General features: G+C 40.6%; 49 protein-coding genes (2 of these 49 cut by a window edge). 47 read left to right on the top strand and 2 right to left on the bottom strand.

The features are described 5' to 3' along the window. The 9 genes from FYJ53_RS19125 to FYJ53_RS19090 form a co-directional block, all read left to right on the top strand. Nucleotides 1–822, top strand: partial view of a ParB/RepB/Spo0J family partition protein gene (locus FYJ53_RS19125; RefSeq protein WP_154557669.1) — the 3' portion only. It extends 144 nt beyond the left edge of the window; the window shows 822 of its 966 coding nt (coding positions 145–966); the start codon falls outside the window, past its left edge; it ends in the stop codon at nt 820–822. Nucleotides 823–929: 107 nt separating this feature from the next. Then, nucleotides 930–1835: a hypothetical protein gene (locus FYJ53_RS19120; RefSeq protein WP_154557668.1), complete on the top strand. Its 906-nt coding sequence runs from the start codon at nt 930–932 to the stop codon at nt 1833–1835. Between the two features lie 147 nt (nt 1836–1982). After that, on the top strand, nt 1983–2147 hold the full coding sequence (locus tag FYJ53_RS19115; RefSeq protein ID WP_154557667.1) for a hypothetical protein: 165 nt from the start codon (nt 1983–1985) through the stop codon (nt 2145–2147). Nucleotides 2148–2201: 54 nt separating this feature from the next. Continuing rightward, nucleotides 2202–2363, top strand: a complete 162-nt coding sequence (locus FYJ53_RS21245) for a DUF5348 domain-containing protein (RefSeq protein ID WP_195840279.1) — start codon at nt 2202–2204, stop codon at nt 2361–2363. A 54-nt stretch (nt 2364–2417) separates the two neighbouring features. Next, complete coding sequence (locus FYJ53_RS19110; protein ID WP_052237439.1) at nt 2418–2861, top strand: hypothetical protein; 444 nt, start codon at nt 2418–2420, stop codon at nt 2859–2861. A gap of 222 nt (nt 2862–3083) precedes the next feature. Beyond that, complete coding sequence (locus FYJ53_RS19105; protein ID WP_154557666.1) at nt 3084–3365, top strand: hypothetical protein; 282 nt, start codon at nt 3084–3086, stop codon at nt 3363–3365. Between the two features lie 114 nt (nt 3366–3479). After that, nucleotides 3480–3797 (top strand): hypothetical protein, encoded by a 318-nt coding sequence (locus FYJ53_RS19100; protein ID WP_038352303.1) that lies wholly within the window; start codon nt 3480–3482, stop codon nt 3795–3797. A gap of 242 nt (nt 3798–4039) precedes the next feature. After that, a complete protein-coding gene (locus FYJ53_RS19095; RefSeq protein WP_154557665.1) occupies nt 4040–5128 on the top strand; it encodes a DUF3991 and TOPRIM domain-containing protein in 1089 nt (362 codons plus the stop codon). A gap of 250 nt (nt 5129–5378) precedes the next feature. Further along, nucleotides 5379–9302, top strand: coding sequence for a CAP domain-containing protein (locus FYJ53_RS19090; RefSeq protein WP_154557680.1), 3924 nt, complete (start codon nt 5379–5381; stop codon nt 9300–9302). A 205-nt stretch (nt 9303–9507) separates the two neighbouring features. Here FYJ53_RS19090 and FYJ53_RS19085 read toward each other — a convergent pair whose 3' ends face one another. Further along, the gene (locus tag FYJ53_RS19085; RefSeq protein WP_154557664.1) at nt 9508–10110 is read right to left on the bottom strand and encodes a ribulose phosphate epimerase; all 603 of its coding nucleotides are present in this window, start codon (nt 10108–10110) and stop codon (nt 9508–9510) included. 165 nt (nt 10111–10275) lie between these two features. Here FYJ53_RS19085 and FYJ53_RS19080 point away from each other — a divergent pair, with 165 nt between their 5' ends. The 21 genes from FYJ53_RS19080 (at nt 10276) to FYJ53_RS18980 (ending at nt 32064) form a co-directional block, all read left to right on the top strand. Continuing rightward, nucleotides 10276–12351 (top strand): BglG family transcription antiterminator, encoded by a 2076-nt coding sequence (locus tag FYJ53_RS19080; protein WP_154557663.1) that lies wholly within the window; start codon nt 10276–10278, stop codon nt 12349–12351. After that, nucleotides 12344–12799, top strand: a complete 456-nt coding sequence (locus FYJ53_RS19075; protein ID WP_013380181.1) for a PTS sugar transporter subunit IIA — start codon at nt 12344–12346, stop codon at nt 12797–12799. The genes FYJ53_RS19080 and FYJ53_RS19075 overlap by 8 nt, the downstream gene beginning before the upstream one ends. Before the next feature lie 4 nt (nt 12800–12803). Beyond that, a complete protein-coding gene (locus tag FYJ53_RS19070) occupies nt 12804–13916 on the top strand; it encodes a M42 family metallopeptidase (RefSeq protein WP_013380182.1) in 1113 nt (370 codons plus the stop codon). After that, nucleotides 13913–14188, top strand: a complete 276-nt coding sequence (locus FYJ53_RS19065; protein ID WP_013380183.1) for a PTS sugar transporter subunit IIB — start codon at nt 13913–13915, stop codon at nt 14186–14188. The genes FYJ53_RS19070 and FYJ53_RS19065 overlap by 4 nt, the downstream gene beginning before the upstream one ends. A 20-nt stretch (nt 14189–14208) precedes the next feature. Next, nucleotides 14209–15525: a PTS galactitol transporter subunit IIC gene (locus tag FYJ53_RS19060; RefSeq protein ID WP_038352308.1), complete on the top strand. Its 1317-nt coding sequence runs from the start codon at nt 14209–14211 to the stop codon at nt 15523–15525. A gap of 24 nt (nt 15526–15549) precedes the next feature. Then, on the top strand, nt 15550–16371 hold the full coding sequence (locus FYJ53_RS19055) for a BtpA/SgcQ family protein (protein ID WP_038352309.1): 822 nt from the start codon (nt 15550–15552) through the stop codon (nt 16369–16371). Nucleotides 16372–16374: 3 nt separating this feature from the next. Further along, nucleotides 16375–17025, top strand: a complete 651-nt coding sequence (locus FYJ53_RS19050; RefSeq protein WP_058694818.1) for an HAD-IB family phosphatase — start codon at nt 16375–16377, stop codon at nt 17023–17025. A 124-nt stretch (nt 17026–17149) separates the two neighbouring features. Continuing rightward, entirely contained in the window at nt 17150–17473 is a 324-nt protein-coding gene (locus FYJ53_RS19045) for a hypothetical protein (RefSeq protein ID WP_154557662.1), read from the top strand. An 87-nt stretch (nt 17474–17560) separates the two neighbouring features. Then, entirely contained in the window at nt 17561–21586 is a 4026-nt protein-coding gene (locus FYJ53_RS19040) for a SpaA isopeptide-forming pilin-related protein (RefSeq protein ID WP_154557661.1), read from the top strand. Nucleotides 21587–21845: 259 nt separating this feature from the next. Beyond that, complete coding sequence (locus FYJ53_RS19035) at nt 21846–22292, top strand: internalin N-terminal domain-containing protein (protein WP_154557660.1); 447 nt, start codon at nt 21846–21848, stop codon at nt 22290–22292. 96 nt (nt 22293–22388) lie between these two features. Beyond that, on the top strand, nt 22389–23279 hold the full coding sequence (locus tag FYJ53_RS19030) for a hypothetical protein (RefSeq protein ID WP_154557659.1): 891 nt from the start codon (nt 22389–22391) through the stop codon (nt 23277–23279). Nucleotides 23280–23349: 70 nt separating this feature from the next. Continuing rightward, nucleotides 23350–23808 (top strand): hypothetical protein, encoded by a 459-nt coding sequence (locus FYJ53_RS19025; RefSeq protein WP_154557658.1) that lies wholly within the window; start codon nt 23350–23352, stop codon nt 23806–23808. 38 nt (nt 23809–23846) lie between these two features. Continuing rightward, the gene (locus FYJ53_RS19020; protein WP_154557657.1) at nt 23847–24548 is read left to right on the top strand and encodes a hypothetical protein; all 702 of its coding nucleotides are present in this window, start codon (nt 23847–23849) and stop codon (nt 24546–24548) included. A 188-nt stretch (nt 24549–24736) separates the two neighbouring features. Further along, nucleotides 24737–24967, top strand: coding sequence for a hypothetical protein (locus FYJ53_RS19015; RefSeq protein WP_154557656.1), 231 nt, complete (start codon nt 24737–24739; stop codon nt 24965–24967). Nucleotides 24968–25493: 526 nt separating this feature from the next. Continuing rightward, nucleotides 25494–27452, top strand: a complete 1959-nt coding sequence (locus tag FYJ53_RS19010; protein ID WP_154557655.1) for a collagen binding domain-containing protein — start codon at nt 25494–25496, stop codon at nt 27450–27452. 1 nt (nt 27453) lies between these two features. Next, nucleotides 27454–29004, top strand: a complete 1551-nt coding sequence (locus FYJ53_RS19005) for a SpaH/EbpB family LPXTG-anchored major pilin (RefSeq protein WP_154557654.1) — start codon at nt 27454–27456, stop codon at nt 29002–29004. Nucleotides 29005–29042: 38 nt separating this feature from the next. Further along, nucleotides 29043–29855, top strand: coding sequence for a class C sortase (locus FYJ53_RS19000; RefSeq protein ID WP_154557653.1), 813 nt, complete (start codon nt 29043–29045; stop codon nt 29853–29855). A 21-nt stretch (nt 29856–29876) separates the two neighbouring features. Beyond that, nucleotides 29877–30248, top strand: a complete 372-nt coding sequence (locus tag FYJ53_RS18995) for a hypothetical protein (protein ID WP_154557652.1) — start codon at nt 29877–29879, stop codon at nt 30246–30248. Between the two features lie 580 nt (nt 30249–30828). Beyond that, complete coding sequence (locus FYJ53_RS18990) at nt 30829–31254, top strand: hypothetical protein (RefSeq protein WP_154557651.1); 426 nt, start codon at nt 30829–30831, stop codon at nt 31252–31254. Between the two features lie 69 nt (nt 31255–31323). Beyond that, the gene (locus FYJ53_RS18985) at nt 31324–31536 is read left to right on the top strand and encodes a hypothetical protein (RefSeq protein WP_013380198.1); all 213 of its coding nucleotides are present in this window, start codon (nt 31324–31326) and stop codon (nt 31534–31536) included. A gap of 258 nt (nt 31537–31794) precedes the next feature. Next, nucleotides 31795–32064 carry a hypothetical protein gene (locus FYJ53_RS18980; RefSeq protein ID WP_038352318.1) on the top strand — a complete coding sequence of 90 codons (270 nt, stop codon included), beginning with the start codon at nt 31795–31797 and terminating at the stop codon, nt 32062–32064. A gap of 62 nt (nt 32065–32126) precedes the next feature. Here FYJ53_RS18980 and FYJ53_RS18975 read toward each other — a convergent pair whose 3' ends face one another. Next, nucleotides 32127–33566, bottom strand: a complete 1440-nt coding sequence (locus FYJ53_RS18975; RefSeq protein ID WP_154557650.1) for a M1 family metallopeptidase — start codon at nt 33564–33566, stop codon at nt 32127–32129. 116 nt (nt 33567–33682) lie between these two features. Between FYJ53_RS18975 and FYJ53_RS18970 the strand changes: the two genes are divergently transcribed. The 17 genes from FYJ53_RS18970 to FYJ53_RS18890 form a co-directional block, all read left to right on the top strand. Next, the gene (locus tag FYJ53_RS18970; RefSeq protein ID WP_038352321.1) at nt 33683–34189 is read left to right on the top strand and encodes a hypothetical protein; all 507 of its coding nucleotides are present in this window, start codon (nt 33683–33685) and stop codon (nt 34187–34189) included. Continuing rightward, the gene (locus FYJ53_RS18965; protein WP_154557649.1) at nt 34186–36000 is read left to right on the top strand and encodes a protein kinase; all 1815 of its coding nucleotides are present in this window, start codon (nt 34186–34188) and stop codon (nt 35998–36000) included. Before FYJ53_RS18970 ends, FYJ53_RS18965 begins: the two co-directional genes overlap by 4 nt. A gap of 58 nt (nt 36001–36058) precedes the next feature. Continuing rightward, a complete protein-coding gene (locus FYJ53_RS18960) occupies nt 36059–36763 on the top strand; it encodes a hypothetical protein (protein WP_154557648.1) in 705 nt (234 codons plus the stop codon). Between the two features lie 22 nt (nt 36764–36785). Further along, nucleotides 36786–37022 (top strand): hypothetical protein, encoded by a 237-nt coding sequence (locus tag FYJ53_RS18955; RefSeq protein ID WP_133966131.1) that lies wholly within the window; start codon nt 36786–36788, stop codon nt 37020–37022. 17 nt (nt 37023–37039) lie between these two features. Then, nucleotides 37040–40690 carry a hypothetical protein gene (locus FYJ53_RS18950; protein WP_154557647.1) on the top strand — a complete coding sequence of 1217 codons (3651 nt, stop codon included), beginning with the start codon at nt 37040–37042 and terminating at the stop codon, nt 40688–40690. Further along, nucleotides 40674–41330 carry an FHA domain-containing protein gene (locus tag FYJ53_RS18945; RefSeq protein WP_154557646.1) on the top strand — a complete coding sequence of 219 codons (657 nt, stop codon included), beginning with the start codon at nt 40674–40676 and terminating at the stop codon, nt 41328–41330. Before FYJ53_RS18950 ends, FYJ53_RS18945 begins: the two co-directional genes overlap by 17 nt. Then, nucleotides 41284–42039 (top strand): PP2C family serine/threonine-protein phosphatase, encoded by a 756-nt coding sequence (locus FYJ53_RS18940; RefSeq protein WP_195840278.1) that lies wholly within the window; start codon nt 41284–41286, stop codon nt 42037–42039. The genes FYJ53_RS18945 and FYJ53_RS18940 overlap by 47 nt, the downstream gene beginning before the upstream one ends. Before the next feature lie 78 nt (nt 42040–42117). Next, nucleotides 42118–42924 (top strand): Fic family protein, encoded by an 807-nt coding sequence (locus tag FYJ53_RS18935; RefSeq protein ID WP_154557644.1) that lies wholly within the window; start codon nt 42118–42120, stop codon nt 42922–42924. Nucleotides 42925–42976: 52 nt separating this feature from the next. Continuing rightward, the gene (locus tag FYJ53_RS18930) at nt 42977–44023 is read left to right on the top strand and encodes a hypothetical protein (protein ID WP_154557643.1); all 1047 of its coding nucleotides are present in this window, start codon (nt 42977–42979) and stop codon (nt 44021–44023) included. A gap of 92 nt (nt 44024–44115) precedes the next feature. Then, a complete protein-coding gene (locus tag FYJ53_RS18925) occupies nt 44116–44481 on the top strand; it encodes a MobC family plasmid mobilization relaxosome protein (RefSeq protein WP_154557642.1) in 366 nt (121 codons plus the stop codon). 13 nt (nt 44482–44494) lie between these two features. Further along, nucleotides 44495–46138: a relaxase/mobilization nuclease domain-containing protein gene (locus FYJ53_RS18920; RefSeq protein WP_154557641.1), complete on the top strand. Its 1644-nt coding sequence runs from the start codon at nt 44495–44497 to the stop codon at nt 46136–46138. 5 nt (nt 46139–46143) lie between these two features. Beyond that, complete coding sequence (locus FYJ53_RS18915; protein WP_154557640.1) at nt 46144–47019, top strand: hypothetical protein; 876 nt, start codon at nt 46144–46146, stop codon at nt 47017–47019. A gap of 57 nt (nt 47020–47076) precedes the next feature. Continuing rightward, entirely contained in the window at nt 47077–47493 is a 417-nt protein-coding gene (locus FYJ53_RS18910; RefSeq protein WP_013380212.1) for a TnpV protein, read from the top strand. Nucleotides 47494–47585: 92 nt separating this feature from the next. Then, on the top strand, nt 47586–47804 hold the full coding sequence (locus tag FYJ53_RS18905; RefSeq protein ID WP_154557639.1) for a hypothetical protein: 219 nt from the start codon (nt 47586–47588) through the stop codon (nt 47802–47804). A gap of 142 nt (nt 47805–47946) precedes the next feature. Then, nucleotides 47947–55638 (top strand): helicase SNF2, encoded by a 7692-nt coding sequence (locus FYJ53_RS18900; RefSeq protein ID WP_154557638.1) that lies wholly within the window; start codon nt 47947–47949, stop codon nt 55636–55638. Nucleotides 55639–55783: 145 nt separating this feature from the next. Further along, nucleotides 55784–57034 (top strand): excisionase, encoded by a 1251-nt coding sequence (locus FYJ53_RS18895; RefSeq protein ID WP_154557637.1) that lies wholly within the window; start codon nt 55784–55786, stop codon nt 57032–57034. Nucleotides 57035–57130: 96 nt separating this feature from the next. Next, on the top strand, nt 57131–57671 hold the start of the coding sequence (locus tag FYJ53_RS18890) for a hypothetical protein (RefSeq protein ID WP_154557636.1). The gene runs 554 nt beyond the window's last position; only the first 541 of its 1095 coding nucleotides appear in the window; it begins with the start codon at nt 57131–57133; its stop codon lies off the right edge, out of view.

The following is a 57671-nucleotide window of genomic DNA, read 5'->3' as shown; positions in this document are numbered from 1 at the left end:
ATACCATTATATGGTGAGGAGAAAGAGAAGGAGATGGTTGAAAGCATTAAAGCTTTTGGTGTGCTTCAGCCAATTCTCATCAGAGAGTCAAAAATTCAAATTGGTAAATATGAGATTTTAAATGGCAGAAATAGAGTACATTGTTCAGAGCTTGCTGGAAAGACAACGATCCCGTACATTCTGGAAGAATACTCAGATGCTGATGCGCAGTACGTCACTTTGGATGCCATCATTCAACAGAGGGGCTTTAACGACTTGAAGTTTTCTGAACGAGCTGAGATTGTTCATTTACTGGTTGAAGAAGTAAAGAAAGAAAACCTCAGTGAAAAAATACAGCAAAGCTTATCATCGGATGATGAAGAAGAATCGGGAGTGTTTCATGGTATCTCAGAACGGACACGACGTCGATACTTACAGTTATACAAATGCTGCGAGGAAATAAAAGGCGAAGTAGATGATAAAAAAATGGCCATGAAGGTAGCTTTAAATTTATCGGTACTCTCTCTGGAAGATCAGAAATTTGTCATGCAAATGAGCCGGGAATATAAAAAGCCAATTGATGAAAAAATCTCTAAAATACTTAAAGATAAAATGGAAAAAAGAGAGCTGAATGAAGAGATGATTCGAGAAGTTTTCGAAGGCAAGAAGCGAAACAACAGAAATGCTTCATTTAGTGTAAAACTGCCAAAGGAAATAAAGAATGAGTATTTTAACGAAAAAAAGCCAAAGGAAATACAAGAAATTATTGAAAAAGCATTGAAAGTATATTTTGCAAATATGAGTGAGTATGATGATGAAATGGATGAAATAACATCGGGCTGACAAGCCCTTTTTTGTTTTCCGGAAAAGCGGTCACGTGACCGAAAGTCTTGAAATCCGCTTGTAGTCTGGTCTAGAGCCATGTTGAGAAAATCCTTATGGAGGGACGAATGGATGTAAATTATGAAATTGCTGAAGAAGTAGCAGCATTGGAACTGGATGATGAAAATGAAGAAAAATTTTTAACAGAAGAACAGACTGAAGAATTGTACGAGATGATCTTCAGTGAAGAGCATGGTCTTTTTGATGGTGTTGATCCAGCGCTTGAGGAGTTGTTGAAAGATTTCTTTGCAGAAATTGCAAGGGAACAAGGGCACGAAGAAATTAAAGACCAGTGGGAAAAAATCAAAGCTGAAAAAAATGAAAAAGTCTTGCTTGAGCTTCAGGCAGCGCAAAAGAAAATAGATGCGCTAGAACAACGGTTAAGTGAGAGAAATAGCGAGATCGAAAATCTGCAAAATGAGATGGTAAAAAAAAGTCAGATCATTGCAGTTAGTCAGACTCGAAACTTAGAAGATGAACGCCGTAAATTGTCGGAACAATATAATCAAGAAATTGCAAAAATACAGCAACAGTATGAGACGGAAATTCATGAAATGAACTCTAAATTAAAAGAAAAGGAAAACGAACTTTTTAAAATAAAAGAAAAACAAATTAATTTAGAGAAAGAGAATGAAATCAGAGATGCGTTTATGTATGCCGATAAGACAGAAATTGAAGCTGGAATTCGTGAGGCTTTAGTGGGCGAAAAAGAAGTCAGCCTAGAAGCTTATGCGAAAAGACTCAATGAACAAAGTGAAAGTATTAAAATGGTAGCACAGACAATTCACGATTTGGTGGATCGTGCCTGTAGCAGTGAAGAAAGAATTAAGCAGGAGGTAATTAAAGCAGCCCAAATGTTTTTTGAAATAAAATTATACCCGAAATTAAAAAGCGAACTGATCGAAGAGTTGAATGGACAAAAGGGATCAATTGATAAAAATACGGTAACCGAAAAGTTATCTGTACAAAAATAAAGTTGTAAAATCTTGTTAGGAGAAATAAGAAAATGAAAATCGCCAAAGTATTGAAAAAATACAACGAGAAATTAGAAGAATTGTATCGTGAAGAGAGGGCAATACTTGAGCCTCTTTTTAAAAAAGAATAAAAAAAAGGATTAAAGCATGAAAACAGGTTATGTCATTGAATATAGTGTAAAAAAGGGATTTTTTGAAGAACTTGGAGATCAAAAAAAAGCGTTTTGTTCACAGGCAACTTTAGTGTACCTACTCAGCTCCAGACCTTCATATACAGTTTGGTCAGCCCGCTGGACTACAGATGAAGATTAACAATCCCAACGAAAAAATAGAATTTTTAGAAATAAAATAATTGAGAAGATTAAGATGAAAGAAGGAACTTTTGTATATAGTCCACGATCAGAACGGATGGACATTCGCTTCGGAATGGAGGAATATTACGGAGGTTTGCATTGCGGAGAATTTAATTTCTTAGTGTGGTTGATCGCAACCGCCATTTTGTTTTATCTAGTGCGAGATATGTTATAAATAGAATATATATTACATGCTTAAGTTAAAAAATTGAAAATGAAGGACAGTAAAATGGAAAACAATATAGATATGGCTATCAATAAAGAAGCCCACATTTACAAAGCAAAAAGAAAAGTAGGTAGTGGGTGGATTATGGGATTTCCTTTGATCATAGATAATGAATGGTACATTCGTAGTGAAAATGATTTTAGGAATTACAAGATTGATGTTAAAACGCTTTGCCGCTGCACAGTAAAGCGTAATGTCAAAAATGAATTGATTTTCGAGCATGATTATATAGAAAGTATGGGTACCAGCCTAGTTATGGAAATATGTTATGGTGAATACCAGGCGTACTGTCCGGTAGATGATATATGGCTACCAACAATTGGCTTTTACGCGAAAGCTGAGAATTATAAAGATATGCCAATAGGCGATCTGCCAGAGTATGCGCTTAGATTGTACAATAGATTCGATAAAAAAGGAGAAGAAAATGAAAATTCAGAACAATTTTAGAAGCATTGAAAACCGAGCATGGGTTTATTTTATCGGCAAAGCCTACCAACCCTCGTAAGAGGGATGGGCAAGATACGCCATTGTCGGACATTTTGGTTTCACCAAAACGTCCAACAATCGCAATCTTGTTTTTCCGTTTGTTCCAAACAGAAAAAATTGAAAGGGGCAAGCCCCTTAGACCCCAAAACCCCAAAAATCTAACAATATCCTAAGGAGAAAAAAATGACAAAAATCAAAGAAAGTTATGAGGAAGAATTAACCACTGTGTTATCTGCCATGCTTGGTTGCGAAGCGGATGATGTAATGGATCTTTTCAAATCAAAAGACTGTGATCTTATAGAATTGGCAGCACAGGCTGTATCAGAAAATGCATCAGCCTCAAGGGATTATGAAGTGAGCCTTGAGAATCTTAAAAAAGAAATTAATGATCAGGAAGAATGGAGAGAAACATTTGAATCAGAGGGATACATCGGCTCTAACGAGATAGATGAAGATGGGCGGTAAAATGTAGAATACACTGCCGGTCACGTGACCGGAAGTCGTGCATCCCGCTATTTGAGTAGGTTTGAGCCGGTTTAAAAAAATGCTTAATGTTTAAATGATTATGGAGGTATCATTATGAAATACAAGAATATGGCCCTGAAAGAAGCTCAACTGAATGAGAAGGAAGCCTACCTTAAACAGTGGGAAGCAGAACTTAATAAAAGAGAAGAAGGGCTTAATTATCGACACAATGAACTACAAAAAACGGCTGATTTTTTAAGTGTAAGGATCGAAAAATTTAATGAACAGTTAGGAAAAGCACAAAAATCTTATATGGCAAAACGACAGCAGTTATCCGCATGGGAAAGTAAATTAAAAATAATAGAAAGGAATATTGGCATTCCGGACTATGAAACAAATAACGTTCATGGATATATACCCACAGAACGATAAATGCTCAAAAATAAGAAAAGTATCCAGCAATGCTTTTTTTCTTGATGAAAATAAAAACATATCCTATGCGTCTAAATGCAATGATTGCAGGTTTGACTGTAAACAGAGTTATCGTGCTAAGATAATCTGTTGCCCTAAATATAGAAGTAAAAATAAAATCTAAAAAAATAGCCTTTTCTGGCACTAAATTTTATCACTCAGTTGAGTGATTTTTTTATTGTCTAAATACAGGAGGAAGATCAATGCGGTATCAAGAGAAAGTTCAAATAGCGAACACAATGTCAATTTTTGAATATTGTCAGTTAATTGGCTTTGAGCTCAAGAAAGTCGGCAGTGATTATAAGCATCCAGACCCGCAAGGGGATTGGAACGGTCTTAATGTTACTTTGGACGGTTGGGGTTGGAAAAACTTCTCGCCGGACAGTGTTGCATTTGACCGTGGCGGCCCGATTCTCTTTGTCCGTTGGCTGCATGAAGTTCAAACTGGTGAAGCCTATGATCAAGTAGAAGCTATCAATGAAATGGTAAAACTCAAAGGTTATGACTTGTCCGAAGAAATTTCAAAAAAGGATTATCAAGCATTGATCCGCCAAAATATAGGCAATACGAAAAAGAGATGGGAAAACAAGGAAAGCAGAATAAATCAAAAGAAAGAATTTAAACTGCCTCCCAAAAGCAATACCTACAATCGGCTTTTTGCTTATTTAACAAAGAAAAGAATGCTGGATAAAGCTTTTGTTCAAAAGTTCGTAGATCACCATGTTCTTTATGAAAGTGGTGATTTTCACAATTGTGTGTTTCTTTACAAAAATTTCAATCAGGAAATCGTTGGTGCATCCTTGCGAGGAACCTATGACCGTGATGGAAAGAAATTCCAGAAATGTATTGGGGATGATGAAAAATATGGTTTTGAAATAAAAGGAATAAACGACCGGATGCGAATCTTTGAATCGCCTATTGATCTTCTCAGCAGAATGACCATATTTAAAACATTTGCACCACATCGACTTAAAACAGCGCTAGAAGATACATGGTTTAGTATGAACGGATTAAAACATGAGAAAGTTTTTCATTATCTGGAAAATCATCCGGAAATCAATGTTGTTGTATTATCCGTTGATAATGATCCACCAGATAGATTTGGAAAAAGAAGAGGGCCTGATTTTTGTATTAAATTCAAGGAACTGATCGAAGAAAAATATCCTGGAAGATATGAACTAAAAATAGATACTCCAAAATACACAAAGGATTGGAATGAAGATTTAGTTTATATGAAAACCCAAAGCTTATCAATACATACACAAAATATAGAATGTGCGGCTGAGAGATAATAACCGGTCACGTGACCGAAAGTCTTGAAAGCCCCATAAATAAAGACATAGAAGCATATTAAAAAAATGGCTAAGGTCTATTTAATCATAGAAAGGGGGGATGAAAATTGTAAAAATAGCGTAAGAGAGATGTTTCAAAAAGAGCATATTTATGTTGACTATGTAACAAAATGAGCGTAAAATATAACTATGATTTTACGCGAGAATTCAAAAATTAACGATTTAAATTCAAGAAAGAAGGAAATAAAAAATGAAGAACAATAATGAAGTATCAAGCGTAATCAAATCAGCAAAGAAAGTAGCTATCGGAGCAGGCGTTGTTAGTGGCGTGGCAGCATTCTCAGTATTGTCAGGTGGGCAAGTATTAGCAGAAGAATTACCCGCAGATCAGGCAAACCTGGAAATGGTCGTAACCGAAGAGACACAGCAGGAAGTTAATAACGTATCAAACGAAGAGCTGGCAGCAGCTAATGAGGTCATTGCCAACAGCGTTGAAGACACTAACGTTGAAGCAGAGACGTCCGATTTGGCAGACACACAAACAGAAGCGTCCGCCTATGATGAAGACTATTCTTGTTCAGAAGAACCAGAATATGAAGAAGACACCTCTTATGCGGAAGATGCCGGATACGGGGAAGAGGATTCATACACTGAGGACACTGGTTTTGAAGATGAATTGATTGAGGACAGCAATGCTTCAGCAGACGAAGAAATCGTAGATGATACGATGGAAACACCGGATACAGACATCAATACCGATCAGTCCATTGAGAATGATCTCGCAAACGATCTGGTGCAGCCACCAGTAGATGCGTCCACCGATAAAACAATTCAGGATGAAAACAGCACAGATAAAGACACAAGTGATCTGGACGCAGACAAAACCGATGGTGAACAAATTCAGGATGAAAAAACAGATGCCGAAGTAAAGGAGGATGATAAAACTCCAACGGTAACTGAGGACAATAAAGTTAAAGACGAGATCAAAAATAAAGAGGAAAAGGAACAAGGAAATATGATAGTAGATTCAAATGTACAGAACACAACTGTACAGGACGCCCAAGTTCAGGCAGCCCAGAATACGCAGCAGTTCATGGAAGACGCAATGCAGACGGCCCAGAACTATGGCCAGAGTTTAACCCAGAAAGATATTGTGGATCTGTATAACAAGTACGTGTCCCCATATCATGACGCATCGAAGGAAGGCGACCTGTTTGCAATGATTGAAGAAACCTATAATGCAGAGGGCACCTTGTCGCAGCAGAGCCAGGAAGCCGCATTGGGACTCATTAACTTTTTCCGTGCGCTTTGTGGACTCGGTGAAGTGACGATTTCTCAAGACGATAATAAATATGCCCAGGCCGGTTCCGACTATCTGGCAGACACAAACTTTGAAAGCGGTAACCCACATAACGCGGCTGATGGCAGTGGAAACGAGGACGCGATCAAAGGGCTGCACTCGTCCAATATTTCCATGGGCAGCCATGGTTACAGCATTTACGATCTGTTACTCATGCAGTTTGGTGACGATGATGATCAAAATGGGACTTCCCTCGGTCACCGCAGATGGTTACTCGATCCCGATTTGAAGACTGTGGGCTTTGGAGCAGCCAAAGGAAGCAGCTGGAAGTATTTTGTGCTGACCTACACGGCAGTTGACAATCCAGACCGGGAAAATGTCGCATTCCCTAATAACGGTTTTTTCCCCATTGAAGCGTTGATCAGCAGTTCAACCATGTACGGTGCACCTTTCAACGTATCTCTGGGAACAGATTATAAAGTCACCAGCCCAAGCGGTATGAAAGTGACCATCACAAAAGATGATGGCACGACCACTGAATTTAATTATGTCAGCTCAAGCTCCAATCCGGATTTTCATGATAACTGGTGGACAGTCAACACGGGTGGTTATGGCAGCGGCTCCGCCATTATCATCAACCCGTCCTACAGCTGGTTAGGCGATTATCAAACCCTTGCCGGTCATTCATTCACTGTCACCATTACTGGACTAACCGATAAAGATGGCAACCCGGCCACCATCACCTACACCATCAACTTCTTCTCATTACAGCAGGCCATCAAAGACCAGGCAGCGGATCGGGAAGCCGCACAGAAGGTGACGGATCAGATTAACGGGATTAAACCAACAGATGAGCTTACCTATAAAGATTATGATCCTGTAAAAGCAATTGAATCGGCCTACAATGGTTTGACCGCATCTCAGAAGGATTATGTTTCTCAGAACAGCGTCCAGAAGCTCACTGAAGCTGTTCAGAAAGTCACAGAACTGAAAGCGAATCATGAAGCCGATCAGAAAGCAGCAGACGCAGTAAAAGCCGCCATCAACCAGATACCTGCAGACGTTACACTGGACGCCGAAGACAGTGTTACCTCAGCTCGAGAAAAATACGATCAGCTGACACAGGATCAGAAAAATTTGGTCGATAACTACCAGAAGCTGACCGATGCGGAATCAACCATCGAAGCATTGAAGAAAGAACAGGCAGAAAATCAGGCCGCGGCACAGAAGGTAACCGACCTGATCAATGCTCTGCCGGATACCATTACCTTGGAAAATAAAGCAGCGGTTGAAGAAGCAAGAGCCGCCTATGATGCACTAAACGATAAGGCAGAAGCCATGGTCAGCAGCCAGACCGTAAGTAAGCTGACCTCAGCAGAATCAAAAATTGCTCAGCTCGAAAAAGAAGCCAATGACCTGAAAGAAGCGTCCAAAGTGATCAATCAGATCAATGCCCTGCCAGGCGTTAATGACATTGAGCTTGAGGATGAAGCTGAAATCGTAGCTGCCAGAGCCGCTTATGCCGGTTTAACGGATGATCAGAAAGCCATCGTTGAAAAAGAAGGCGCAGTGAAGACCCTTGCCAATGCGGAAAAGAAACTGGCCGAAGTCAAGCTTCAGCATATGCAGGACGAAGAAGCGGTTAAAACCGTCACTGAGGCGATCAATGCATTACCGGGTACGGACGCGTTAGAGCTGAACGATGAAGCAGCTGTCAACGACGCGGCGAATCTCTACAACGCCATGACCGACACTCAGAAGGATATGATGGATCTGGCCGTTGTTCAGAAATTGGAAGATGCAAAAACCCAGATGGCCAAACTCATTGAACAACACAAGATTGATGTTGAAGCCGCAAAAACGGTCACTGATCAGATCAACAGCTTACCTTCAATTGTAGATCGTGATGCGGAAACAGCGGTGACAGAAGCCAGCGAAGCCTATAACGGATTAACCGATACCCAGAAAGCATTAGTCGATCCAGCTGCCGTTAACAAACTGGAAGCTGCGGTTAAGGTGATTGACAATATTCATGCCGCAGACGCGGTTACTGATCAGATTGAAGCGTTACCCTCGGTCGATGATTTAACCTTAGAAAACCGAGAGGCTGTGAAAGCTGCTGTTAATGCCTATAATGCCCTGACCGACGAACAGAAACAGTACATGGATGCTAATACCAAGGCAGCTCTTGACAGCCTGGTACACCAGATTGATGTGCTTGACGTTGAAAATGTGACGAATATCATCAATGGCCTCAAGGATCTTGATGATCTGACACTGGAAGACAAAGAAGCCGTACAGCGGGCATCCGATGCCTTCGACGCACTTTCTCCTGAAGCGAAAGCGATGATGGACAAAGAGGTTTATGATAAACTGGATCAGGCCGAAGATAAAATCACCGATCTGGAAGATGAACAAGCAGCTGATCAGGTTGAAACAGTGGTCGGCGCGCTGAAAAATCCGGGTGAACTCACGCTGGATGATAAAGGTGCAGTCTATGCAGCCAGAGACATGTACAATGCCTTAAATGACAACGCAAAATCCAAAGTTGATCCTGCTATGGTACAAAAGTTAGCCGAACTGGTGAAACAGATGGATCAATTAGTTGCCGATAATGAAGCCGCACAAAATCCAGGACAAGATGGAAATGGCGGAACCGGTAATGTGAATGATGGCAGCAACGGTGGAGCTGGTGGTTCGACAACCGGCACTGGCACCGTCGTTGATCAGAACGGTACGGATAATGGTACAAACGGTCCGAATACCGGGATCAGCCAGACGAGCAGCACTGGATTAATCGCCAGCATTCTCGCATTGTTCGGAATTGGCGGTGCTGGTTTATTCGCCAGAAGAAAACGTAAAGCCAGCAAATAAAAAGCAGAAATGGACAAAAACTTGAAAAAGGCGCATTGCGCCTTTTTTCATTTTTTGCGTTGAAGTGATTTGATATTTCAAAATATAATAAATCTAGGTACCTGAAACAGAATTTTTAATATAAACAATCCGTTTCAAGAGTGGCTTCTTATTATAAAGGTTTGATCTATGCTAAGTTAATGTTGGAAGGTGATTTTAAGTTGGACTAAAGATTATTAAAAAAATCCCTACCAATTACAACCTTTTTTACGCCAGCAGATAAAAGGGTTTTGGCTCGCTTAAAAGAAATGCCTCCATCAGTCCAGATTGCCTGTTGAGGGAAATCTTGACTAGCTTTTTTAATTTTATCGACCATAGTGTCAATAAAACACTGGTTTTTTCCATCAGGTTCGCTAGTCATTAACAAAATCGAATGACAACGTTGGATAAGATATGCATAATTGTTAAGAGCAGTAAAAGGCAAAAAGGCCAACCCAGCGGTTATATTATTTTCCTCAAAAAGAGAAAGAACTTCTGCAATATGTTGGGTGGATTCAGCATGAAAAAAGACACTACATGGGCTGAGCTTTTTCAGAAGTGGAAGGTAGGCCACTGGTTCCGTGACCATCAAATGAACATTAAAATGAAGAGGACTCACATTGCGAAGGGACAATAATGTTCTCTCTCCAAAAGTGATATTATGGATAAAATTACCATCTTCAATATCAAGATGAAGTTCAGAATACCCTTTTTGTTCCACTAATTCTGCTTCAGTGCCAAGACAGAGTTGATTGGCCGAAGCCAGCGATGGTATGATGTAGTTTTGCATAAAGACCTCCTTGATAATTTATTGATTACAGCATATCAGATCTCTTTTTATTTTTCAGGGGTCAATTTTTCAGGAAAAAGTTTAAAAAAATGAATATTGTGTAAATACGTCTCGGGCATTATGATTAAAGTGCAAAGGCGCTACCGGAAAAAAGGAGGTGGAACAATGAAAGTGAATCAAAGACTGCTTGAGCTGGTTTATTTTTTTGAAAGTCATCCTCGGACAACAATGAGAGAGATCCAACATCAGCTGAGTCTGTCAGAAAATGCGGTGCGTTATGAAATGGATAATCTAAATTACTACCTGTCTGTACTAAAACATCCTGAAATAATTAAGACAAATAATGGTGTTTACCATTCTACAATTGAGGATTTTGAAGGACTTGGTAAAAAATTGCGGGCGATCTATAAATCTGATCCCCAGGAACGTTTAAACTATTTAATGTTTAAACTTGTCCTTACTGGAAAGATCAATATCCGAAAAGAATCTGATTTTCTTGAAGTTTCTAGAAATACAATAAAGTCTGATCTTCGAAAAATCCGACCAATTTTGGAAAAAGAAGGAATTCTCATCGATACTGGCCGTCTGATTTCTGGGGATGAAAAAATCATACGAAGGTTCATCTCACGCAAATATAAAAGTTCTTATATGGTTCTTTTTTCAGGAATAGGAAAAAAAGAATTGATTAATCCGGCAGACCATTTGGTGATTGAAGATTTTTCTTTGTTGGATATTGAAAAATTGCTTATGCATATCAATGATCTTGCATCTAATTATCTTTTTACGGGCTTTTTCGAAGATTTTTTGTTACAAATTCTAGTGAATGTGCATCGAATAAAATATGGATACAGCCTCAAAGCTGTCTCAAGACAAAAAGAGCAACAACGGATTTCAAAAGAAGAACAACGGCATGTTGAAAAAATCATAGAGCTCTTTGCTGCTCAAATGAACGTTGATATCAATGATGAAGAAAAGCATCAGATGACGACGATGCTTGTTCAGTATAGTGATAAATTTTACAATAGTGCGTATCAGAAAAACCTACTGGCTATTAAGATATTTGTATCGAAGTTGGTCACTGCGGTTGGACAAGATCTCGAGATTAATCTGTCGGAGGATACCATATTATTGGAAGGGCTCTATCAGCATGTTAAGGGAACGATTTATCGTTCAAAAGGTGTTTTTGAAATAGATCGTCAAACTTATATTCAGGCAACTGAAGCTTATCAGGATTTGATTGAAAGTTTAAATGCACATGTTGGAAAATTATCTCAACCACTGAAGGTTAGTTATGATGATGCGGATATCGCCCTTTTTGCAATTCATTTTTTAGGAGCCATCAGACGACATGATGAAGAAAACAGAAAAAACATTGTTGTACTTTTGGTCTGTCCTTCAGGTTATGGGACATCCGTTCTTTTAAAAAACTTTATGGAAAAAAACTACAATGTAACGATTGTCGCAACTGCATCAATCTATCAGATTTCTGAATATTTAACCAATGATGTTGCCGTGGTTATAAGTACAATTAAACTACCTTTTGAAGTAAAAAAAGGTATTGATACTCCAGTTTTGACAATCTCTCCTTTTCTGACCTTTGAAGACGATAAAAACCTAAAAGAATTTGGAATTATTCAAAGAAAAAATCCTCAAAAAATTCCGATGGAAAAATTAGTAGAGGTCCTGGAAAAGTATGTTAAAGTTTCGGATTTAAATTGTCTGACTCGTGAGTTAAAACAAAATTTTCCTGGGATCATTGAAGAAGAAAAGTTGGAAAAGAGTTTGTTTGATCATTTGACCGAAAATGATATTACCATTATAGATCATATTGAAGACTGGAGTAAAGCGCTTCATCTATGTAGTCAGGTATTAATTGGAAAAAATGTTATTAACACAGCTTATTGTGAAGAAATTGAAAATTCAATTCATCTATATGGTGCACACTTTATCTTGCGTAATTCCATGGCAATTCCTCATGCTGGTGAGAAAGCTGGTGTGTTGGGCTCTGGAATGCACGTATTGTATATTAAGGACGGTGTGATTTTTCCTGATAATCTTAAAGTACGGATGATATTTTTCATTGCATCGAAAGAAAAAGAGCTCTTAATTAATACAGTAATGCGAATTAATGCTTTTTCAAATGACTTGAATTTTTATGATGTTTTTGATCAAAAGATTAAAGAGGGACGTTGTTTAGCAGCGTATCTAAAAAACTGGAGAAAGGGGGAGAGGGATGATTAACGAAGAGTTTGTATATTGTAATGTTGATTTTTCGACATCTGAGGAAATGTTAACCACAGTTTCAAAAGATCTGTTTATAGCTGGGTTTGTTACAGATATGTATGGAAAAAAAATAATAGAACGTGAAAAAAAGTACCCCACAGGATTGAAACTGGATGGCTTAAATATTGCGATATGTCACACGGATCCAGAATATGTACTCAAAAATACCTTATTCTTTGTCAGACCAAAGCACGCAATTAAATTTAAAAATGCTGAAACACTCGAAGATATTGATGTGGATCTGGTCATTGGACTAGTATTTTCAAGTGGTGAAGAGCATCTGAAAATCCTGTCGTTTTTGGCTGGACTTTTATCAGATTCACTGTGTATTCATAAAATCAAGGAAAGCAATACACCAAAACAGTTGGTAATGACGATGAAAGAAATTTTTAGAGAATGTGAGTAGAATAATGAAAAAATTAAAAACAATCATTCGAGAATTGACTGATCTGCAAGGCAATGTCGGTTATGAAGACGCGGTAATTCATTCTGTGGCTGATCACTTGGAAAAGTTTGGAAAGGTAACAATTGATCATCTCGGTAACCTGATCTGTCATCTGACACCAGAAAATGTAGGAAAAAAGAAGGTAATGTTATTTGGGCATACGGATGAAGTAGGTATGATGGTTAAAGCCATTTCAGACGATGGTTTTGTTTACTGTGAAAAACTTGGTTCATTAAATCCGACATGTCTTGCTGGGCAGAGGGTTCAGTTGGATGGAGAGTTTGGAAAAGTTAATGGAATCATTGGAGTAAAATCGCACCATTTGTTGACGGAAACAGATAGAAAGGGACAAAAGACAGTTCAGGAACAATATATAGATATTGGAGCAGTAAGCAAAGAAGATGTACTTGAAGCTGGGGTTCAAGTTGGAACGCCGGTAAGTTTTAAACCGGAATTTATGGAACTCCAAAACAATTGTATTGCGAATAAATCGATGGATGATCGGGCAGCTGTTGGAATATTGATTTACCTTGCTGAATGTTTAGATGTCAAAGCATGTAAAGCAGATATTTATTTGGTCTTCAGCGTTCAAGAAGAATTCAACACTCGAGGAATTATGCCTGCTGTACGGACAATTGACCCTGATATCGTTTTGGGAATTGATGTAACACCAGCGACAGATACGCCAGATCTTAAAGGAATGTCGGAAATAGCTTTGGGAAAAGGACCAGCAATAACATACATGAATCACCACAGCCGTGGTACTTTGGCAGGGATTGTTCCTAATAAGCGTTTTCTTTCACATTTAGAGGAAATAGCAAAGGATGCAGGAATTTCGTTAAATCGTGAAGTTGCTTGCGGAATACTGACCGAGACGGCCTACATCGCGATTGAGAATAGTCGGGTAGTGGTGGCGAATCTTTCTCTACCTACCCGATATACACATAGTCCAGTGGAAGTAATTAACCTTGAAGATGCTTTAGGAATAGTGACTATTTTAGAAAGATTTTTAATGGGTGTAGATGAAAAGACCCGTTTTGGAAAAGATGTTGATTTTGAAAGGAGAGTAAAATCATGAAAAAAGTAATTGTCGCCTGTGGAACAGGTATGGCTACGTCTTCGATCATTTCAGAGAAAGTTCGGGAGATTCTCGACAAAAATGATATTCAATATACATTAAGTCAAGTGCAACTGAGTGAACTTGAGATGTACAAAGGAGCGGATCTTTTTATCACATCGATGAAATTGCAGGAGGATTACGGGCTGCCGGTTGTGGTTGGTACCCCGTTTCTCATTGGAATTGGCGAGGATGAAGCGGCTCAAAAGATTTTGGATATTTTGAAAAATTAAACTGTCAGGGGGGAGAGAGTATGGAAGCAGTTTTTGATTATATTTTATCATTAGGATCGACCGTTTTTGTTCCTATTGTTCTGTTTGTGATCGGATTATTCTTTGGTTTGGGATTTTTTCGATCATTGAAATCGGGCATTACCGTAGGTGTAGGTTTTATTGGATTTAATCTAGCCGTTGGTCTAATTTCAAGTATTTTGTCACCAGCGGTAAATTTAATAGTTGAACGTTTTGGGTTCAATTTGACTGTAATTGATCTTGGCTCAGCTGCAGGCGCAGGCGTTGCTTTTTCGACAATGGTTGGTGCATTAATCATCCCTTGTGTTTTTCTGTTAAATGTTATCTTACTGGCAATTGGCGCTACAAAGACGATGAATATTGATATTTTTAACTATTCTCATTATGCTTTTACTGGTGCCGTAGTTAATCTGATAACTGGAAATGTGATTGTAGGGATGGGTGCTGCACTAATTCAAGCGACTTGGTCGTTGCTTTCGGCTGACTATACAGCGAAGCGTGTTCAAAATGAGATTGGTGTAGAAGGTATATCGATCCCTCAAGGTTATGCTGCAAGTAGTGTACCACTATTTGTGATTTTAGATAAACTTTATTCAAAGATTCCATTTATTAATAATTCAGAACTTGATATCAAAAAACTCCAAAATAAAGTGGGCTTTATAGGAGATCCAGTAATCATTGGGGCAATCCTTGGTATTATTCTGAGCCTACTGGCAGGGTATGGATTTAAAGACAGCGCGAACCTTGTTATGGGCGTCTGTGCGATTATGGTTCTATTCCCGAGAATGATTAAAATTATAGTTGAGGGATTAATGCCTCTTTCTGAAGCAGCCAAAGGATTCTTTGCTAAACATTTTTCTGGTAGGGAAGTGTACATTGGCTTGGATTCAGCTGTGACGCTTGGTCATCCAACAACAATGATTATAGGAACCCTTATTATTCCTATTACACTGGTCATTGCAACGATTCTTCCAGGCAATAAGGTTCTTCCACTGGCAGATTTGGCTTTTGCAGCGTTTTATATCTGTATGGCCACCATTATCCATAAGGGAAATATTTTGAAAACATTGATAAGCGGTATTATCAATATGATCGGTATCTTATATATTGCTACCTGGGTATCTCCTTACTTTACGACATTGGCAGTTCAAGGTGGTGTCTCTGAAGCCGGACAAGAGGTTAGTTCGCTGTGGGCAGGTAATGTTTTTGATTTTATTATCGCAAATTTAGGATTTTTAGGATACGCCGGTTTAGGAATATTGGTTATTATTACCATCGGATTGATGGTTTTTGTAAAAAAATATGCAATGAAAGAATAATATATAATAAAGGAGAAATAAAGAATGACTTGGTTAAAAGATAAATTATTTACAGAAAAAGCGGTAATTGCAATGTGTCACTTGGATGCACTTCCAGGCGATCCTCATTTTGACAAAGCAGGTGGGATGGAAAAAGTAATCCGTCATGCAAGAGAAGATTTTTTAGCGCTTCAGGAAGGTGGCGTGGATGCAGTAATGTTTTCAAATGAATTTTCTCTACCATATCTAACTAATGTAAAAACAGAAACCGTTGCGGCTATGGCACGTGTCATCGGAGAAATTAAACCGTTGATCGAGATTCCGTATGGTGTGAATGTACTTTGGGATGCAAAAAAATCCTTAGATCTGGCTGTGGCAGTTGACGCATGCTTTGTTAGGGAGATATTTACTGGTGTCTATGGGTCGGATTTTGGTCTGTGGGATACAAATGTTGGGGAGACAATTCGTCACCAACGATATATTGGTGCAGAGAATGTAAAATTACTGTTCAATATTGTTCCAGAAGCTGCAGCTTATTTGGGTGAACGCGATATTGTATCAATTGCAAAATCAACAGTATTTAACAATCGTCCAGATGCATTATGTGTTTCTGGCTTGACCGCGGGGACAGAAACGGACGCAGCAGTGCTAAAACGTGTTAAAGATACAGTTCCTGATACGGTTGTCTTTGCGAATACAGGAGTACGTTTGGAAAATGTTCGAGAACAACTTTCTTTAGCCGATGGTGCAGTAGTAGGGACAACCTTTAAAAAAGATGGCATATTTGAAAATCATGTTGACAAACAGCGTGTTAAAGCGTTCATGGATGAGGTTAAGAAATTTAGAAAAGATGCAAATGTCTGCTGATAGATGAAGAATAGAAAAAAATATAAATTCATTATTGATTTTGATGGTACAATCTCTGTAAATGACAGCACAACAACAATTGCCAGGCATTTTGTACCTGAAATGCAAAAAAAATATGAAGAAAGGCTCCATAAAAAAGAGATATCTATTGCTAAATATGTTCAAGAATTGCTAGAAGCTTCCAATTTAACAGAAAAAACTTATATCCGTTTTTTAGAACAAAATATTGTTATTGATCCAACTTTCAAGGACTTTATTAAAAAAGGATATGATTATACCATTGTTAGTGCAGGAGCATTTCAAAATATTTTTTATAGTTTAAAAGCTGCTAGTATCGATATACCGCCATCAAGAATCCTATCAAATCAAATCCAATTTTTGTCAGGATGTCTAAAATTGCATTCATCAGAGTATCCTCATAAAAATGGGATCGATAAGAAAAAAATCATTCAAAACTATCAAAGTTACAATATTCCTGTGATTTTTATTGGAGATGGTATATCTGATTTTGAAGGTGCAGAAGCGGCAGATGTTGTTTTAGCAAAACGAGATAAACGACTTGAGAAATACTGTGTCGAACATCAAATTTCGTGTTTTACCTATGAAAATTTTCGAGATATATGTCATATTCTTGAAAATGAAAAATTGATTTAAAGTTAAGGCCACCCTTTGATAGCGTCTCAAAAGGTGGCCTTTTTCTGTGTAGGAAAGTGATTTATTGCTCTTATGGTCTAGATCTGAGAATAGATCCTCTTAGGGCGAAAGGAGGAAAATTTATTTGAATATCATTATAACTGTGCTCATAGCAATCGGAATTTTTATCTTGTCCGGTCTGATTGGAACCTGTGTCGTACTGTATGTTAACGTCCGATATGAAATGAAAAAAGACCATACACTAAAGTTTAGTCTGGCAGTGATCGTTTTTTTATTGATCTGTTTGATTTTAGGGCTTTTCGGTATGCTTACCGCATTTGGGACAATGCCAAGTTTTTACTATGGCATTGTCCTTTTTGGTTTTTTGGCCGGATTAGGCTGCATGTCCCTGATGTCCGCAGCTTCCCGGCAAGAACAGATCCATTACAGCGGAGGTGAAAGAAGATGATCAAAAGAAGCCCCAAAAAGATCAGAGCACCAACCGGACAGCAATCCTATTGCTAAAATTGAAAAATTAAAGAGAGGAAGAAAAAGTATGTATAAAAACAAAGCTTTGAAAAAAACATTTTCGCTGCTTTTTGCGTTCTTATTCACCTTGCTGACGCTTCTGTCACCGCTGAGCTCAATGGTGGCAAAAGCCGAGGAAGGTGAGGATCTGCCACCGACGGGTGACCTGGCGCAGTACGCAGTGAACGAAGTCGGACAATCCGATCAGGGCTGGGTCATTTACTCGTCTGAAGATCCGAACTACAATCCCATGACGCGGGCATCCGGCAGCTCCGGCGTGTCTGTCTCGAAAGATTACGGGGGATATACGAGTTACACCCAGATTATCACCGTCGTGGACGATTCCGGTGTCGCGCATACCGCGTACTGTATTGAGCCCGATAAGAATACGCCCAATGGAACCATCTATAACCAGCAGATCACGGATAACGCTCAACTGAGAACCGTGCTCTATTACGGCTATGACGGACCAGGAGGGGCTGAATTCATGGCCCGTGAAGGCGACGATGCGCAGAGCGCTTTCATGGATACCTGGTGGGCAGTAAGATTGGCCTGTGGAGAAACGTCATCGAACCCCGCGGTTTATAACGATCCCAATATCCGCTGGCTGCTTGACCACGCGCCAGTTGAAGTTGGGGGCATCACGGTAAGTGGCTCACCGGATACCCGGTGGAACGTTGGTGAAAAGATGCAGGAAACAGACTGGTACACCACCAGCGGCTCCGGTACCTTTACCCTTGAACTCGATGGTCTGGGCATTGTTGCAAAACTGAGTGACAGCCGTACCATCACTTCCACCACTTCAGGTATTCCAGTAGGAACGGCTTTCAAATTGTGTGCAGGCCCGGAAAAAGAGGGAACCGTTACGGTACCGATCAAAGCCACCGGCGTGGCTTATGCAAGCCTGATGTTTATTCCGGCTTCTGAACGGGATACACAGAGTGTTGTGGCCGGTGCCAGTGTCCAGGGGCAGGGACAGGAAGCTTCCGCCAGTGCAAACTTTGTGAAGCGCGTGACTTACCCGGATGTACAAAAAACCGACAATCGCCATCTGGCCCTTGATCTGAGCAAAACACAGCCATCCGGGGACGCTAGTCTTGATGGCGCTGTTTTTGGCCTTTACAAAGATCCCGAGTGTACCCAGCTGGTGACTCAGGCAACCGTAACGAATGGGATTGCTGACTTTGGCGCGGTTGTCCTAGGCGACTATTTTTACAAAGAAATCAGTGCCGGTAACGGCTATAAAACTAATGAAACCGTCTATCCGGTCACCGTATGGGCAGAAGGCATGCAGGGCGTCACGGAGATCCCCAACGATGTTAAAACCAATCCAGTCAGCATTGTCAAATATGCGATCACCGATCCAGACAATGTGGATGACGTATTAAATCCCCTGGCAGATGTTAATTTTACCCTGACCTTAAAGTCAGCCATCGACAAAGGCGAAAAGCTGACGGAAGGGGACAATTTGTTTAGCGGAAAAACCGACGAAAATGGTCGTATCCGCTGGGAAAATGTTCCTGTGGGGACTTATATCCTTCACGAAGTTAAAACGCCAGAGGGCTTTATTCCCATTGATGATCTGATCGTTGTCGTTGACGGCAGCGGCGAAGAAATTGAGATTCCGCTTACCAACAAAATGATGTACGGCGATCTTATTATCGTGAAGAAAGATTCGGAAACACAGAAAGAAATCCCGGTATCCGGGGTCAAATTCAAGGTCATTGACCTGGCGACCATGCAGTTTGTCAAACAGTCCAGCGCAGCGACCCTGTTTATACCGACCGATACCTTTAAGGCCAACGATGAAGGGAAACTGTCCCTTCCGAAAAAACTCAAAAGCGGCAGCTATGCCGTGGTTGAAGTTTCGTCTCCAGACGGATACTTAACCGCAGGACTGACTGCCAGCAACAACACTCAAAAATATATGGTTGACGGCAAGGAATACCAGGGTATCCCGGTCACCATCAGCCCGACAACCTGCGATAAAATCGAAATTGACGGCAAAACCGAATACAGCAGCACGGTCAGTGTCTACGATCAACCGGCCAAAGGACGGATTGAAGTCACCAAAACCGGCGACCAGCTGGACGGTACCAAGACCACTCCAAGCAAATATGGCAATGTCACAGAATTTATCTTCAATGAAAAAGCCTTAAAAGGCACGGTATTTGAAGTTTATGCGGACGAAGACATTACGACACCCGACGGCACCGTTCGCCTGCACAAAGGCGATCTGGCGGACACCCTGACCACCGGAGATAACGGAAAGGCCATTACCAAAGACCTTTACTTAGGCAAATACAAAGTGGTCGAAAAATCCGCGCCGGAAGGTTTTGTCAACGCGGGAACGGAGCAGAAAGTCACCCTGAAATATAAAGGTGAAACCGTTCAGGCATCCGACAATGTCGAAAACACGACCTTCCATAATGACCGCCAGAACGTTGAGTTTCAACTGACAAAACTGGAACAGGAAATCGACAAGATTGAACAGGAAGGTGAAGGCGTCACCATCCATTATAAGGATGTTCCGGCCAATGACATCGACTTTGGCCTTTACACCAAAGAAGCCATGAGTGACGGTAAAGGCGGCACCATCGCCGCGGACACACTGGTATCGGTGAAGACCGTGAAAAAAGGCCAGGCAAACACCGTTGAAAACTTGCCTGCCGGTAACTACTACCTGAAAGAACTCAGCACCAAGGATCATCTGGAAGATAACAATTTCCGTTATGAAGTCACTTATGCCATCCAGGGCAACGATCCGCTGGTGGTGGTTCAGGCCAATAAAGGTGAAGCCATCAAAAATTACTATGTAGAGCGTCCTTTTGAGTTTGCAAAAAAGGATGTTTCGGATGGCATGTTGATTCCGGGCATCACCGTCAATGTTTACGACGAAACCGGGGAGAACATCATCTTTACCGGAAAAACCAATGAAAACGGCGAAATTACCATCACACTGCCAACAGGCAAATACTTCTATCAGGAAGTCGATGCACCAGCGCCGTACTTATGCCCGGACGATTTATACCCGTTTGAAATCACCAAAAACAATAAAGTCACCCAGGCACTCATGACCGATGAGATGGCCATGGGGAATATCCGGTTACACAAAGCCGCTGAAGACCGGAATAATTACACCATTGACGCATCCGGAAAGGTTAACTATAAAGAAAAAGACCTTGAAGGGGCTGAATACGCGGTGAAAGCAGCGGAAGACATCGTGACACCGGAGGGTGTCGTCAAAGCCTTTAAAGGCGATACTGTCGCTCATATGGTCACGGATAAAAAAGGGGAAACCACGGTTACAGAAGCTTTCTTTATGACCAAGGAGGGTGCAGCTGCCCGGATGACGGAAGATACGGAAAAACCAGATGTGAAGTCTGAAGGGACAGAGACACCGGGCACTGACAAACCAGACACCGAAGCAAAAGCGGTTGAGCCGATGGATCTCACCAAAGTCGATGAAACATCGACCGTTCCGGTAAAATCCGAAACGGCTTTATTCCTTGGCAGTGGCACGGCCAAGTATGACGTGGTCGAAACCAAAGCCCCGGACGGTTATCGTTTGGATGAAACCATCCATACCGTGGAGCTGAGCTTCAAAGACAATAAAACCCCACTGGTGGAAGTTGAGCTTGAATGCTTCAACGAAGCCAAAGGCGGAGACATTGATCTTTACAAAGAAGATACCGAAGCCAAAACAGCTCTTCCGAACGCAGAGATCAGCGTGATGGATGCGGATCAAAAGGTGATCTTCAAGGGAAAATCCGATGAGCAGGGCAACCTGAAAATCGGCAAGCTGCCAGATGGCCAGTATTTCTATCATGAAACCAAAGCACCGGACGGCTATGTTCTTGATCCAACCATCTATGAATTGAAAGTCGTGGATCATGAAACTGCAACCGCCACGCTGGGCAATGTGAAAGAAGATATTCCGGATACCGGGATTGATTCAAACAATAGCCCACTTTACATTGGTCTGATTGGTGGCGCTGCCTTGGTTTGTGCAATCACTTTAGGTGTTCATAACCGCCGAAAAGCAAAGAGATAGTCTGAGCGAACGTAATTATTACACGCATTGAGTGCCTGGTGCTTCCGGGCACTCCTTTCATTTATGGGAATGCAAGAAGCCTTTTGTGTGGTGGGGCAGTACCACCCGTTCCCGAACAAGCGTATTTCAAAGAAAGGAAAGGGAAAGAATGATGAAAGCATTTTTACTACAAATGGAATTTATTGGTAATTAATGACTATTTTATGCACGAAATAATTAATGCACTAATCAGAAGGTGATTTAGTAGGAGGAGATAAAAGTGAATAATCAATTTATAAATGACTGCCTAACGTGGATATTTGCGTTATTAGGATTTTTTATCGTATTTTTTATACTATACACTTTATTTTTAATAATCAAGTATAGTTATAATTCATATGTAGAGTTTATAAGTAAACCTCGACCAATAAATAAAGTTTTTCCAGATCCCATCCTTGCGGACTATATTCTACAAGAAGTGAATAAAGGATCAGATGTGTTTAAAGCAAACACTGACGATTTAGTTAGCGAAAGAGATTTGAAACATATCAGAAAAGTCAATCTGGAAAATAAAGGGATTAAGAGTATTAAAGGAATTGAAAAATTGGTGAACTGCAAAGAAATAAATTTAGCCCACAATCAAATTTCGGTTAAACCACGACCTTTAGATTTGCCGCCTGAACTTAAAATGATTGATCTTTCTTATAATCAAATCAGGGAAGAATGAACATTTGCTCCTGATGTCATGATGGATTTAAGCTTTAATCCGGGAAATCAGAAACATGATCCAGTTTTTTATTCTCGAACAATGATAGAAGATTTAATGCAGCGAATTGGTATAAATGTAAGCAACCAGGATCAGATTTGGTATTTATATTTCTTTAATGCTGCAAGGCTGATCACTGAAGAAAAGCCTTGTTTTTCTAAGTTAAAATTTTATAAAAACAGTAATAATCGGCTGGAAATTAAAGGGGAAGAAATCAGAGAGTATCCATCCCGATTTTACCGTGACGATTACGAGCGGTTTAAATCCATATTGGCTGGGATTCATCAAAATTATCAGGTGTTAAAAAATAATAAAGATGATCCATTTAGCAGCATGCCAGAAAATGCCTATATCAACAATCTGACGATTTATCAGTATTATGCGAGTCACAGTTACATGCTTGGCATCAAAATTGATGAAGTTTCTCATGAAAATAAAGACTTCTGTAAAAATAAAAACATTGTCACAGAAAAAAACAATACTATACCTAAAGTGTATAAACCATCAAAGAACTATACAACATTGCAGGAGAAAATATTTTCAATCAACGCTCTGTTGGCGGAAAAAGACCCGTCTGATCCGATAATTTCATTGCTGAGGTCAATTGCTGACAGCACTGAAAAGATTGACCGTTTTATTTTTGAACATCCGGAAAGTAAGGATTCACTGAGACGCTATTCAACCTATTATCTGCCAATGCTTTCAGATATTCTGGATAAATATATTGATTCAACTGAGTATAAAGGAGAGAGCAAACAATTAAAGGATGAGGTACATTCAGCTCTGGAGGATACGAATACTGCTTTCAAGAAGATTCTTGAAAATCTTTCACAAAACATGGAGATTGAAGCTTCCTGTGATATTACGGCCTACAAAGCCATCCTTGAAATGGACGGAGTGAGTGGGGATACCTTCTCAAATAAACAGGAGAGTAATCCTGAATTTTGAAAAAATTAGGATTAAAGAGGTTTTTGGATAGGAGTAATAAAGTAAGTTACGAATTGAACGGAGAATCGTGATGAATGATATGTATTTAGTTATTATTGTGTTAGAAGTGTTTTTAATCGTTTCAATGATCGGACCCAGGGTGATTGATTTTTTTAAAGGAAAAAAGATCAGGCAAATCGAAAGAGAAACAGCAAAGTATGAAGGGAATTTTTGGGGAGTAGATTCTAATGGTGATGATGATCCCAATGCGTTTGTGAAAATCACGTATGATAAAACATTGGGACATCGGTACTGGTTTGCCAACTATTCTATTCATTTTATGGATTTAACAAGAAGACGCTTGGGATATTATAAGATTATATTTCTTCCAGAAAATGAAAAGTATAATAACAGAAATGCTTTCATTGTTCATAAAAAGGTTGATGAAATATGGACGTATACAAAAAATGAGGCGGGGTATATCGAAGAAATTCAACCTTTGTCAGAGGATTGTTATTATCGGCTTTCCCCCGACAATGAGTCTCTTTGACCATAAAAAAGATTTAATAAAATAGGAGTGGTTCTACTATGATCAGAAAGAGTAAACGAGAAGTGCCCGATTTAGAAGAAAGGATCAGGCAGCTTGAGACAAAATATAAGATGAAGTACAGTTTTAAACAGATCCAGGCAATTGACTATGGTTTATCCATTGATGTGCCAGTGGAACTTTATGCTGATCCGAAATACAGTCATGAGCAGATGTATGAATTGTTTGACGCATTAAATCAGGGGATTGATCCGACGTTTTTTCAAGATCCACGGTTTGACGCGAAGCAGATGCATGAAATCATGCAGGGAATGATCGACGGCGTGGATGTCAGCAAATACGCTCGGCATGATATTGATGGACGCTCCATGACCTGGATACGGTTAGCACTGCAAAAGGAGATTGATGTTGACCAGTATCCTGAGTTTTGGCAAGGTGCTACAGGCGCACAACGGAAATACCTTGAATTGAACAACAAAATCTTGCAAAAGTCTGGAGACAAACGCTGTTTTATCAAGGTCAACCGATATCGTCGGGAAGAATATTACATGGAAGTAAGTATTGATGAGGATACGGATGTTTTAAGTGCGATGCACGCGCTTAATGCAGAAAAAATCGAAAAGGTACAACATTTAAAAATTGAATTACTTAAAAACCAGATTTTCCCCTTAACAAATCATCCTTTAAAGCCAACAGGCAATGTAGAAACTTATCTTGAATTAAGCCCGATCAAAGATTCCTGACTGAAAAATTGGTAAAAGTAGCAAAAATTCAGTCTTTTGATGCAGATGAAAAGCTTGGTTTGTATCGTGTCTGGGGCAGTATCAGAGGATGTGGATACTTGTCTATGTCAAAACAATCGAATAAACGTGGTAAGGCGACACCGCGAACTCTCCGATCAAGCGTGGTTCAAAGAAAGGAAGGAAATAAAATGGATAAGAATGTCATGATTAATGAATTAAACAAATTGGAAATCATCGGAAGTAGCTTTTTTGTAGGGGTTGGTTTACTTATTTTTGTGCTCATTAGCCTTAGAATTAAAAATTTGAACAATACAACTAAAGATGAAATGAAAATTAACCGTCTTAAAAGAACGAGAACAATGACCGTAATGCTTTCACTTTTTGGTCAGATTTTAACTATCATATATTGTCATATGTAGTCAATGCCATAGAACGGAAGATGGCCTGCGGAAGGAAAACGGGTATGGGATGGTGCGGCGGAGAAATCCGCCGCTGACGTTCTTAATTGAAAAAAGATAATGGACAGAGAGTCCTTGAAAACACGGCGGTGAAGATTCAGTCTTTTGATACAGATTATACGCTTGGTTTGTATCGTATCTGGGGCAGTACCAGACACCGCCATTCATTTCCTTTATTTCTTTGAAATAGCCGGGGCGGCTACGCCGCTTCGGCAACCCTTTCAAAGAAGCACCATTTAGTGGAGGTGATGCCGATTTTTAAATTAAATAACGATAACCGCAGATTGATCAGGCTTCAAACAGCCATAACAGACAGCTCAGGGAGCTGTTTTTTTATTGATCAAAAAGAAAAGAGAAAGGGGAGAAGATCCATGTGCTACGTGAGAGCACCAACATGCACCGCACCAACCGAAACGGTGGGCTTAAGAATAAGGAATAAAAGAGCAATTTAAGCCTTAAGCCCAAAGAAAAAATAAGGAGGTCTAAATTGAAAAAACATTTGCGGAAAATAGGGGTCACAACCCTGTGTCTGTTCTTAATGTTTTCCTTCCTGAGTGGTTTTCTCCTGTCCATTCATACGGCCTGGGCTGCATCGGAGCGTCAGGCGGCACCGGCAACAGAAACGACGGTACCACAGACGGATTCAAAGGATGCGCAGGGCGCATTTCCCAAAGATGATCAGGGCAACTATATTGTCGGAAATTCCGGTGAAGGGGTTGTCACACTCTCGGCCAATCCGGAATATTTAAAGACGGTTCCCCTTGGGGATCACAAAAAGTCCATGATCAGCACTTATGCTGCAGGTTGGGATAATGGTGTGATCTACAGTTCGGATTTTGCCAGCCCAGATGGTACCGACATTATTACCACCACGACACCGATCATCCGCATCAGCGATAACGGGGTTGATGGCATCGCGTACTGCGCTGATCCAACACTAAACATCCCGTCCGAGACAACTGGTCCGGATATCCCGATTACCTATATCCGGGACAGTGCCAACGTGCAGAACTACCGGATTCGAAATGTCATGTATCATGGTTACCATGATGGTCAGAATACCGAATACTATGTTCAAACCTGGGCAGCGATCCGCGTTCTGGCAAACATCACTAGTTATGCATCGTATTACATGACCGATCCAGTCGTCGCTGATCTTGTCAACACCAAGAGCTATCAAGATCCACCCAACTGGAATGCGAGCTGGAGCATCGTCGCGGAGCGAGAGGAAGCGACCTGGAACAGAGCGACCCAGCGACAGGAAACCGGGTGGTTTCAGACGGTATGTTCGAATATTTCAGAGCATGGCCAATACACCGTGAATCTGCCGCAAGGTGTCCACGCGATTGCCCGGAACACTTCCGGACAGACCTATGGAGACTATACGGGCAGCTTTACCATTTATGACGACGATGATTTTATGCTTTATGCCGATGGCAGCTATAGCGGCGACGTGAGCGCAACCATTACCCCAACCACCGCCAAGCGTTTCAGTACCGATGCCAATATTCCCGATGCCTGTGTGATTTATTATCCAGATGTTCCCAATACACAGCGCCTTTTTGTGTCCCTGGCCGTGGGATCAGGGAACATGTCCGCAAGCTATAAGGCAACTTTTAAAGGGAAGAACGTTTATAGTCAATTCACGAAAACCGATGAAGAAACCCTTGACGGCTTGCAGAACGCCCATCTTCAGATCTACAACAAAGACACGGATGAACTAGTTGCAGAGGCGGATACGGACGAGCTGGGACGGTTTCATGTGGAGCTTTTCCCAGGAGAATATTACATTAAAGAGACAAAAGCGCCACACGATCACATTTTATCGACCGACCCCATTTACTTCACCGTAACAGGGACAGAGGACTCCATGACCATGGACGTCCCCAATGCGGCCAAAAAGGTGGAGTTTTCCTTTAAAAAAGTGGATGAAAACGGGCAGGCAATGCCGGGGGTTGAATTCGAGCTATACGCCTGCAAATATGACAAAGCATATTCAGACCAAACAGGAATAAAACCAGGAGAATCCGATAAACACAGTCACAGCGAATTGGCAGGAGCAGACGATTCATGTTGGACGACTGTGATTAAGAAATTGACATCCGATACAGAAGGAATTGTCAATTTTGGTGAGCTTCGGAGTGGTGAATATAACCTGGTTGAAGTGAAAACAAAGGCCGGGTATCAGCTGCCAAAGGGGCAGTGGCGGGTAACGATTGACGCTGAAGCAAACACCATTGACATTAAAGCAAAAGGAAAACCACTGGCCCCGGCAGTCAAGAAAACAGCTACAGGCTTGCAGCTTGTCAATTATCCGAATCCTCAAATGCCCTATGCGGGGACAAATGATTCGAACCGCTTGCTTTTCAGCTTGTTAGGCGCATTGTTATTAGGCATGGCTTTTGTAGCTGGTTACAAAAAATTTGAGGAAAGAGGTAAAAAGTAGAATGAAATTTAAAAAATTAATATCAAAGAAAGGATTTAAAAAAGCAGCGACCGCGGCGCTGATCCTGACCATGCTGTTTTCATCTGTGGCCAGTGTCTTTGCGGCAGGCGAAGGGATTCCAGATCCTGCTATCGACCGCAGCATCACCATCCACAAATATCGGATGGACGATATTACAGAGGCAAAGGTAAGGTGTGACGGAACCGTTCAGACGGTGCCGAGTACCGCTGTTGCTTTGCAGGACGTACAATTTAAAATCACAAAAATGCAGGACAGTGACGTTACCAAACAGGATACGTCATGGACACCGGTTACGCTGACGACCAATGCCCAGGGAACGGCGACCATTACCGGCAACAGTAAGCTCCCAATGGGGATCTATCTGGTGCAGGAAATCGACAACCCCGCCGTGGACATCAAGGCAGCCGACTGTCTGGTCAGTCTGCCGCTGACGAATCCGGCAGGTGACGGATGGATCTATGATGTGCATATCTATCCAAAGAACCAGCTGAAGCCAGGCCCGGAAATCGACAAATTTATTACACAGCTGGACAACAAGGACGATACCTGCGACATCAGCCAGGAAAATAAGTGGATCATCGAAACAACCATGCCGGATGACATGGCCACCTGCGATGTCTACCAGATCACTGATGTGTTGGATACAAGACTTGATTTTGTATCAGGCAGTACGGAGCTGTATCGTGTCGATATTCACGGAAACCGTGTAAAGATGAGCACCGGCGGTTACACCGTCAATGAGCCAACAACTGCAAATGGCAGAAAATTATCCGTCACGCTGAATGACACGGGCAAAAAGGAAGCCGCGCAGTCCCTGCAAGACATTAAAAAACCAAGTGTTTACAGTTTAGGTCAGGATAACAATGTGGGTACCATCAACATTGAATTCCGAACGGTCTTAAACAAAACCGCTGAGGGTTCCATGGGACAGGCGATTTACAATGGCGCTTCCCTGGATTACACCAACAACCTGCATGTCAAATATGATCAGGTATCCGTACCCGACGACAAAAAGCCGGAGACACATACCACTGGTATTAACCTGGTGAAGGTAGACAGCACCAACCGAAATATCGCATTGCCGGGTGCGAAATTCAAAATCTATCGCAGTGAAAGCGATGCGAATAAAGGGATTAATGCCATCGTTGACCCGACCGATCACGCCAAAGATTGGGAAGTGACAACCGACGCCCAGGGGAAAGCACATTTTTACGGAATTGAGTACGGCGTCATGGGCGACAAGCATAACAGTTTAGACGCGGTCACCTGGTACTGGCTCGTGGAAACACAGGCCCCCCAGAATGTCAATGGAGTGGATTACCAGCTTTCAAAGAAACCTTTTAAAGTGAGAGCCGATTCGGTATCACACTTAGCTGCCAACACGGTGACGATTACCAACGTTCCGAAATATGATCTGCCGTTTACAGGCGCAAATGGGGGTACGACGTTCATCATTGGAGCCGGGTTCTGCTTGATTGCTGCAGGTGCATTGATTGTAATAAGAATTAAAAAGTCGAAAAAGGCTGAATAATCGAATAATAGCGCATCATAAAAGAAAGGAGACAGCAGATGAAGCGGATTCTATCGAATATGGCCATCACTTTAATGTTCATCATCGGAGCTTGCTTTTTGGCGTACCCGATCATCGCGAATCTGCTGTCAAATCGGCAGCATGGGGAAGTGATTCAGGATTATCAAATCACGGTGGAGCAGATGAACGCTTCCGTCATGGCCGAAAAAAAAGAAAAAGCCCTGGCTTACAACCAGGGCTTAAATGGTTTGGTCGCACATGACCCGTTTATCGAAGGCAGCGGCTATGTCCTTCCCGAAAACTATCTGGACTGCTTAAACGTGGATGGGATCATGGGAACGCTTGTCATTGACAAAATTAAGATCAATCTGCCGATTTATCATGGCACCCGTGACGAGGTGCTGCGAAAAGGTGTTGGGCATATCAAAGAAACCGCACTGCCCATCGGCGGGGAGGGCAGCCACGCTGTCCTCACAAGCCATAGTGGACTTAACGAGGCAAAGCTTTTTACCGAGTTGGATCAGCTCACCGAGGGAGATACTTTTGAGATCCACATGCTGGATGAAATTTTGACATACAAGGTGGATCAGATCAAAGTGGTTGAACCCAATCAAACGGACGAATTAAAGGCTGTACCGGGCAAGGATTATGTGACCCTGCTGACCTGTACACCCATTGGTGTCAACAGCCATCGGCTTTTAGTCAGAGGGGAACGGATTTTTCCAGAGCCACAGGCAGAAGAAACCAAAGAAACAGTTAACCGCAGCTATGTTCTCTTAGCGGTAGCGACAGTTGTCCTGATTCCGATTGTTCTTTTAATTCTGTATTGGATGACTCAAAGAAAAAACTGAAAGAAACGGAGTATGTGAAAAGTGAAATTTTATGATCGGATAAAAGCGTGTACGGACAAAAATAAAATGCAAGAAGAAATTTTAGAATGCAGTAATGAAATAGCTGAAAAAAAGGAAGAAATCATTGCATTTTATAGAAAAATAAAAGAAGATTATAAAGAAATTATTGACTTGGATAATAAGATAACTGAAAAAAATGATAAAATCATTGCGTTAAATGATGAAATGATTGAATACAATAAAAAAATAAATGAAAAAAATGGAGAAATTATTGAATTAAATGATAAGATAAATGAATCTTATAAAGAAATTATTGAATTAATTAATTCGATTATCGAAATTAATGATAAAACAATTGAGTTCCAAAATAAGGGCGCAATCAAAATTAATTAAGATACTTTATATAAATAAAAATCTGTGCTATAATATAAAAAGAAACAGGGACACCGGGCACGGTAGCCCCGATGTTAAACTAACGAATAACCGTCAAGTTTTCGAGGCTATGGACGGTTATTTGTTTTTTCTGATGCACTCAAGGATAAAAGCGATTAACGCTAAGATCAAAATTAATTGATTATTATCCATAGGCATCACCCCATTTCTGAGGCACAATTTACCGCACCGGTGCCACAGGTATCCCTGCACTATGATTATAGCATAACACGCCGTCTGATCGCAATCAGGCGGTTTTTTATTGATCAAAAATGATCATCAAAGTAGTATGGGAACGCAAAAGCCTACAACTTGAATTGTAGTGCCGGTTTAATCCCGGCAGTTCCATCAATCTTTTCCTTTTTTAATGGAAGTGGTAACCTCCTGCCACTTCCAGACACGGCAATGAGCGTATAGATGGGCTTATTCCAGTTCAATTCTGGACATTGCCACACTTTTTCATTTCTTTTCCTTAAGTACCGGAAGACAAAGTCTTCCGGTACAGTATTAACGAAATAAATAATATTGAAAGGAGAGCTTTATGTTTCTAAGAATTGATTTAAATAATAGGCAAAAATTTTATGTCGAAACGTTGGAAAATTCAATTAAGTCCTGGAAAGAAAAGGTTGAGAGTGGCGGCGAGCTTCTTCCAGATCGAACTTTTGGGATATTTCTTGGAGAACTGAATTGTTTTTTTCTATATGAATTAGTTGATGGTGACGAATATAGAGCCCTTTTAAAAGATCTATATTACATATATGCGGGTAATTCTGAAAGTGATCCCGTTTTCGGACAAACCTTAAAAATGAGGAAAAGATTTCGCCAGCATTTAAAAGCGAATGATGCCTTTTATGATTTTCTATATGGAAAAAATATAGGTGAAATAAGAGCGATGAATATATTGGGAAAGCTCAGTCCTCAACAAAAGGAAAAATATTTCGAAGTGGAAAGATCATATGAAAATTAGGGTTTATACCACTTTTTAATTATTGTATAGTATACTATAGTTAAAATGATATATCGGAGAAATGAAAATTTGAATATAAAAATGAAAATAGATAGCAGTCTTAGCTTCAAAATACCAGAATATTTATACGATGATATTGTCAGGCTTCAAAAGGGAATAGAAGATAATGTTAACTACCTTGATTGTCTCTATGATGAAGTACAAGGATCAATTAATTTAGCTTACTATGACCATTGTATTAGTTGGGAACAAGCGGAAGAACTGAGAAAAAAATATTTGTAAAGAAGGAAGAATAGTATGTATTTAATTGATTAAAACCATACTGAGATTGCGATATAACTTGATTCTCCATTCAGGTTTTATTAAACTCGCAGAAAAGCAGCAGGCAAAAAATCCATTATTTTTTAAGGATGGACTTGCATACGATGAGGAAAATGAGCGATAATTAGTCTTTAACAAGATAGCGAAAAATTAAGAAAGCCAGGCTTAACAAAAAGTCTGGCTTTTTTGTTTTTATTTAAGAGTTTTGAGGGGAGAGCCATGTATGTATTGAAAACAGAGAATGAGAGTACTTTGTATTTTAGTCAGGCACAATGGGAACAAACACACCCTGATTACATTGCGTTAGCGGAAGGGACACTTCAGGGCGTTGTGATTCTCCGTTTGGTGGACAGGTGTTCGCCTTGTAATAAAAAGCTGTTTTTATCTGACGAGGAGAGTAAAGCCAGAGAAGGATTTTACATTATCGTACAGCGCGTCAAAGATTTTAAGGATTACCGAAACTTTTTAAAAGGTTTGAATACATCATAATCCACCTTGAATTCGATAATAAAAGCCCCGCGCAGAATACAGGGGCTTGAGAATGCATTGGATCACTTTGGTATATTTTCTAAATATTGCGGCTCAATATATTCTTTTAAAATCTCGTTGTCAGCGCCGAAGTAATCCGCTAAAAGATTGACTAAATCTTGTGTTGAGATCTCTTTATAAGCGTATTGCTCAAGGATCTGGCGCATGAAATCAGTCATGGTGCTTTTGCCATATGCTTCCTCCAGACGATTGTACATTGATGCGCCACAGAAGTACATGGCCAGTGTGTAATCCGGATCGCTGGCAAATGCGCTGTAAGGCTGTGTGATGTAACCGGAATAACCGACGAGCCCAGGATTTGCAAGGTAGGTTGCCAGGCTTTCGTCCAGCCAGGCGCTGGTATAGGAGTTGCTGCCAACCAAGGAGTAAAACCACTGATGCATGATTTCATGAACTGAGGAGGGAACGCCCTCATCGGCCATTGTGATTAAAACCACCTGCGGGTATTCCATTCCCAGCATTTCCATCTGGGTTTCGACCACATTGAATCGCGAATAGGGGTATGTTCCGAGGCGATAATTGCAGTCCTTAAGTGTGTCCATGGCAACATTGAGTGCTTCCTGCCCCTTTTCTTCGCGGCCGGAGTGATAGTAGCTGTTGACTGTGATACCGTCGACAACATCAGTTGCGACATGATAGTCATTGCCGATCACAAAGATTACATCACGCACAGCATTGGCTGTAAAATGATAGTCTGCCATGACAGTATCGTCAGCGATGATGGCATCACCGGTTCCGATCACACGGTAGCAGCTGGGGACATTTAGATTCACGTTGTAATTTGCCATTCGAGAATAAAAGCATTCACCAACGGCGAAATAAGGACAGTATTGAAACTGGCCGTCATCATAGGGACATAACATAGGGATGCAGTTTCCCAGATAAAAGTCATCTTTTCCCTCACCCACACTTTGATAACCAAAACGGGCATTGAGAACAGGGACAAAAGCTTTATAGTGAAAGGAAATCGAAGCAGTATCTCCAGGAGGCAATGGTTCATCCAGCTTGAAGCTGAACACCGTTGGATCAGCTTCTCTTGATAACTCAAGAGCGCTCCCGGTTAATACATTTGAAGCGGACGAAATCTCACTGATCCGCCCGTTTTCAATATCCCTGAACTGGCTGGGATAATCCCGAAAATAAATGGACTGCCAGGGATCTTCTGAATCGTTGTAGACATCGACGGTAATATCTGCCGAATAGCTTTTTTCTTCCGTGTCTAATGTCATGTTGACGATATAGTTGTTTCGGATTTTAACCGGCTCAGAAGCGTCATTCCATTGCGCGGTGTAAGTACGCTGTTCATGGTTGATCTCATTTAAAACGGGTTTTGTTGGCTGAGATCGGTTGATGATTCGATACAGTGCGATACCGCCAAGAGAGAAGATCAGGACAATTAAAATGACACAGGCGATAAAACGTTTTTTGTTGACAATGTGCATATTATTTCACCCACCTTGCTTTTAAATGCTTATAGAAATAGTATATCAAAACAAGATAGAGTTATCAAATAATTTGAAAATACTGAAACATCTTGAAATTTGAAAGGAGAGTGTAAATGTTACTGAATCAAAAAGCAGATGGAGTTAACCTGTTGAATGAGCTGGATCATCTCAAAAGTGGTCAGGCTCCATACACCGATGTGATTAGATGTTACATTGGTGTATTTTTATTTTTTACAGAGTCGGTGCATTTTGGAGATATTAACGGAATCAATGCCTATTTTACCGAAATGCTCAACCTGGCAGAAAGACACTGCCCAGAATTGAACACCATGATTCGGGAAAGAAAGGCTGCTATTAGTCTTAAAGACGGTTTTTTCAGAGAAGCATATGATCAGTATTGCGAGCTCAGCAACGAAGAGCAATTCAAAAGCGATACCGCTTATGCGATTCGTATAAAAGCAAACCGAGCTTTAGCTTTATATGGACTAAAAAGAAAAACCTATGCGATTGTCATTCACCGGTGGGAAGACTCAGTTGAAAATGCGCAATCCCTTGAAGATCGAAAGCAGATTGAAGAAAATATACTGCTTCTGAAAAGTTCTGAGCGTGAAAAGTTATGAAAAAATTAATTGGAACAACCCTGGATGATCACTACAAATTCATATCGCTTATCGGTGAAGGTGCGACCAGCACTGTTTATCTGGCCACCGACCTGCAGATGGGAGCAATGTGGGCAATCAAAGTATTAAATAAAAAGGATAATATTCAAGGGTATCAGCGTCAAAAGGAAGAGGCCATCATGCTCTCAAAGCTTTCAAATCCAATGTTCCCGCGTGTTTTACCGACCATTTACGATCAACCTGAAGCATTGTATATCGTCATGGATTACATTCATGGAGTACAGCTCAGTGAATTTTTAGAAAACAATGTAATATCAGTTATGCAGGCGATCAATTGGCTGAAACAGATTTGCCAGGGGATGGAATATCTCCATGAGCAGGGCTATGTATACTGTGATCTTAAGCCGGACAATGTTGTTATCAACAATCAATTTTTAAAGATGATTGATTTTGGCGCCTGTAAGAAAATAGGAGATACCACAAACCGTAGAGCTGGAACCGCAGAGTTTTCACCGCCGGAGTATGCAGACCGTTCAATACCAGTGGGCACGTATACAGATGTATACTCAATTGGCAAGCTTGGCCAATACATTTGCAGTTTCCTTGACGAAAAAGAAAAACCTTCTGAACTAGTATCTTTATTGAACCTTTGTTGTGAAGCTAATTATGAGCAGCGGATCAAAAGTGCGGAAGACGTTTATGCAGCTTTGCAGCGTATTGAACAAAAAAGTGATCCGATTTCAGGGTATAAAGCACGTTTGGCCATTTTTCTGAGCAGTGTCATTTTGTGTATCGCCTTCTTTACACTCGGAATGTTTGGCTATTACAGCAATGTTCAGGCTTATCGCAATGAGTTCAATTCTTTTTTTAATCAAGCTGTAAAGTATGAGCAGGCCGGAGAGAACAGCAATGCAATTGAAGCCTATTTAAATGCTTCGATTAAAGACCCAGGGCAGAGTGATGTATATGAAAAGATATATCAGCTCATGCTGCCGCAGAAAACGGACGAGAATTTCCGGGAGAAGAATAAAGCGCTCCTTGATGTCTTCAGAGAAAGAACTGCAATAAAGAATTTGGATGAGTCTCTCCGAATTCGTTTAGCGGAACTTTGTATCGAACAAGAAAGTCCTGTTTACCAGGACTACGCAAAAGACCTTTTAAAAAACATGAAAGGTGAAAAAGTAGAAATCCTTCGGAATATTGTGAGTGGAGAGGGTGACACAGGACAAATTGTTGAGCAGATTAAAAATTTGATTGAGACATCTGGTGATACAAATGAAAAAATGGATGCATTATTTCTTTTACTCAATGTCTATTCAAAATTAAACACTTGGACAGAGACAGATCTGAATTTTATTGAGAATACTTTCAAAGCAATGGATCAGGAAGCCCTTAATAACCATGAGAAGCTGATACCTTCATATAAGTTAATCGCATTGGGGCTTTCAAATAACTTAGAAGATATGAACCTACGAAAGAATGCTGTCTCGTGGTGGAATAAGTTAGATCATCTTCATGCGGAATATACAAAAGAAGAAAATATTACAAAAGGTAAGCTCTATTATGCGGAAGGTGATTATCCAAAAGCAGCAGAAAGCTTTAAGGCGGCCATTGGAAAAGACGACAGTGATCTCTTAAGTTATCTTTATACCATTGATGCCCTGCTAAAATCAGAAAATAATAGCGAGGCAAGCAATCTGTGGCAAAGAGCAAAAACGTTAAAGGAAAAGCAGAACGAAAAATTATCCGCAAATCTTTTATACCAATATAACGCCTTACAGCTTCAGCTGGAAATGTTTGGTATTCAATAAATATTACCTAAACAACGCGCTTATAAAAAAATATAAAGTAAAGGAGTCAAAACAATAAATGCCTTATAGAAGGGAGTTTTTATTATTTTTCTTCGTAGGATTGGCTAGCGTAATTATATGGCCATTTTTACTAAAAAATCTTGGATTGGGAGCTTTAAAGGAGTCAATTATTGTTGTACAAATATTACTTGCTTATTTATGCTTGTTTCTATTCAGAGTATATATGAAACATACAAATAAATATGAGCCTCATCAAGATATCGACTTGTCTGATGTAAATGATAATATTCTTTTAAATAATCGTGAATATCGGGCAGGTTTTGTTTCTGTTAAAAAAGTATTACTTAAGAACGGAAAAGATATTTTTGTTCATCAACTGAATGATGAATATTGTACTGAGTTTAGTTATGAAAAAGATTTGAGCTGTTATAGCTTTATTGACCTTGTAATATACGAAATAGATTGTAGTTTTTACTCTCCTTTATTTACATCTTATTTCAATCGAGTCTATGGTGAACAAAAGAGAAACTGCTTTTGGAATAAAAGGATATGGATTAAAACAGAGATTCCGGGGTTGAAACTTACAATTTTAAATCCGGAAATTACTTTAAATGAAGCGTACTCAGAATACCGCTTTGTAAAGCAAACAGTAAATAGGATTGAATGGAGAGAAAGACTTAATCAAATGGAGTGGGGTACCTTTTTTGCTACTATTATTCTTGGAATAGGAACTAGTAATTTAGTGGACAAATTTTTAACATGAATTAAGTAAAGGAGGAACAAAAATGGACATTTCAAATGTATTTTTTGTTTTAAGCATTATTTTTTTAATTGCGTCGATCATTTTGTACAATGTGCTTTCTATAAGAGCAGTCAGACGCTCTTTTAAAAATAAAGCACATAAAAAAGAAGATAAAAAGCAAGTGAAAAATTGTGAAAGCAGCACCGATCCGTTAAAGAAAGATGTTTTACATCCGACGGTGCTTTTAGATGAAGATGAAGAACAACAAAAAATCTTATAGAAACGTTGGAGGAGAAGATGACTAAAGAAAAAAGAACCACGGATTTATGCAAAATTATGCTGTTTACTTTTGCATTATTGATGTTATGTTTGCAGATGCCTGTTGCAGCTGCTACACCGGAACAGGAAACACCCGTTGCTGAAGCCGTTACAGAAATTGTGTTTCAATCGACGAACGCGAATTCAATGATATGTAAACAAGGAGATAAGATAAATCTATCCTATAAAATCGCACCAGAAACGCTTGTAAAGGCAGTTAAAATCGGGGGACAGGAAGTGATACCTGTTGAGAATCCTGAAGCTACAGGAGCGTTTTTAGCTGAATACAATATTGATGAAACCACAAAAATTGAAAAAATAAATTACGAGATCCAATGCGTTGTTACGCAAGATGGTCAAGAAAAAGAGTTCATTTATTCAAACGAGGAAAAGGACAGTATCCAATATTATAAACCCATTGAAATTACAGAAATAAAATACGTTTCAGATAATCAGGAAACACAGTCGGCTATTAATGGAAGCGTTCTTACATTTTCATTTTTGTCAAATCAGGAGCTGGTAGATCTTTCGATGATAAAAATAGGGGATACGTCGATAGAACTTAAGCATGAAGTGGTTGAAGGAAAAAATCATTACAGCGCTCAGTATACTGTGCCGCAAGATAAGTACGAGGATGGCGTGCTGATTCCCTTGGATTTATCATCGCTCCAGTTTGTACAAGATATTGCCGGTAATATTGCAACGGTAATGACAGACGCAAAAATCGTTTATCATGCGCCATTATCAATACAGGATGTACATTTCACTTCAAATCATCCTGAAAAGGGCATTGCTGTAAATGGCAGCGAGCTGACGTTTTCCTTTTCATCAAATCGAAAACTCGTCAATCTTGGACAAATTCGGATCGGAAAAAATACACTGGAAATGAATGAAACGGAGCATGGGGGAAACATATCCTATGACGGCCATTTAATCGTGAGGGAAAATATGTTCTCAGATCTCACCGATATTCCCCTTGATCTTTCACAGATCAATGCCGTTTCAGACCAATATGGCAATAAAGCAACGATAGAGACAAATGATAAAATTGTTTACTATGCACCACTCGAAATTAGTCATGTCACGTTTGAATCTGATCACAACAATCCCTCAGTGTCCATCAATGGCAGTACACTGAGGTTTTCTTTTTATTCCAATCATGAGTTAATGAATCTCGGCAAAATTGTGATCGGAAACAGCGAACTTGCCTTAGAAATGGAAAAAGAAGGCGATCATTTTCGTTATTTTGCAAATCATAAAGTCAGTGAAGATTATCAGGATGCAAGCCCAATCACTTTAGACGATTCGAAAATTGAGAGCGTGAAAGATGCAGCTGGCCAGGAGGCAGGGATTCATACAGAAGATGTTATCACGTATTATAAGGCACTTTCAATGAATAACATCGTCAAGTTGAATTTCTCTTGTACCGGCAACAAAGTTGGAAATACCTACTATGTAAAAAACAATGACCAGATTACAGTGTCCTTAGAGTGTAACCGGCCATTGACAAATACGGATCTTCGTATCGCTGATCAGAGAATCGAAATGCAGTCGGAGGACGGCTTTTCCTGGACAGGTACATACACGGTTGAAAATCTTCAGGATCGTTCTGTGATCAATACTGCGTTAACTTTACAGGATATATACGATACGCCGCCATATAATGTTTCCGGTGATTATTTCACGACGTGCGTTTTCTATTCGGCCCTTCAGATTAATCAATTGAGCTATCAATCCAGCAATGAAAATGGGATGGAGCTGGCTAAAAATGGTGATGTTCTCACCGTTGCATTTTCAACAAACCATGAATCAAATATTAAAAACTGTCAGATAGGGGGGCAAAGTGTTGAAGTTGAATCTGGAAACCGGATCGACTATATGGCAAGAATTGAAGTAAGTGGTGATTTAGCAGCCGATCAGGAAAGTATCCCCTTTTCCATTACTGCTGGTGATGACGCGAATAATGAGGATGTGACCAAAACGCAGCATGACACAACACAGATTATTTACTATGCACCGATACAATTATCGGATTTGAAGTTTATGTCAAGCAATGAGCGCGATGGGAGTAAATATGCAAAAGATGGTGATACTCTTACAGCCAGTGTTGCGGCCAATCACCGGATTACTTGTATTGGTCAGATCGCAGGAAGTAACGTGACGGCCGCCGCGGACGATAAAACTTATACCGCCACCCAGAACGTCCAGGGACTGATTGATCAGCAAACAATTGGTTTTTCTTTAGTGGCTTCAGACCTTGCAGGAAATACGCCAGTAACTGTGTCAGAAGCAGACGCCGGGGTTCAAATCATCTATTATGCGCCCATCATGGCAGAGGCTGCAATCACTTCTAACAATGCAAAAAACAGTAAATATGCCAAAGCAGGAGATACGATCAGCGGCGTTATTACCGCAAATCACGAAGTAACCGCAACGGATGCTCAGCTGCACGGTTTTAGAGCAAACACTGGCGGAAAGGGTGAAACACTTCAGGCTTCATTACAGCTTGAAGGGGGCAGCCAGGGAAATATCGGTGCATTCTTTAGGATTGAAGACGCTGCTGGAAATACGCAGACAATCGAAAAACAGTCCGACATTATTTACGACGATATTGCTCCAACGATCAAAATTGATCCAATTGTTAATGGTTTTATGAATCAAAAAATCAGCATTAATGCGGTGTATGAGGATTCTAATCTGGATGGCAGCACAGCAGCATTTAAAGTTAATGATCAAGATCGACTTCAGCAAAAAAACAGCGGCCAAAATGCGCTAACATCCTCTGTTGAACTCAGTGAGGATGGGACATATAGTATATCCGCTCAAATTGAAGACATGGCGGGTAACCGCAGCGAAAGCACCGGTGGAACCGTTGTAATTGACCGGACAAAACCGGAAATTGTAACCATGAATATTGATTTAGATAAGCAGCCCGCTTATAAAAGCGGAGTAAAGCTGTCGGATTATTTCCTGATCAAAGATGATCATCTGGATACAATCAACTGCTTATTAACTCATAAAACCGGCTTAATGAAGACCATCGCCTGGAATCTCGATGATCACATTGATACAGAAGGAGAAAAAGGGATGGAGCTGAGTGCCTTGGATAAAGCCAAAAACCAGTCCAATCAGCTGGAGTATGGCTTTTTTGTCGATGGCACTGCACCAAAGCCCTTAGTGACTGAAAAAAATACAAACACACCGATTCCTGAAAACAAGAAGACCGAATTGTCTAAAGATGCACGAATTAATATTGAACTGGATAAAATCTGGATCGGCAATGAAAAGCCAGATTATTTCACGAAAATGGAAATAAAGAATATGGATTCAGGTGAAGTGGTAAACCTTCTTGAAAATCAAGATCAGATCAGTAAAACACTCTATCAGCTGTATGAAGATGGCGACTACCAGCTTACCGTTGCGGCCAATGATGAAGTCGGGAATGAACTTGGTGAGGTAACCTATAAAATGACTGTGAACTCAGAAAAAATTTCTGTAACCGCGCCAGAAAGTATGGTAAATCCTTTAATCTACGTTGGAATTGCAGCTGTCGCAGCACTCTGTACGCTTCTGATCTTCTTTTTGATGAACAAAAGAAAAGGAAAAAAAGCCGATGAAAATAACCATTGAGGATAAATCTTTCAATGTGCTATGTCCGCCGATTTTTGTGCCGGATATTTTTAAAGACAAAGATCATAAAAGTGCTTCAGAAGAACATTCATCCAAACGAGCTCCGGTTGATTTACCAGGGGCTCCAGATTTAGGGAGTTTCAAAGAAGAAGAGGAAGCAATGCTCAGTGAAGTGTATTTGTCGGAATCCGAAAAAAAGCCAGACATAAAGGAAAAAACGGAAAAGCGTTCGATTTTTCATTTTTTTAGGCGAAAGAAAAAACGCCCCAAAAAAGAATTGACAGAAGAAATTGAATTTAAGCCCTCGGATTTTAAGACCACAATACTTGACGACGATATTCCTTATTTGACCTTAAAGAGCCGTCAAAGTGACGTGAGTGATTTAGTTATCTTTACGGATTATTTTCCTATTGGAAGAAGGATACCGGATCTACAGGCTTTTTCTTATATTTCAAAATGCCATGGGCTGATCTATTCCACAGATCGTGACCATGCTTATTTTGGTGATTGTTCGCAAAATACCAATCGGATTAACGGACAGCCTTTGAACCACATGAAATACTATGAGTTGAAGGAAGGAGATAACCTTCGACTTGGACAGCTTGAATTTATTGTTGAAAGGGAAAAATATGAGTTTTAATATATCGATTGAAAAATTAGATGATAAAGGAAAAAGAGATCGGTATGAGGATGCCTTTACCTACTGGAGTGAAAAAGATATTAAAGGGAATGCTTTTTATTGTTTTGCTGTTGCCGACGGTGTAGGCGGGCTCGATAAAGGAGAAGCGGCCAGCAGTATTGCCATTGATGAAATAAACCATTGGGCTGCAAATACCTGTCGGCATCTTTTAACAGATAAGGCAGTGAACCTCGAATTAGAATTGACGGAGTTGCTAAAACAGATCAACAAACATATTTTTTGTTATGGAAAAAAGAGAAATATAAAACTTGGGACGACACTGACCATGATTGTTATTATTAATGATGAGGGACGCATCCTACAGGTTGGTGATAGCATTGCCTACTTAATTGAAAAGCGTCAGGCCTATCGTATATCCGATAAGCATACCCAACAAAAGAATCATCGAAGCTACCTTACCAGTTGTATCGGGACGAATGAAGCGGTCACGCTTTTCCAGAATCAAGAAATTAAACTGGCGGCACCTTCTGTTTTGTTTATTGGATCGGACGGCTTTTTTAACTGTTTGGATATTCAAAGTCATATCAACCTGATTGAAAAGGGCAAAAATAAAAAAGTGCTGCCAACGTTAATAAAAAGTGTTCGTGATGCAGGAGAAACCGATAATGTAACCGGTATTCTGGTAAGAATCAAAAACGATTTAAGTTAAAAGTATGGGTATACTATGTTATAATAACGATAAATTTATCTGAATAATAAAAGCAATGTTTTCAGAAAGGACAATAAAATGAAAAAATTGCTGCGAACGGTCGATGTACTTAAAAATGTGCTTCACAGCTTAAGACCACTGAATGAAACAGAAATAAAAAGGCTTCGCGATGAGTTCGCGATCGAGATCACTTACAACTCAAATGCGATTGAAGGAAATAGCCTGACTTTGAGAGAGACAGCATTAATCCTTCAGGAGGGAATCACCATTAGCCAGAAGCCGCTCCGTGAACATTTGGACATCATTGGTTTTAAAGATGCATTTGATTTTATCATGGACTGTGCTGAGAGAGAAAGGGAGATAACCGAGGGGTTGATAAAGGATATCCATGCCCTTGTTTTGATGAATGATGCAAAAAATCGAGGCGTTTTTAGGAGGGTACCTGTAAAGATATTTGCTTCAACACATAACCCGCCGAAACCATATTTAATTAAATCTTATATGGAGAAACTGATACTCAACTATTCAGAGTGGCTAAAGGAGTTACCGGCAATTGAAGCCATTGCACGCTTCCATCTTGAGTTTGAGTCCATTCATCCATTTATCGACGGTAACGGGCGAACAGGCCGATTAATCCTAAATCTGGAACTTGTAAAGCATGGCTACCTTCCGGTAGATATTAAGGTTACCGATGCAGCACGGTATTATATGTGCTTTGATGATTATCGCGTTAATGACTTGAACCCGGAAATGATGACGGAACTCATCGCTGAATACGAGATGTCGCAACTGGAAAAGCATATAGCGATTGTAAAAGCAGCTCAGGAATATGAAAATGAATATGAGGGGGAATACCCCAAATATGACATTGAAGAAGAACGTTAGATTTATATTAATATTTTTAGTCTGTAATTGTATTAGCTTATGAGCGCCTGTTATGGCGCTTTTTTTATTAGCTAAAAGTGAAAGGATAAAAATGGATAATACGAATGTTTTTGATTTTGAAAAAAGGTGGGTCAAAGATTTAGGATTACCCGAGGAAGTGGCACATAGGATTGCTAATATTGCCGACTTGTTTGAGATGATCAGCGATCAACGACTGATTCCTTTTAAACAGCATCCAGGCTGGTTTGAGGGTTTACAGAGTATTCACAGACTAAATTTTGATGATGATCAGATTTACTTGGAAGCGCTTTATGATAATAACGGGATGCCACCAATGACTTACGATGATGAAGACAACTGGATAATCCCTGATCCCGATAAGGGTCAAGGGAGATGGGAAAAATATGGACAATTTTATTGCTCAACGGATGCAGATGGCGAAATATATGTAAACTATTTTAATTTTCTTGATGTTTCCGATTTGGTTAAGTTGGAGCAAAAAGAAAAAGCCGTTTTAAACTGCGCGAAGATGAGTCAAGTCAGAAACTTAAAGTTAAAAGATATACAAAACGCATTGTATCAATACCTTCGTCGGCAAGACCCAGAGCAGACTTTTGATTATTTAAATCAGTCTGATAATGCTTTATGTGAAGAATTAGTCAAAATAGATGAACGACTTGATATGAACAGTCTTTCTGGAGATTTTTTATGGGATACAGTATTACAACTTTTTAAAGATGAAAAACTAGGAGATAGCTTTCCAGAATATGATGCAATAGGCTATTTTGAGGGGAATAACGCATTACAAAGTTTAGAATGGCATGAAAAAGCGCATTTTGGAAAAGTCGTTCGATATGAAGAGTATGGTTATGTGGATCTTCCTGTTTTAGAAATTGATAAAAGTAATCCGGAATACCAGGCTTACAGAAATGAAATGTATCAATTGGTGACTCAAAACGCCTGCAAAGATGATGATCTGAGTGTGTACCTAATCAATCATTTATCAGGAGATAAACTTGATCAGGTGACTGATTTTATTAAAGAATTCAAAAGAAATGGCGTTGATCCGAATAACGATTTATTTAGCAAAGCAGGTTGAAGATCTCAGGAAGATAAGGATTATTTAAAAGTCAATGATATGCCGGTGATAGACGATGAACGTTAATATAAAAGCGAATAAAGGAGGTTAAGATGAACATTTCCGATGATCCTAAAAGCGTGAAGGTAAGCATTCGTTTTACCGATCAGGAAATAGAGTATTTGGAAAAGAAAGCCCTTGATAGTAATTGCATTTGGAATAAAAAGCCCTGCGTATCCAAATTTATTCGATTGTGTGTGCTGAATGAGGGAAAGGTTTATATTTTCAAGGAATTCAAACCAATTTTAATGCAGATCCGAAAAATTGGAACCAATTTGAACCAAATCGCGAAGTTGGCCAATATGCATAAAATTGAAGAAGTTTATTTACAGGAGTGCCAGAAAGAACTGGCCGAAATCGTCAAAATGCTGGAAAGCATATCAAAGCAACTGCCCAATAATCGTGCTAAGACAAAATGATGAGAGGTGAATTTTGGCGCTAATAAGAATGATTCCACGAAAAACAAGGGACAAACCCAGCCGATTTTTTGAAGCGGTAAAATACTGTGTCAAAGATGCAAAAGTGAGCTTGGAAAATGGGGATCAGCTTAAGCATTCATGGAATTGCAGCGATGACCCGGCGGAAGCTTACCCGCTGATGCGCACGACCCAGCGACTTTATGGTCATGAAAAAGCCGACCGCCTGTACGTCCATTTTATCCAAAGTTTCCCAAATGATCAGGGCATTTCACCAGATTTGGCACATGAAATAGGCGTTGAGCTTATCGACAGCTTGCCGGAAATATTTAATGGTTTTGAGATCACTATGGGAACGCATATGGACACAGGCACCTGGCACAATGACTTTGTTTTGAATCGAACAAATTTTTTAACCGGTAAGCGTTGGCATCAAAGTAAGGAAGATCTCAGAAGATTAAAAGAAAAATCCATACAGCTATGTGAGGAAAAGGGCATTACCCTCAGTTGGGTAAAAGATAAAGGAAAAGCAACGATTTCGACGAAAGCACGTGGTGAGTTTGAAAACCAAAAAAATAATACTTCCTGGAAAACGGAAATGTATAAGACCGTGATCTATGCGCTTGATCAATCCTCAGATAAATGGAGCTTTATGCTTAAAATGCAGGAGTTCGGCTATCGGACGAATTGGTGGGATGATCGTGATTATGTGACATTTATCAACCCGCACAATTTCCGATGTAGAAGCACAACCCTCAATCCTGAATGGTGCAAAACTGAACTTGAAAATTTGCTTAAAAAACATAAGGAAGCATCAAAAATGGAAGGGCAAAAAAGTGATTTTGGTGATAAAAAAGCCCTTTCTAAAGACACACAAACGGCTAAAGGAGTTGTCAATTATGCCATTCAGCACGCAACAAGTCGTGAAGATTTTATTCTTTTCCTCAAAAATAAAGGATATGATGTGACTTGGATCAATGAGCGTAAAAATATCACCATCAAAAAAGGGAATAAGACCTTTCGTTTAGCCACCTTAATGCGCCCAGAGGAATGGGACAAAGAAAAATTGATGGCGCAGTTTGAAAAAAATCGTTTATTAGGTGATAATCTGAAAGTCGAAAATAGTCATATTAATCCGGATCGTGATCAACAGGAGGATCTCTTTGATTTCAATGATATAGATAAACAGCTAAAAGCAAGCTTTAATCAATCGATGCGTTATTCACTGAATGAATCTGAATTGTTTAACCATATGCAAAACTTGGGTTACCGTATGGTTAAAACAACCGATTCTTATGAAATCAAAGTGAATGATCATTTGACTGTGCCAATTGAGCGTCTGAATCGGTATGGTGATGGCGATTTTTGGACTATATCGAAGATGAAAGATACTTTTGATCGAAATACCTACTACGGGAAAAAGGCTCCTGTAAAGTCAGAATATGAGAGAAAAAAATATGTAAGGACAGTGGGGGTCTGCCGAAATGTACGCAGTCAAATCGCACATCAAATTGAAGCGTATCACGCATCTGCAGGCGGCATGCAATACGAACAATTGGAAGGTCAGGCGCTGAAAGAATTAGCCATTCGTTTGGCATCATCCGAAAAGATGGATTGGGAATCAAAAGGCTATGATTATGAAAAAGGCAGTGAGAGGTGATTTAAATGGATATCAGTTTTTACATGGCTAAAAACAGAGTTGTTAGGTTGATAGAAGAAGTCTCAAACGGTGAGTATAGCGGTGATTTAAATGCGGTTTCGATATGGTTGGAAAACAGTGCTGAGATTGTAGGTATAAATTTTTTTAAGGCAAAAAGAGAAATATCAATTAACTTTGGCTATACGCGAAAAATGTATGATGATATACATGATGTCTATCCTGTATATATAGATACTTTTGAGAAAAAAATAACACAGAACAGTGTATTTATGGTGGATTTAACACAGAGTAGACTTTTAGACTTTGAGCAGTATCTCGACGAAGAAGAAACTAAGGACAGTTTTGTTGGAGAAATTATCGTTCGGATGAGTACGGACTGGAATCAAAGAGCAAGTGTGGCCACTTTGCAGGAATATGTCCTTGCACATATGGATTCAAAGATTGATCTGCTTCAAAAGCAAATTATGCCAGAGGATAATTTGAATTTATATCGAAACCATGTAATTATCACAAATCTATTACGAGAGAACAAGGACGAAATTGAAGGATTCTTGACAGAAAACCAATTCTTTGATTTTTGGAGAGGTGGAAGGTATGAGCGATATGAGACGCTTCAGAATGCTGCCAGCAGTTTTTCTAATTGCCCCGAAGCCTTGAAAAGTATTGCTAATCTTTTGACAGATGAGCAGGTAAACTTTTCTGCTTATCACGCACATAAAACAACCATAAATCCCAGTGAAATCAGTTTTAATAATGATTTGATTAACGAAACGATTGCTTCGCTTGAAAACTATAGAGAAAGATATAAGCGTGAAACCGGACAGTTGAATATATTGGATGAAAAATATAATTTTGATTCGGAAATGGATGAAGAAAGATAAGCCATGGATTTTCTAACAAAACAGTGTATAATTAATATAAAAAAGAGGAGAAGTTAAATGGAAAAAGCTAAGAAAACAATCCTGGAGCAGATAGCGCCGGAATTACAATATGTTCAAAATGGAGATTATCGTATTCCAAACATAATTGATTCTCCAAAGGAAGGAAAGAAATTAAATCGTTGGGGTCACCAATATGCTGAATACTTTAGGGGTATTCTGAAAGGAGGCCCTTACGATTTTGCGCTGATGGAAGGCGTCCTCAATCAACACTGCTACGAAGTCGGTGAACGGGCGGAGGAAATGTACCAGAATATCCATTGTCGGATGTGCGAGGAAGAAAAGATAGAAGAAATTAAAAAGACCGACTACCGGCGTGCGGTAACGCTTTTAGAAAAGATTCAAGCGGAAGCCGAGGAAGTCGTACTGCAGGAAGTTGTCTATGACGATGATCTTGACTGGCTTCCAGAAGCGTGATGATCTGAGAGGATCGGATTAATCGAATAACCATACTGAATGAGCCAACACCACAGAAATGTGGTGTTTTTTTATTTTAGAGAGGTGTAGAGTTGAAGTACTATGAAGCGCTAGAGATTTACAATGACATATGCAAAAAAGTAATTGAGAGCCCAGAGGAGTGGATGCAGTTTTTAGACGCATCGCAGGGAATCTATAAATATTCGTTTAAAGAACAGCTGATGATCGCTGCGCAGCGTCCTGATGCGACGGCAGTCGCGGATATTGCATTCTGGAACAAAAAAATGGGACGCTATGTGAAAAAAAAATAGCACCGGAATTGCGGTTTTTACGGAGAAAACAGATTCAAATCAAAAGCTGCGTTACGTTTATGATCGAAGCGATACCGAACTATCGTGGTACGGAGGACACGAAGTCCATCCATGGCAAGTTGAAAAAACGGAAGACTATGCCATGATTGCTGACGCCATTGTCAATGCCACGGGCATCGAAGTGCCGAATGAATCTGCTATTGAAGATGTTTTTTACTATGTAACGGCCGCCACTGTATCGGATCAGGAGGATGTAGATGAATTGGTGGATAGCACTGCGCTTAAGGGGTCAGAACTATCGAAAAAAGAAAAAAACGATCAAAGCAGCTGCCTAAGTGCCTTGATCGTAGCTTCAGCCGCCTACTTGATGATTGGCCGGTGCGGCTTAGATCCCAGAGCTTATATCAGCAGAGAGGAATTCAAAGAAGTTTCTTTATTAACCAGTAAGAGCGCTTTAATCAATTTTGGGAACATCTACACAGATTATGCCCAGAGTATTCTCCAATTTGTCGAAAAAGAAAGCAACAAGCTGGCCATAAAGCACCGCAGAGATGAAGCGGAAAAAACGACAGAAGCAGAAGAAATACCGCAGGCCGAATCTGAAACAAACCCGCCGGTTCATGAACCGGACGTCGAAGATCAAAAAGAAGAAAATACACTGGAGGAAATTACGCTAGGTGTGCCGGTAGAAGTCGAAGTGCATGGAAAACCGGATCAGAAACAGCTCACACTGTTTGAGCCGCTGCCGAGCATCGAGGAGCAGCGGGGGACGTTGGCCACAGAGGCCCCAAAAGCAGCCGACATATCCGAAGGCTTGATGACAGACGCGTTAATCAATCGTGTTCTGATGAGCGCTGGCGGCGGAAGAGGTGCAGCTGACCGTCGACTTGAGATTGCCGCTTACTGGCAAAAAGGGCACTCTATCAACGATTTTGCTGCTTTTTTAGAAGATAAAATTGGAATAGCCGGACAGGGATTTCAATTTGACGGCAAAAAACTATGTGCATGGTATGACTCCAACGGTTTGAGACTATCCTACTTTCCGTCAGCTGTTGAAAATCCCATGAAGACCCTGACATGGACAGAAATTGCATCGAGAACAGACCGTCTCATACGCACTGGAGCATATTTATCTTCTGAGGAAGTTGATGCCATTCGTCAGCATGAGCTTAAAAGGATCGGTGAAGAAATCTATTTTGTTTTCAGAGATACCATAGCAGATATGCATAAAGATATATTTAACGATCTTGCTCCGTATTCTGGTGCGCCAGAGCATTTTGTATATTTTGAAAAGATGCTTAGTTCACCCCAAGGCGTGAATCAACTACTGGCTGTTCTAAAAAGCGATATAGATAAAATTAAAACAGGTGAGATTAAACTTCGATCTAGACTGGTATATACGCCAGAATCGATAATGGCGGAACTTGAAGATCTATTAAAAGATCCCAAAGAGATTCAAAAAACAGAAAAGGTAAGCCTCCTTTATGAAAATTTCATTACTCAGGACGAAGTTGACTATGCTTTAAAAGAAGGAGGAAATGTCGAAGGTAGTTTTAAAAGAATTTACAATCATTTTAGTCAGCATAAAAAAGATGCTAAAGATGATAGTGCTTTTTTAGCAAAAGAATATGGCGAAGGTGGAACATTTGGTCGTAAAACGATTGAAAATATTCATTACGCACCATCAAAAGGAATTGAAATCGCCAAAAGATTGCCGAACGGCCAGAAGATAGAACTTAACATTAATTATCGACAGGTGGCCAAACGTATCCGTTACTTAATTGAGCACAATCTTTTTCAGACACCTGAGCCGCAGCGGTCAGTCATGCCAGCAGAGCCAACGGAGCAACAGGAGCCAGCCGGGAATTCAGATGAAAACCACGGAGAGTATGATCAACCCGCAGAGAGGTTCGAAACACCCGATCCGGAAACCGATGTTGAGGCGATCAAAGAAGAACTCAGCCAGGTTATTGAGGAAATCAAAGATGAAAGAGCGGCTGAACAGGCGCTGCATACTGAATTGATCGACAAGTATGGGCAAACAAACGGGCAGGCAAAAACACTATTTGATCAGTTCCAGAGCCTTTTTCCGGAATTTCTGGATAATGACTGCTTATATGAGCGCCGGGAGACCGAAAACGATGCTTTTATGCCATTGGTACTCGAAAAAATTGCATACGATACTTCATACAATACTTTTGTCATGACCCACTATTATCGCCAAAACGGGGATCTGGTCACAGACCCGGAAATTGTTTATCTTTTCGATGTCGAAAAAAAAGCATTAGTGCCATTGACCTATGAAAACGGTGGTTTAGGTATCTATCAATCTGTGATCGAAGAAGGAGAGATCAACGAGGGCTTAGTTCATTCCCTTCAACAATTTTCTTCCTCCTGGCTGGATAACATATCCGAGCAAGGATACCAACCGGTTAAGAGGGTGGTCAACCGGGAAGGCGAGGAAGTCACCATTGATTTTACCGAGGCAGAGGTCATCCCGGAGGATGCGGAGGAAGGACAGGAAACGGACGAAGCAGCATTTTCTAATGCAGCGGAGATCTCCAAGTTGCCCACAGAGCCAGGGGAAATCAAGGAGGAGCGCGATAGCCCGACGCATCCCATTCGTCGCTTTATGAGAACCTGGGGCTTAGAGAACTGCACGACCTTTGAAAGCCTTGAAATCATGATGCAACACCACCAGCCAGGGAAACAGGATATGGATGATCGTGGCGAACTGTCAAACCTGATGAACAGGGCGCAACAGGATTACGCTCAAACAGCCAATGCTGATGTAGCAGCCCTGTCCTGGATAAAATACCGAAACGCTTTTCGCCAAGCTTTTTATGAACTGGCAGACGACATCTGTCAAGGCAAAGCGACCGAGAAGGTCACCATTGGCTTTACCGAAGCGGAAATAATCCCGGAGGATGCGGAAGAAGAATCGGCAACCGACAGAGCGGCATTTTCTTTTGATCAAAAAAAAGAAAATACTGAGGAATCTCCACAAGAGACAGGATGGACGCCAAAATTTGAGGTATCCCAGGGTGGAAGCAATGATGAACCCCAGAATCGCCAGAGCGATGTTACTCCGCAGCAAGGTGAGAATTTCATCATCGGGCCAGATACTGGCGATTCGCATTTTAATCCCACCGAGCGCATCCGAAAAAACATCGCAGCCATACAAATGCTGAAGCAGATTGAAGCCGAAGGCCGAATGGCAGATGATGATGAAAAAGCCGTGATCAATGCTTACGTTGGATGGGGCGGCCTTGCGGATATTTTTGATCACCGGAAACAGACCTGGAAGGAAGAAAAAGAAGCACTGAAAAGTATGCTCTCACCGAGTGAGTATGCTGCAGCTGAGGACTCCATTTTGAATGCCCACTATACCGATCCGGGGATTATCGCAGCCATGTATGAGGCCGTTCAGCTTTTTGGCTTCTCGAGTGGTAACGTGCTGGAACCCGCATGTGGAACAGGCCGTTTTATTGGCGCAATGCCCATGGCATTGCGTGAATCCAAAGTCTATGCTGTGGAGTTGGATGAACTGAGCGGCCGCATGGCCAAAGCGTTATATCCAAAGGCAGAGATTACCATAAACGGCTTTGAAAGGGCACATTATCCGATCAATTTCTTTGATCTGGCCATTGGAAATGTGCCATTCGGTAACTATAAAGTAGCCGATACCAAATATGATAAACTGAATTTTCAGATACACGATTATTTTATTGCCAAAACACTCGATCTGGTACGTCCAGGCGGCATCATTGCATTCATCACCAGCAAGGGAACAATGGATAAGCAGAACAGCAGTGTTCGTCAATATATTGCGAGACGGGCGGCGCTGATCGGCGCGGTACGCTTACCGAACAATGCCTTTTCCGGTGCGAATACGAAAGTAACCGCGGATGTGCTCTTTTTCCAGAAACTGGAAAGTATGCGTGATTTGAATGCCATTGACTGGATTGATCTCAAAGAAGATGAAAACGGACTGAAGTATAATGCCTATTTTGTTGACCACCCAGAGTATGTCGTCGGTGAAATGGTAGAAGTATCTGGGCCGTATGGCTCGGAGCTTGCTTGCCAGGCAGCTAAGGGCAGCGATACCATTCAGAATGTGCGCGACGTTATTTATGATATGGCTGTTTCGCACCGAAATATCTATGAAAACCGAATAATGGCAGAAGCGACCCAAGACCAAGACATCATTCCAGCAACCCCGGATGTAAGAAATTTCACCTATACGATGGTGAACGGCATCATCTATTACCGCAACAATTCTGTTCTGATCGAGCAAGAGGTAAGTGGCACAAAAGCCGAACGGATCGAGCACCTGATTGAAGTACGCGACGCAGTATACCGGTTGATCGACGCAGAAGTCTTGGGTGAAAGCCCCAGGCTTATCAAAGAATACCAGAATGAGCTGAATCGGATTTATGATCATTTCGCCAAGAAATACGGCAGAATCGGTCGTCAGGCAAATAAGCTGGCTTTTTCCGAGGACTGCACTTACCCGATGCTGCTTTCGTTGGAAGTCAATGACAGTGAGGGCAATTTTTTAAGAAAAGCCGATATTTTTTCAAAGATTACCATCCGACAAAAACAAGAAATTGATCACGCGGACAATCCAGTGGACGCTTTATCCATCTCACTAGCAGAAAAGGGCGGTGTCGATTTTGAATATATGCAGCAGCTGACCGGTGAGGATGAAGGAACCCTGCAAAGCGGATTAAAGGGATTCATTTTTAAAAATCCTGAAAGTGATACCTGGGAAAGTGCGGATGCCTATTTATCCGGAAATATTCGTCAAAAGCTTTCAGCAGCTCAGGCAGCCGTTGAAAAGGGAGAAGAAACATACCTGGAAAATGTAGAAGCCTTAAAAAAGGTCATGCCGGAGCCATTAAAGGCATCGGAAATTTCCATCGTGATGGGGAGTACCTGGGTTGATAAAAAGTATTATGAACAGTTTCTGTTTGAGCTTTTACAGCCTGCGGAACGGATCAAAGAAAAGATTGAATTGTTCTACTCTGAGGAAACAGGCAGCTGGCAAATACTCGGAAAGAATTTAGATTTTGGAAATATTCTCTCCCTGCGCACCTATGGTACCGAACGCGTCAACGCCTATTACCTTTTCGAGTCCTGTATGAACCTGAAAGACGCCAAAATCTATGACCTGGTAGACAATAAAAGGGTTGTAAACCAGGATGAAACGGTACTCGCCAATAATAAGCAGAAGCTAATCCGTGAAGCTTTTAAGGACTGGATTTATGAGGACTTTGATCGGCGCGAGGATCTGGTCAATACGTATAACCAACTTTTTAATAATAATCGGCCAAGGGAGTATGATGGCAGCAATTTGCCTTGTGTTGGACTCAATCCAGATATTATGCTTCGGCAAAATCAATTAGATGTTGCGGCACGGATCATTTATGGGGAGAATACAGGCGTTTTTCATTGCGTCGGAGCTGGTAAAACGCTGGCCAGCATTGTCGGCATCATGGAAAGTCACCGGTTAGGTCTGACGCACAAGGCGCTGTTTGTGGTTCCAAATCACCTGATCGAGCAATGGTCAATCGAATTTATGCGCGCTTATCCGGCTTCACGAATCCTGGTATCCACCAAAAAAGATTTTCAACCGATTAATCGCAAAGTCTTTTGCTCAAAAATCGCAACGGGCAATTGGGATGCGGTCATTATCGGACAAAGCCAATTTGAAAAAATACCGGTTTCCTTTGAGCGTCAGGAAAGGTTACTAAACGAACAGATCGACGCCATTGATCTTGAGATAGATTTTTCAGAGAACCAATACACGAAAAAGCAACTAATCGCTGCCCGGAAAAGAGTAGAAGCAAGTCTGAAAAAGCTGACCGATCAAAGTAAAAAGGATCAGGTCATTAACTTTGAGCAGCTGGGCATTGATGCATTGGTAGTGGATGAGGCGCAGCGGTACAAAAACCTGTTTACCTACAGCAAAATGGGCGATGTCGCAGGTATTAACCAGACCGATTCAAAGCGTGCCTCAGATATGCTCATGAAGTGTCAGTATATGGATGAGATAACCGGCGGCCGGGGGATCACTTTTCTGACAGGCACACCCGTCAGCAATTCGATCTCTGAATTACACACCATGATGCGCTATTTACAGGCAGATCTGCTGCGTGAACTGAGGATGGAATCCTTTGACAGCTGGGCATCGGTCTTTACCGAAAAAGTCACAAAAATGGAGCTGGCGCCGCAGGGTGGAAATAACTTCCGGATGAAATCGCGTCTCGGAAAATATAACAACCTGCCTGAGCTGATTTCCTTTTTTAAGAACAGCGCGGATATTAAAACGCCAGATATGCTGAATCTGCCGGTGCCGATGGTACACTTTGAAAACATCGTTTTAAAACCATCACCGGCGCAAAAGGCTTTAGTCGAATCCCTTGGAGCGCGTGCGGATCGCGTCCATGCCGGTGCAGTGGACCGTTCCGAGGATAATTTCTTAAAAATTACTTCGGATGGCAGAAAGGCAGCGCTCGATATCCGTCTCTTCGATCCCGATCTTCCTGAAGATGAGTACAGCAAAGCCCAGGCCATTGCACAAAATGTCTTTAAAATCTGGTCTGAAACGGATGGCGCACAACTCGTGTTTTGTGATTTATCGACACCAAAACCGGATCACTTCAATGTGTATGATGATATTAAAAGTAAACTCATACGTTTGGGGATACCCGAAAAAGAAATCGCCTTTATTCATGATGCAGGCACCGATAAACAGAAAACAGCATTATTTAAAAAAGTGCGAAAAGCTGACGTTCGGGTACTGATGGGAAGTACCGAAAAAATGGGCGCCGGGATGAATGCGCAGGACAAATTAATTGCGCTGCACCATGTGGATTGTCCGTGGCGGCCAGCGGATTTGGAACAGCAGGAAGGGCGCATTGTCCGACAGGGAAATCAATATGAGGAAGTGAACATCTACCGCTACATCACGGAGGGCACCTTTGACGCGTACAGCTGGCAGGTTATTGAGCAGAAACAACAATTCATCAGCCAGATCATGACGAGCCGTTCACCGGCCCGGAGCATTGAAGATGTCGATCTCCAGACATTGAACTATGCGGAAATAAAAGCCCTGGCTACCAGTAACCCTTTAGTAAAAGAGAAGATGGAGCTGGAGATCCGACTGACCGAACTGAACACAATGAAAGCAGCTTACCGGAATCAAAAATATGAAATGGAGCATAATCTGGCTAAGATTTATCCAAAACGCCAGGCAGCATTAGCCGCACGACAGAAAAATGTCGAGCGAGACCACGGCCTTTTCCTGGAACAAAAAGTGTCAATGGGCAGCAAATTTAAACTGAATGTGAATGGCCATGACTACTATGATCCCGAGGAAGCCGGAAAAGCCTTTCAAAAAGCGCATTATGAGCTTTTAGGCGTGGGGCAGCTGGAAAAGAAGATTGCGGAATATTGCGGCCTGGATATTTATGTAAAGAACGATTTTGAAGCCAAGAAACGGGAAACGACGATCCGAACAAAACATGGATCATCTTATAAATACGACTTTGGCCGAAGCGCAGCCGCTGCAATTACAGCCCTGGACAAAGTTGATGATTTTTTTGTTGATCAAAAAAAGGAAATTAATGACGCAATGGTTAGCCTTGAAAAGCAAATTGAGGATGCCAGTCAGTTACTGGATACACCTTTTGGTTATGAGGAGGAACTTGAGGAAAAAAATGAGCGGTTAAAGGAAGTAATGATTGAACTCTTTGATAATGAGGTAAATAATAAAGAGATAGAAGACATAAGATTTTCCAGTATTGAAGATAGTGAAGAAGAGCGTTAACGTTGTAAAGTCTTGATTAAAATGGTAAAATTTTAGTACAGAAAAAGATGAGTATAGAAATAATCGTGTAAATCAGATATATAGGCACAACGATACGGATAAAACGAACAAATACTATAAAAAATGACGATTGGAGGTGAGGAATATGGCAAATGATTATTATCAAGGATATACTCTTATGCATAAAAACACACCAGTTGCAGAGATCGTCCTGGATAATGCATCTGGGACAATTTCTGCCATTGGCGAAATATACACACCGGAACATGTGCCGGTGGGCATAGCAGTGAAAAAAGGAAAAGTTGACCGTGCTGCACTCAATGAATGGTGGAAAAGCAGAGCGATTCCAGCCAGTCGTGATGGTATTAAAAGTGCATTAATCGAACTAAATGTCACTTCGACACAAAAGCTTCTTGATAAATGCCTTGGGTTGTCATTGTCGGATCAATATTGGATATGCCCTGTCGATTCTGGAATAAGTTGGGAATCTGTAAATTTTTTTCAAAATGACTTCTCAGATGACGTAGGCAATATTTTGTTCGGAAAAGGCTCGTCCAGTGATAAAATCAGCTTGATGTCGCCTGATAATACCTCGGATGGGTGGTTGAAAAAGAAATGGAAAATCATCGATGAAAAACGCTGTCTGATTATAGGTGGCAGCGGCGCTACTCAGCAAGAGCCATATAATGAGGTGCTGGCAAGCTATATTATGGAGCGATTGGGTATTCCGCATGTACCTTATACACTGATGATTCAGGATGATTATCCCTATAGTGTATGCATAGATTTTATCACACCACAGACAGAGTTGATTTCTGCATGGTACATCATGCAGACACAGCAAAAGGAAAATCATGTTTCCGTTTATCAGCACTATTTGAATTGCTGTGATGCACTAAACATTCCAGGTGTAAAAGAAGCCCTTGACCGAATGATTGTGCTGGACTATCTAATTGCGAATGAAGACCGGCATCAGAATAACTTCGGTGTGGTTCGCAATGCGGAGACGCTGGAATACCAAGGAGCTGCACCGATATTTGATAGCGGTACATCTCTTTGGTTTGATAAGCCTATAGCTTTAATTGGTCAGTCGAAAATAAATAGCAAGCCCTTTAAGAACCGACATGAGGAACAGATTAAGCTGGTATCTTCTTTTGACTGGCTCGACCTGAAAGCACTTGACGGTATAGACGAACAACTGCGGGAGCTTATGCGTGGGTCGATATTCATCGACGATGCACGTTGTGATGCCCTCTGCTCAGCCTTGAAACGGAGGGTGGCGTCGTTGACTGAAGTCGTGAATGACCATAAAATTTTTGTATCAGTGAGCAACTGTCATGATGATGTATCTGAAGACATTGCTTACAGTGGGGAACAGGATGATTTCGAGCGATAAAATATCGTAAAGAAACCTATGTGGACACAAAAGTTTATATGACTTAGAAGAATAAAGCTTTTTATCTGAATGAAATAAATACGAAAGGCTAAAGCTATGCAATTAAATGGTTTATTAATGCACAAAGACACCTTAGTGGCGGATATAAAAAATAACGAATTGGAGATCATCAACCAAGGGCTGTTACCGTTATATTTGAAGCGAAACGGCTCTTTAGAAACATGGATAGCAAGTCGGGCAATTGATGCCCATCGCCCACATTCCAGGCTAATCAAGCGCATTTTGCGCCTTTCTGCAGCGGATGATTGCGAAGTCGCCCTTAAAGTCAATGCCGCTACGATTACCGATAACTGGTGGATCAAGCAAACAGCAGAAGAGAGTCTGAAATACAAAGATGTCCGATTTTCAGTGAATTATTTTGATAACCTTGCTCTTAAAGGTGATCCGGACAGCATTGAGCGGATCAATCATCCGGAAATTCTCACCAGCAGGAGTCCAGAACTGACCAATATCGGCAGCTTTGAAAAGTGCTGGAAACTGGAGAATCAGGAATGGTGGCTGTATAAACTGAGTAATGCGTTTCAAACTTTTTCAGAGCTTTTTATATTTGAAATGGGCAGTATGCTTGGTTTTGACA

This window comes from Eubacterium sp. BL-380-WT-2B (genome assembly GCF_009696115.1).
Lineage (GTDB): Bacteria > Bacillota > Clostridia > Eubacteriales > Eubacteriaceae > Eubacterium > Eubacterium callanderi.
This window is presented reverse-complemented; position numbering and strand designations above follow the sequence as displayed.

Bases quoted from the DNA above. Each gene is read 5' to 3' on its own strand.
- FYJ53_RS18960 (WP_154557648.1), top strand. From the start codon at position 36,059: ATGCCTTATAGAAGGGAGTTTTTATTATTTTTCTTCGTAGGATTGGCT.
- FYJ53_RS19090 (WP_154557680.1), top strand. From the start codon at position 5,379: ATGAAGAACAATAATGAAGTATCAAGCGTAATCAAATCAGCAAAGAAA.
- FYJ53_RS18915 (WP_154557640.1), top strand. From the start codon at position 46,144: ATGGATATCAGTTTTTACATGGCTAAAAACAGAGTTGTTAGGTTGATA.
- FYJ53_RS19030 (WP_154557659.1), top strand. From the start codon at position 22,389: ATGCAGCGAATTGGTATAAATGTAAGCAACCAGGATCAGATTTGGTAT.
- FYJ53_RS19105 (WP_154557666.1), top strand. From the start codon at position 3,084: ATGACAAAAATCAAAGAAAGTTATGAGGAAGAATTAACCACTGTGTTA.
- FYJ53_RS19110 (WP_052237439.1), top strand. From the start codon at position 2,418: ATGGAAAACAATATAGATATGGCTATCAATAAAGAAGCCCACATTTAC.
- FYJ53_RS18970 (WP_038352321.1), top strand. From the start codon at position 33,683: ATGTTACTGAATCAAAAAGCAGATGGAGTTAACCTGTTGAATGAGCTG.
- FYJ53_RS19065 (WP_013380183.1), top strand. From the start codon at position 13,913: ATGAAAAAAGTAATTGTCGCCTGTGGAACAGGTATGGCTACGTCTTCG.
- FYJ53_RS19095 (WP_154557665.1), top strand. From the start codon at position 4,040: ATGCGGTATCAAGAGAAAGTTCAAATAGCGAACACAATGTCAATTTTT.
- FYJ53_RS19040 (WP_154557661.1), top strand. From the start codon at position 17,561: ATGTATAAAAACAAAGCTTTGAAAAAAACATTTTCGCTGCTTTTTGCG.
- FYJ53_RS19015 (WP_154557656.1), top strand. From the start codon at position 24,737: ATGGATAAGAATGTCATGATTAATGAATTAAACAAATTGGAAATCATC.
- FYJ53_RS19115 (WP_154557667.1), top strand. From the start codon at position 1,983: ATGAAAACAGGTTATGTCATTGAATATAGTGTAAAAAAGGGATTTTTT.
- FYJ53_RS19120 (WP_154557668.1), top strand. From the start codon at position 930: ATGGATGTAAATTATGAAATTGCTGAAGAAGTAGCAGCATTGGAACTG.
- FYJ53_RS19055 (WP_038352309.1), top strand. From the start codon at position 15,550: ATGACTTGGTTAAAAGATAAATTATTTACAGAAAAAGCGGTAATTGCA.
- FYJ53_RS19060 (WP_038352308.1), top strand. From the start codon at position 14,209: ATGGAAGCAGTTTTTGATTATATTTTATCATTAGGATCGACCGTTTTT.
- FYJ53_RS19000 (WP_154557653.1), top strand. From the start codon at position 29,043: ATGAAGCGGATTCTATCGAATATGGCCATCACTTTAATGTTCATCATC.
- FYJ53_RS18955 (WP_133966131.1), top strand. From the start codon at position 36,786: ATGGACATTTCAAATGTATTTTTTGTTTTAAGCATTATTTTTTTAATT.
- FYJ53_RS19080 (WP_154557663.1), top strand. From the start codon at position 10,276: ATGAAAGTGAATCAAAGACTGCTTGAGCTGGTTTATTTTTTTGAAAGT.
- FYJ53_RS18980 (WP_038352318.1), top strand. From the start codon at position 31,795: ATGTATGTATTGAAAACAGAGAATGAGAGTACTTTGTATTTTAGTCAG.
- FYJ53_RS18895 (WP_154557637.1), top strand. From the start codon at position 55,784: ATGGCAAATGATTATTATCAAGGATATACTCTTATGCATAAAAACACA.
- FYJ53_RS18930 (WP_154557643.1), top strand. From the start codon at position 42,977: ATGGCGCTTTTTTTATTAGCTAAAAGTGAAAGGATAAAAATGGATAAT.
- FYJ53_RS19085 (WP_154557664.1), bottom strand. From the start codon at position 10,110: ATGCAAAACTACATCATACCATCGCTGGCTTCGGCCAATCAACTCTGT.
- FYJ53_RS19050 (WP_058694818.1), top strand. From the start codon at position 16,375: ATGAAGAATAGAAAAAAATATAAATTCATTATTGATTTTGATGGTACA.
- FYJ53_RS18965 (WP_154557649.1), top strand. From the start codon at position 34,186: ATGAAAAAATTAATTGGAACAACCCTGGATGATCACTACAAATTCATA.
- FYJ53_RS18910 (WP_013380212.1), top strand. From the start codon at position 47,077: ATGGAAAAAGCTAAGAAAACAATCCTGGAGCAGATAGCGCCGGAATTA.
- FYJ53_RS19020 (WP_154557657.1), top strand. From the start codon at position 23,847: ATGATCAGAAAGAGTAAACGAGAAGTGCCCGATTTAGAAGAAAGGATC.
- FYJ53_RS18950 (WP_154557647.1), top strand. From the start codon at position 37,040: ATGACTAAAGAAAAAAGAACCACGGATTTATGCAAAATTATGCTGTTT.
- FYJ53_RS18900 (WP_154557638.1), top strand. From the start codon at position 47,947: ATGATTGCTGACGCCATTGTCAATGCCACGGGCATCGAAGTGCCGAAT.
- FYJ53_RS18975 (WP_154557650.1), bottom strand. From the start codon at position 33,566: ATGCACATTGTCAACAAAAAACGTTTTATCGCCTGTGTCATTTTAATT.
- FYJ53_RS18990 (WP_154557651.1), top strand. From the start codon at position 30,829: ATGTTTCTAAGAATTGATTTAAATAATAGGCAAAAATTTTATGTCGAA.
- FYJ53_RS21245 (WP_195840279.1), top strand. From the start codon at position 2,202: ATGAAAGAAGGAACTTTTGTATATAGTCCACGATCAGAACGGATGGAC.
- FYJ53_RS18945 (WP_154557646.1), top strand. From the start codon at position 40,674: ATGAAAATAACCATTGAGGATAAATCTTTCAATGTGCTATGTCCGCCG.
- FYJ53_RS19100 (WP_038352303.1), top strand. From the start codon at position 3,480: ATGAAATACAAGAATATGGCCCTGAAAGAAGCTCAACTGAATGAGAAG.
- FYJ53_RS19070 (WP_013380182.1), top strand. From the start codon at position 12,804: ATGAAAAAATTAAAAACAATCATTCGAGAATTGACTGATCTGCAAGGC.
- FYJ53_RS18935 (WP_154557644.1), top strand. From the start codon at position 42,118: ATGAAAAAATTGCTGCGAACGGTCGATGTACTTAAAAATGTGCTTCAC.
- FYJ53_RS18925 (WP_154557642.1), top strand. From the start codon at position 44,116: ATGAACATTTCCGATGATCCTAAAAGCGTGAAGGTAAGCATTCGTTTT.
- FYJ53_RS19025 (WP_154557658.1), top strand. From the start codon at position 23,350: ATGAATGATATGTATTTAGTTATTATTGTGTTAGAAGTGTTTTTAATC.
- FYJ53_RS19005 (WP_154557654.1), top strand. From the start codon at position 27,454: ATGAAATTTAAAAAATTAATATCAAAGAAAGGATTTAAAAAAGCAGCG.
- FYJ53_RS19075 (WP_013380181.1), top strand. From the start codon at position 12,344: ATGATTAACGAAGAGTTTGTATATTGTAATGTTGATTTTTCGACATCT.